This is a genomic window from uncultured Tenacibaculum sp., assembly GCF_947495995.1.
GTDB lineage: Bacteria > Bacteroidota > Bacteroidia > Flavobacteriales > Flavobacteriaceae > Polaribacter.
Window position 1 is genome coordinate 57,672 of record NZ_CANMAX010000004.1, and the last position, 57,671, is coordinate 115,342.

56 protein-coding genes (2 of these 56 cut by a window edge) are annotated in these 57,671 nt (G+C 30.3%); 34 read left to right on the forward strand and 22 right to left on the reverse strand.

Translation table 11 applies throughout. The features are described 5' to 3' along the window. On the reverse strand, positions 1-92 hold the beginning of the coding sequence (gene rlmH, locus Q1A15_RS12560; RefSeq protein ID WP_299624234.1) for a 23S rRNA (pseudouridine(1915)-N(3))-methyltransferase RlmH. The gene continues 382 nt to the left of window position 1, outside the view; only the first 92 of its 474 coding nucleotides appear in the window; its start codon is at positions 90-92; its stop codon lies off the left edge, out of view. A 110-nt stretch (positions 93-202) separates the two neighbouring features. On the opposite strand from rlmH, the gene Q1A15_RS12565 reads away from it, so the two are divergent. The 12 genes from Q1A15_RS12565 to folE all read left to right on the forward strand — a co-directional run bounded on the left by Q1A15_RS12565 (position 203) and on the right by folE (position 11,965). After that, positions 203-1,597, forward strand: coding sequence for a glycoside hydrolase family 71/99-like protein (locus tag Q1A15_RS12565; protein ID WP_299624237.1), 1,395 nt, complete (start codon positions 203-205; stop codon positions 1,595-1,597). Between the two features lie 79 nt (positions 1,598-1,676). Then, positions 1,677-2,537, forward strand: a complete 861-nt coding sequence (gene nadC, locus Q1A15_RS12570) for a carboxylating nicotinate-nucleotide diphosphorylase (protein ID WP_299624240.1) — start codon at positions 1,677-1,679, stop codon at positions 2,535-2,537. Positions 2,538-2,540: 3 nt separating this feature from the next. After that, positions 2,541-3,161 carry a CatB-related O-acetyltransferase gene (locus tag Q1A15_RS12575; RefSeq protein WP_299624243.1) on the forward strand — a complete coding sequence of 207 codons (621 nt, stop codon included), beginning with the start codon at positions 2,541-2,543 and terminating at the stop codon, positions 3,159-3,161. 100 nt (positions 3,162-3,261) lie between these two features. Next, the gene (locus Q1A15_RS12580; RefSeq protein WP_299625032.1) at positions 3,262-5,283 is read left to right on the forward strand and encodes a M3 family metallopeptidase; all 2,022 of its coding nucleotides are present in this window, start codon (positions 3,262-3,264) and stop codon (positions 5,281-5,283) included. A gap of 104 nt (positions 5,284-5,387) precedes the next feature. Continuing rightward, positions 5,388-6,626 carry a hypothetical protein gene (locus Q1A15_RS12585; protein WP_299624246.1) on the forward strand — a complete coding sequence of 413 codons (1,239 nt, stop codon included), beginning with the start codon at positions 5,388-5,390 and terminating at the stop codon, positions 6,624-6,626. A 5-nt stretch (positions 6,627-6,631) separates the two neighbouring features. Beyond that, positions 6,632-7,054, forward strand: a complete 423-nt coding sequence (locus tag Q1A15_RS12590) for a hypothetical protein (RefSeq protein ID WP_299624249.1) — start codon at positions 6,632-6,634, stop codon at positions 7,052-7,054. A 13-nt stretch (positions 7,055-7,067) separates the two neighbouring features. Then, entirely contained in the window at positions 7,068-7,481 is a 414-nt protein-coding gene (locus tag Q1A15_RS12595) for a hypothetical protein (RefSeq protein WP_299624252.1), read from the forward strand. Between the two features lie 7 nt (positions 7,482-7,488). Further along, positions 7,489-7,761 carry a hypothetical protein gene (locus Q1A15_RS12600; protein WP_299624255.1) on the forward strand — a complete coding sequence of 91 codons (273 nt, stop codon included), beginning with the start codon at positions 7,489-7,491 and terminating at the stop codon, positions 7,759-7,761. Between the two features lie 62 nt (positions 7,762-7,823). Next, the gene (locus Q1A15_RS12605) at positions 7,824-8,396 is read left to right on the forward strand and encodes a pentapeptide repeat-containing protein (RefSeq protein ID WP_299624258.1); all 573 of its coding nucleotides are present in this window, start codon (positions 7,824-7,826) and stop codon (positions 8,394-8,396) included. A gap of 464 nt (positions 8,397-8,860) precedes the next feature. Continuing rightward, a complete protein-coding gene (locus tag Q1A15_RS12610; protein WP_299624262.1) occupies positions 8,861-9,790 on the forward strand; it encodes a YihY/virulence factor BrkB family protein in 930 nt (309 codons plus the stop codon). Positions 9,791-9,859: 69 nt separating this feature from the next. Further along, complete coding sequence (gene hisS / locus Q1A15_RS12615; protein ID WP_299624265.1) at positions 9,860-11,227, forward strand: histidine--tRNA ligase; 1,368 nt, start codon at positions 9,860-9,862, stop codon at positions 11,225-11,227. Positions 11,228-11,275: 48 nt separating this feature from the next. Further along, positions 11,276-11,965 carry a GTP cyclohydrolase I FolE gene (gene folE, locus Q1A15_RS12620; protein ID WP_299624269.1) on the forward strand — a complete coding sequence of 230 codons (690 nt, stop codon included), beginning with the start codon at positions 11,276-11,278 and terminating at the stop codon, positions 11,963-11,965. 64 nt (positions 11,966-12,029) lie between these two features. On the opposite strand, the gene Q1A15_RS12625 is transcribed toward folE, so the two are convergent. Further along, positions 12,030-14,900 carry an FAD-dependent oxidoreductase gene (locus Q1A15_RS12625; protein WP_299624273.1) on the reverse strand — a complete coding sequence of 957 codons (2,871 nt, stop codon included), beginning with the start codon at positions 14,898-14,900 and terminating at the stop codon, positions 12,030-12,032. Between the two features lie 240 nt (positions 14,901-15,140). Here Q1A15_RS12625 and Q1A15_RS12630 point away from each other — a divergent pair, with 240 nt between their 5' ends. Then, entirely contained in the window at positions 15,141-16,199 is a 1,059-nt protein-coding gene (locus Q1A15_RS12630; RefSeq protein ID WP_299624275.1) for a hypothetical protein, read from the forward strand. Positions 16,200-16,300: 101 nt separating this feature from the next. On the opposite strand, the gene Q1A15_RS12635 is transcribed toward Q1A15_RS12630, so the two are convergent. The 5 genes from Q1A15_RS12635 to mtaB all read right to left on the reverse strand — a co-directional run bounded on the left by Q1A15_RS12635 (position 16,301) and on the right by mtaB (position 20,806). Further along, a complete protein-coding gene (locus tag Q1A15_RS12635) occupies positions 16,301-16,531 on the reverse strand; it encodes a hypothetical protein (RefSeq protein ID WP_299624277.1) in 231 nt (76 codons plus the stop codon). A 507-nt stretch (positions 16,532-17,038) separates the two neighbouring features. Beyond that, positions 17,039-17,983: a lytic transglycosylase domain-containing protein gene (locus Q1A15_RS12640; RefSeq protein ID WP_299624279.1), complete on the reverse strand. Its 945-nt coding sequence runs from the start codon at positions 17,981-17,983 to the stop codon at positions 17,039-17,041. 13 nt (positions 17,984-17,996) lie between these two features. Next, the gene (locus Q1A15_RS12645) at positions 17,997-18,677 is read right to left on the reverse strand and encodes an alpha/beta hydrolase (RefSeq protein WP_299624282.1); all 681 of its coding nucleotides are present in this window, start codon (positions 18,675-18,677) and stop codon (positions 17,997-17,999) included. Positions 18,678-18,686: 9 nt separating this feature from the next. After that, on the reverse strand, positions 18,687-19,427 hold the full coding sequence (locus Q1A15_RS12650) for a DUF6438 domain-containing protein (RefSeq protein ID WP_299624284.1): 741 nt from the start codon (positions 19,425-19,427) through the stop codon (positions 18,687-18,689). Positions 19,428-19,471: 44 nt separating this feature from the next. Continuing rightward, a complete protein-coding gene (gene mtaB / locus Q1A15_RS12655) occupies positions 19,472-20,806 on the reverse strand; it encodes a tRNA (N(6)-L-threonylcarbamoyladenosine(37)-C(2))-methylthiotransferase MtaB (RefSeq protein ID WP_299624287.1) in 1,335 nt (444 codons plus the stop codon). A gap of 40 nt (positions 20,807-20,846) precedes the next feature. Here mtaB and Q1A15_RS12660 point away from each other — a divergent pair, with 40 nt between their 5' ends. From Q1A15_RS12660 to Q1A15_RS12685, 6 genes are all read left to right on the forward strand, one after another. Then, positions 20,847-21,347 (forward strand): GNAT family N-acetyltransferase, encoded by a 501-nt coding sequence (locus tag Q1A15_RS12660; RefSeq protein WP_299624290.1) that lies wholly within the window; start codon positions 20,847-20,849, stop codon positions 21,345-21,347. Then, positions 21,344-21,661 (forward strand): antibiotic biosynthesis monooxygenase, encoded by a 318-nt coding sequence (locus Q1A15_RS12665; RefSeq protein WP_299624293.1) that lies wholly within the window; start codon positions 21,344-21,346, stop codon positions 21,659-21,661. The genes Q1A15_RS12660 and Q1A15_RS12665 overlap by 4 nt, the downstream gene beginning before the upstream one ends. Further along, positions 21,645-23,243, forward strand: a complete 1,599-nt coding sequence (locus tag Q1A15_RS12670) for an ABC transporter substrate-binding protein (RefSeq protein WP_299624296.1) — start codon at positions 21,645-21,647, stop codon at positions 23,241-23,243. The genes Q1A15_RS12665 and Q1A15_RS12670 overlap by 17 nt, the downstream gene beginning before the upstream one ends. A gap of 169 nt (positions 23,244-23,412) precedes the next feature. Continuing rightward, on the forward strand, positions 23,413-26,655 hold the full coding sequence (locus Q1A15_RS12675) for a M36 family metallopeptidase (protein WP_299624299.1): 3,243 nt from the start codon (positions 23,413-23,415) through the stop codon (positions 26,653-26,655). 224 nt (positions 26,656-26,879) lie between these two features. Then, positions 26,880-28,028, forward strand: coding sequence for a BtaA family protein (locus Q1A15_RS12680; RefSeq protein ID WP_299624302.1), 1,149 nt, complete (start codon positions 26,880-26,882; stop codon positions 28,026-28,028). Between the two features lie 6 nt (positions 28,029-28,034). Next, positions 28,035-28,673 carry a class I SAM-dependent methyltransferase gene (locus tag Q1A15_RS12685; protein WP_299624306.1) on the forward strand — a complete coding sequence of 213 codons (639 nt, stop codon included), beginning with the start codon at positions 28,035-28,037 and terminating at the stop codon, positions 28,671-28,673. On the opposite strand, the gene Q1A15_RS12690 is transcribed toward Q1A15_RS12685, so the two are convergent. The 8 genes from Q1A15_RS12690 to Q1A15_RS12725 form a co-directional block, all read right to left on the reverse strand. Then, a complete protein-coding gene (locus Q1A15_RS12690) occupies positions 28,670-29,809 on the reverse strand; it encodes a geranylgeranyl reductase family protein (RefSeq protein ID WP_299624311.1) in 1,140 nt (379 codons plus the stop codon). The genes Q1A15_RS12685 and Q1A15_RS12690 overlap by 4 nt on opposite strands. 36 nt (positions 29,810-29,845) lie before the next feature. Further along, positions 29,846-30,868 carry an endonuclease/exonuclease/phosphatase family protein gene (locus Q1A15_RS12695; protein WP_299624315.1) on the reverse strand — a complete coding sequence of 341 codons (1,023 nt, stop codon included), beginning with the start codon at positions 30,866-30,868 and terminating at the stop codon, positions 29,846-29,848. Positions 30,869-30,873: 5 nt separating this feature from the next. Then, positions 30,874-31,728 carry a rhomboid family intramembrane serine protease gene (locus Q1A15_RS12700; RefSeq protein ID WP_299624318.1) on the reverse strand — a complete coding sequence of 285 codons (855 nt, stop codon included), beginning with the start codon at positions 31,726-31,728 and terminating at the stop codon, positions 30,874-30,876. Then, positions 31,729-32,460, reverse strand: a complete 732-nt coding sequence (locus Q1A15_RS12705) for a rhomboid family intramembrane serine protease (protein ID WP_299624321.1) — start codon at positions 32,458-32,460, stop codon at positions 31,729-31,731. A gap of 2 nt (positions 32,461-32,462) precedes the next feature. Continuing rightward, a complete protein-coding gene (mutL, locus tag Q1A15_RS12710) occupies positions 32,463-34,310 on the reverse strand; it encodes a DNA mismatch repair endonuclease MutL (protein ID WP_299624325.1) in 1,848 nt (615 codons plus the stop codon). Positions 34,311-34,322: 12 nt separating this feature from the next. Continuing rightward, positions 34,323-34,622, reverse strand: coding sequence for a hypothetical protein (locus Q1A15_RS12715; protein ID WP_299624328.1), 300 nt, complete (start codon positions 34,620-34,622; stop codon positions 34,323-34,325). Positions 34,623-34,783: 161 nt separating this feature from the next. After that, positions 34,784-35,290: a 6,7-dimethyl-8-ribityllumazine synthase gene (gene ribH, locus Q1A15_RS12720; RefSeq protein ID WP_299624331.1), complete on the reverse strand. Its 507-nt coding sequence runs from the start codon at positions 35,288-35,290 to the stop codon at positions 34,784-34,786. Between the two features lie 5 nt (positions 35,291-35,295). Continuing rightward, positions 35,296-36,084 (reverse strand): tetratricopeptide repeat protein, encoded by a 789-nt coding sequence (locus Q1A15_RS12725; RefSeq protein WP_299624334.1) that lies wholly within the window; start codon positions 36,082-36,084, stop codon positions 35,296-35,298. A 101-nt stretch (positions 36,085-36,185) separates the two neighbouring features. On the opposite strand from Q1A15_RS12725, the gene Q1A15_RS12730 reads away from it, so the two are divergent. The 4 genes from Q1A15_RS12730 (at position 36,186) to Q1A15_RS12745 (ending at position 38,522) form a co-directional block, all read left to right on the forward strand. Further along, on the forward strand, positions 36,186-37,265 hold the full coding sequence (locus tag Q1A15_RS12730; protein ID WP_299624337.1) for a DNA replication/repair protein RecF: 1,080 nt from the start codon (positions 36,186-36,188) through the stop codon (positions 37,263-37,265). Between the two features lie 3 nt (positions 37,266-37,268). Continuing rightward, complete coding sequence (locus Q1A15_RS12735) at positions 37,269-37,565, forward strand: DUF721 domain-containing protein (protein ID WP_299624340.1); 297 nt, start codon at positions 37,269-37,271, stop codon at positions 37,563-37,565. A gap of 14 nt (positions 37,566-37,579) precedes the next feature. Continuing rightward, entirely contained in the window at positions 37,580-38,206 is a 627-nt protein-coding gene (locus Q1A15_RS12740) for a hypothetical protein (RefSeq protein WP_299624343.1), read from the forward strand. Between the two features lie 73 nt (positions 38,207-38,279). Further along, complete coding sequence (locus Q1A15_RS12745) at positions 38,280-38,522, forward strand: hypothetical protein (RefSeq protein WP_299624346.1); 243 nt, start codon at positions 38,280-38,282, stop codon at positions 38,520-38,522. Positions 38,523-38,615: 93 nt separating this feature from the next. Here Q1A15_RS12745 and Q1A15_RS12750 read toward each other — a convergent pair whose 3' ends face one another. Beyond that, positions 38,616-39,035, reverse strand: a complete 420-nt coding sequence (locus Q1A15_RS12750; protein ID WP_299624349.1) for a nucleoside-diphosphate kinase — start codon at positions 39,033-39,035, stop codon at positions 38,616-38,618. 60 nt (positions 39,036-39,095) lie between these two features. Then, the gene (locus Q1A15_RS12755; protein ID WP_299624352.1) at positions 39,096-40,100 is read right to left on the reverse strand and encodes an alkaline phosphatase D family protein; all 1,005 of its coding nucleotides are present in this window, start codon (positions 40,098-40,100) and stop codon (positions 39,096-39,098) included. 83 nt (positions 40,101-40,183) lie between these two features. Here Q1A15_RS12755 and Q1A15_RS12760 point away from each other — a divergent pair, with 83 nt between their 5' ends. The 5 genes from Q1A15_RS12760 (at position 40,184) to Q1A15_RS12780 (ending at position 44,221) form a co-directional block, all read left to right on the forward strand. Continuing rightward, positions 40,184-41,209 carry a bifunctional oligoribonuclease/PAP phosphatase NrnA gene (locus Q1A15_RS12760; RefSeq protein WP_299624356.1) on the forward strand — a complete coding sequence of 342 codons (1,026 nt, stop codon included), beginning with the start codon at positions 40,184-40,186 and terminating at the stop codon, positions 41,207-41,209. Next, a complete protein-coding gene (gldI, locus tag Q1A15_RS12765; RefSeq protein WP_299624359.1) occupies positions 41,202-41,747 on the forward strand; it encodes a gliding motility-associated peptidyl-prolyl isomerase GldI in 546 nt (181 codons plus the stop codon). Before Q1A15_RS12760 ends, gldI begins: the two co-directional genes overlap by 8 nt. Next, positions 41,734-42,531 (forward strand): FKBP-type peptidyl-prolyl cis-trans isomerase, encoded by a 798-nt coding sequence (locus Q1A15_RS12770; protein ID WP_299624362.1) that lies wholly within the window; start codon positions 41,734-41,736, stop codon positions 42,529-42,531. Before gldI ends, Q1A15_RS12770 begins: the two co-directional genes overlap by 14 nt. A 63-nt stretch (positions 42,532-42,594) precedes the next feature. Beyond that, a complete protein-coding gene (locus Q1A15_RS12775; protein WP_299624365.1) occupies positions 42,595-43,647 on the forward strand; it encodes a peptidylprolyl isomerase in 1,053 nt (350 codons plus the stop codon). Continuing rightward, positions 43,637-44,221 carry a phosphatase PAP2 family protein gene (locus Q1A15_RS12780; RefSeq protein ID WP_299624368.1) on the forward strand — a complete coding sequence of 195 codons (585 nt, stop codon included), beginning with the start codon at positions 43,637-43,639 and terminating at the stop codon, positions 44,219-44,221. Before Q1A15_RS12775 ends, Q1A15_RS12780 begins: the two co-directional genes overlap by 11 nt. Positions 44,222-44,223: 2 nt before the next feature. On the opposite strand, the gene Q1A15_RS12785 is transcribed toward Q1A15_RS12780, so the two are convergent. Then, entirely contained in the window at positions 44,224-45,864 is a 1,641-nt protein-coding gene (locus tag Q1A15_RS12785; protein WP_299624372.1) for a glycosyltransferase family 39 protein, read from the reverse strand. Between the two features lie 135 nt (positions 45,865-45,999). Here Q1A15_RS12785 and Q1A15_RS12790 point away from each other — a divergent pair, with 135 nt between their 5' ends. From Q1A15_RS12790 to Q1A15_RS12805, 4 genes are all read left to right on the forward strand, one after another. Beyond that, complete coding sequence (locus tag Q1A15_RS12790) at positions 46,000-47,022, forward strand: DUF6588 family protein (protein ID WP_299624375.1); 1,023 nt, start codon at positions 46,000-46,002, stop codon at positions 47,020-47,022. A 119-nt stretch (positions 47,023-47,141) separates the two neighbouring features. After that, positions 47,142-49,061: a PQQ-binding-like beta-propeller repeat protein gene (locus tag Q1A15_RS12795; RefSeq protein WP_299624378.1), complete on the forward strand. Its 1,920-nt coding sequence runs from the start codon at positions 47,142-47,144 to the stop codon at positions 49,059-49,061. A 119-nt stretch (positions 49,062-49,180) separates the two neighbouring features. Next, positions 49,181-50,107, forward strand: coding sequence for a malate dehydrogenase (gene mdh, locus Q1A15_RS12800; RefSeq protein ID WP_299624381.1), 927 nt, complete (start codon positions 49,181-49,183; stop codon positions 50,105-50,107). Between the two features lie 83 nt (positions 50,108-50,190). Beyond that, the gene (locus tag Q1A15_RS12805) at positions 50,191-50,676 is read left to right on the forward strand and encodes a GNAT family N-acetyltransferase (RefSeq protein ID WP_299624384.1); all 486 of its coding nucleotides are present in this window, start codon (positions 50,191-50,193) and stop codon (positions 50,674-50,676) included. Positions 50,677-50,823: 147 nt separating this feature from the next. Here the strand turns inward: Q1A15_RS12805 and Q1A15_RS12810 are convergent, their stop codons facing one another. The 4 genes from Q1A15_RS12810 to Q1A15_RS12825 are packed head-to-tail and all read right to left on the reverse strand — an operon-like array spanning position 50,824 to position 54,197. Then, positions 50,824-51,642 (reverse strand): 2OG-Fe(II) oxygenase, encoded by an 819-nt coding sequence (locus Q1A15_RS12810; RefSeq protein WP_299624387.1) that lies wholly within the window; start codon positions 51,640-51,642, stop codon positions 50,824-50,826. Continuing rightward, positions 51,618-52,373 (reverse strand): glycosyltransferase family 2 protein, encoded by a 756-nt coding sequence (locus Q1A15_RS12815; protein ID WP_363322685.1) that lies wholly within the window; start codon positions 52,371-52,373, stop codon positions 51,618-51,620. The genes Q1A15_RS12810 and Q1A15_RS12815 overlap by 25 nt, the downstream gene beginning before the upstream one ends. Positions 52,374-52,376: 3 nt before the next feature. After that, positions 52,377-53,477 carry a glycosyltransferase gene (locus Q1A15_RS12820; protein WP_299624390.1) on the reverse strand — a complete coding sequence of 367 codons (1,101 nt, stop codon included), beginning with the start codon at positions 53,475-53,477 and terminating at the stop codon, positions 52,377-52,379. Between the two features lie 3 nt (positions 53,478-53,480). After that, entirely contained in the window at positions 53,481-54,197 is a 717-nt protein-coding gene (locus tag Q1A15_RS12825; RefSeq protein WP_299624393.1) for an ATP-binding cassette domain-containing protein, read from the reverse strand. Positions 54,198-54,331: 134 nt separating this feature from the next. Between Q1A15_RS12825 and Q1A15_RS12830 the strand changes: the two genes are divergently transcribed. Both Q1A15_RS12830 and Q1A15_RS12835 read left to right on the forward strand, forming a co-directional pair. Then, positions 54,332-57,337 carry a tetratricopeptide repeat protein gene (locus Q1A15_RS12830; RefSeq protein WP_299624397.1) on the forward strand — a complete coding sequence of 1,002 codons (3,006 nt, stop codon included), beginning with the start codon at positions 54,332-54,334 and terminating at the stop codon, positions 57,335-57,337. Between the two features lie 13 nt (positions 57,338-57,350). Beyond that, positions 57,351-57,671, forward strand: the start of a protein-coding gene (locus tag Q1A15_RS12835; RefSeq protein ID WP_299624400.1) for a hypothetical protein. Its footprint extends 1,458 nt past the window's final position; the window shows 321 of its 1,779 coding nt (coding positions 1-321); the start codon lies at positions 57,351-57,353; the stop codon falls past the right edge of the window.

The window sequence follows — 57,671 nt, forward strand, 5'->3', positions numbered from 1 at the left end:
ACATAATGTTTTAACCTGTTTTGATATAATGTAATTAACTGAATTAAATTTTTATCATCTGTTTTACCTACAGCAAGAAGTTTAATTTTCATAAATATGCATTAAAAGTGCAAAGCTAAATTAAAAAAACAGTTAAATTCCTCTTTCGTATTAAGAATCAAATAAATAATTTTACAACGTAAACGTTTGAATACCAATTATTATGAGATTCCCCCCGAAGAACAGTATAATAATCTTATTGTGTTGTGTTTTATTTTCATGCGCAAAAGATTATTCAGAAGAAAACATTGATAATACGTCAATAACAAAGCAAAAAGAAGAAAAATTCTACAAGACTTGGAGTTTAGAAAACGAAGATTTAGATCTTGAAAAAATAGTTAATGAAGAAGAAGGAATTGACTTAACTTTAACTCCAATCATAGGGGACAATTTACTACAAAGAAAAGCAAGTAAAACAGGAAAGAAGATTTACGTTCATTATATGCCATGGTTCCAATCAAAACCAGTAGATGGGTTTTGGGGACAACATTGGACAATGACAAATCAAAATCCAGATGTTGTAGATGCGAACGGAAAAAGACAAATAGCATCACATTATTATCCTAAAATTGGGCCTTATTCTACAAATGATAAAGATCTTCAGCAATACCATCTTTTATTAATGAAATTAAGCGGCGTTGATGGTGTAATTTTTGACTGGTACGGAATAAGAGATGTCCTTGATTTTGAATTGATAAAAGAAGGAATGGATAATATAATTCCTGAGTTAGAAAAAACAAAAATGAAGTTTGCTGTAATGTACGAAGATCGAGTGATAAGAGAGCAAGCTAGATTTTTATCAGACTTCCAGATAAATCAGGCTAAAGAAGATATTAAATACATAAAAAGGAAATATTTTAAGAAAAGAAATTACATTAAAATTAACGGTAAAAAGTTACTAATGGTTTTCGGACCAAATTACATAAATGAACCTTCTGATTGGGAAAAGATTTTAGAACCAGTAAAAAGACAAAGTAAGGTATTATCGCTTTGGAATGCTAGAGAAATTATCGGTAACGAAGTGTGTTCAGGAGAATTTGCTTGGATAGATAGAGATCATTTACAAACATTGCAAGGTTATTATAATTTTAATGCAAATTTTACAGATGAAGTTATTGGAGGAGTTGCATATCCTAGATTCCATGATTTTTATACTGAAGGAGGTTGGAGAAATATAACCGACGATAAGTGGGATTTGCCAGGAAGAGGAACAGATACTTTTTTAGAATCGTTTTACGAATCTGAAAATCAAAATACAGATTTTATTCAAATTGCTACTTGGAATGATTTCGGAGAAGGTACAATGATAGAGCCAACAGAAGAATTAGGTTTTAGTCATTTAGAAAAATTACAAGAAGCTACAAGTGTTCGATTTAAAAAAGAAGACTTAAGAATACCATACTACATTTATAAGTTAAAAAAACAATTTCCTAATGAACGTGCTGTTCAGTTTTTAAGTAACAGAGCATACAAATATGCAATAAGAGGAAAACTAAAAAGAGCAAAGTTCTTAATTGGATTATTGTTTTATTACTACGGAGACGACTTCATATCATAGTTACACTGAGTTAATAGTTCGAAACGGGTTTTATTTATAGTGGTAAAATATTATTTTTACCACTATAATAAAATTCAAAATGATATCTCAAGAACAATTTAATAAAGAACTAGATCTAATAATTTCAAATGCTATTCGCGAAGATATAGGAGAAGGAGATCATACTTCTCTTTCTTGTATTCCTGCAGATGCTACAGGAAAAGCTAAGTTATTAGTAAAAGACGAAGGAGTTATTGCAGGTGTTGAATTTGCAAAGCAAGTATTTGCTTATGTTGATAAAGATTTGCAAGTAGAAACACTAATTAATGATGGAGAAAAGGTTAAATATGGAGATATAGTGTTTTATGTCTCAGGAAAATCTCAATCGATACTACAAGCAGAGCGTTTGGTATTAAACGCAATGCAACGAATGAGTGCTATCGCTACAAAAACCGCTTATTTTATGGGATTGTTAGAAGGTACTAAAACTAAAGTTTTAGATACAAGAAAAACAACACCAGGTATTCGTGCTCTAGAAAAATGGGCTGTAAAAATTGGTGGAGGTGAAAATCACCGTTTTGCATTATACGATATGGTAATGATTAAAGATAATCACATCGATTTTGCTGGAGGAATAACACAAGCCATTACAAAAACAAAAGCATATTTAGCAGAGAAAAATTTAGATATTAAAATTATTGTTGAAGCTAGAGATTTAGATGAAATCAAAGAAATTTTATCTAATCAAGGTGTATATAGAATTTTAATAGACAACTTTAATTACGAAGATACTAGAAAAGCTGTAGAACTTATTGGAGAACAATGTTTAACTGAAAGTTCTGGAGGTATTAATGAAGATACTATTCGTAAGTATGCAGAATGTGGCGTAGATTTTATTTCTTCAGGAGCGTTAACTCATTCAGTTTATAATTTAGATTTAAGTTTAAAAGCAGTAGATTAATTTATGAACGGACCTGATAAACACACTAAATTTCCTTTAGCGAATTATGAAAAACTATGTTTTCTAAAAAACATAATTACAAATCCGAATATTATAGTTGGAGATTATACTTATTATGATGATTTTGAAAATGTAGAAAACTTCGAAAAAAACGTAAAATATCATTTCGATTTTACAGGAGATAAGTTAATTATCGGTAAGTTTTGTATGATAGCATCTGGAGTTAGTTTCATTATGAATGGAGCAAACCATCTTACTGATGCAATTTCTACGTATCCATTTGCCATTTTTGGAAATAGTTGGGAGAAAGCTATGGAAGGTAAATCCTATCCAAATAAAGGAGATATTGTTATAGGAAATGATGTTTGGATTGGTCATAATGCTACAATTATGGCTGGAGTAACCATTGGAGACGGAGTAATAATTGCAACAAATTCAACTATTGTTAAAGATGTTCCACCGTATACTATTGTTGGAGGAAACCCTGGAAAAGAAATCAAGAAACGTTTCGACGAAGAAACTATAAATAAATTATTAGCGTTAAAATGGTGGGATTGGCCAATAGAGAAGATCACTGAAAATCTTCAAAATTTAACAGATAATTTGATTGATAAACTTACATAATAACAAACCAAAAATGAAAAAACATATTATAGCAATTACAGTACTTGCTTTGGCATTTGGCTGTAATACTAAAGAACCTAAAAAAGATAATACCGAAGATATGAGTACTTCAGAAAATCCTTTATTAGTAAAAAGTAGTTTAGACTACGGTGCGCCAGACTTTACAAAAATAAAGAACGAGCATTTTATGCCTGCTATTTTAAAAGGAATGGAAATTCAAAATGAAGAAATAGCAAAAATTGTAGCAAATTCTGAAGCTCCTACATTTGAAAATACGATTCTAGCATTAGAAGAAAGTAGTAAAACTTTAGATAATGTAAACGCTGTTTTTTCTGCTTTAGCCGGTGCTCATACAAATGATACAATTCGTGCAAATCAAAAAGAATTAGCACCAAAATTTTCTAAACATAGCGACGAAATTTTATTAAATACTAAGTTGTTTGAGAGAATAAAAGTTGTTTACAATAATTTAGATAAGTTAGAATTAGATTCAGAGTCTAAGCATTTAGTTAAAGAATACTACAAGAACTTTGTTAAAGCTGGAGCGAATTTATCTGAAGCGCAAAAGCAAGAACTTAAGGATATTAATGCACAAATAGCTAGTTTGTCTAACGACTTCGGAAAACGAGTTTTAGATGCAATGAAAAAAGGAGGAGTAGTTGTAGATGGCAAAGAGAAGTTAAAAGGTCTTTCTGAAGATAAAATAAAATCTATAGAAAAAGAAGGTAAGTACGAGATTCAATTAATCAACACAACTCAGCAACCATCTTTACAAAGCTTAACAGATAGAGCAGTAAGAGAAGCGTTATTCAATAAGTCTATTCACAGAACTGATGGTGGCGAATACGATACTTCAGATTTGGTAAAGCAAATGGTTGAATTAAGGGCTAAAAAAGCTAAGATTCTTGGTTTTGATAATTATGCAAGTTGGAGTTTACAAGGAACCATGGCTGCTACGCCAGACAAAGTTTTTGATATGTTTAAAAACTTAATCCCAGGTTCTTTAGAAAAAGCAGCTTCAGAAATAAAAGAAATTCAAGCAGAGATTAAAAAAGATGGAGGAGATTTCAAGTTAACAGCTTACGATTGGAATCATTATGCAGAAAAAGTTAGAAAATCAAAGTATAGTTTAAATGAAGAAGAGATTAAGCAGTATTTTGAAATCAACAATGTACTAGAAAAAGGAGTATTCTTTGCAGCTAATAAATTATACGGAATTACATTTAAAAAACGTACATATATTCCTGTGTATCATCCAGATGTTGTTGTTTATGAATTGTTCGAAGAAGATGGAAGTAAACTAGGTTTATTCTATGGAGATTTCTTTGCCAGAGATTCTAAAAGAGGTGGAGCTTGGATGAGTGCTTTTGTAAAACAATCTAAGTTACGTAAGCAAAAGCCAGTAATTTATAATGTTTGTAATTCTCCAAAGCCAGCAGACGGTGAACCAGCATTAATTAGTTTTGATGAAGTAGAAACAATGTTCCATGAATTTGGTCATGCTTTACATGGTTTATTCGGAGATCAAATTTATGCTTCAATTTCTGGAACAAGTACAGCAAGAGATTTTGTTGAATTTCCATCGCAGTTTAACGAAAATTGGGCAACACATCCAGAAGTATTAAATAACTATGCATTGCATTATAAAACTGGTGAAGTAATTCCAGATAGTTTATTGCAAAAAATTAAAGAAGCAGGTACTTTTAATCAAGGATATTCTATCATTGAAAATTTATGTTCATCTAGTTTAGATATGAAATGGCATACGATTGGAACAGATGTAAATATAGAAGATGTAGCTAAATTTGAGAAAGAAGCTTTAGAAAGCATGAAATTAAATTTAGATGAAATTCCTCCGAGATATCGTTCAACATATTTCTCTCATGTTTTTAGCGGAGGTTATGCTGCAGGGTATTATTCGTATTTATGGACAGAAATGTTAAGTCACGATGCTTACGATTGGTTTAAGAATAACGGATTATTAACTCGTGAAAACGGAGATAAATTCCGTAAAGAAGTTTTATCAAGAGGAAGCACAATGGATTATGCAGAAATGTATAAAACATTTGCTGGTCGTGACCCAAAAGCTGAACCAATGTTAAAAGCTAGAGGTTTAAAATAGATTATTAGTATACAGATATACATTTAAAACGGTCAGAATTAAATTTTCTGACCGTTTTTTGGTTATTAAACTATACTTTTAAGATCTAATTAAAAATCAAAAAAATGCGCTACATTTCTATACTATGTTTACTATTCCTTGTGTTTTCAAGTTGTAAGCAAAAATCATTGCAAGAAGATATAGAACATATCAAAAAGTTAGAAAAAGAAATTTCATCAAAAGAAGTTATGATAAAAGATTTGCAGAGTAATAAAGATGAAAGTGTAAAAAGCTTAGAAGTAAAATTGAAGAATCTAAAGAAAAGTAAAGATTCTATCCATCGATTACATAAAGTTTATACAGGAATAGATGTAATGGCAAATTCAAATGTTAATACAAATTATTCTAAAAAATTAGCTTATAAAACTTTACCTCCAGATAAATATTGGACAAGGGGAACTTACTATGTTTCAGAAAATAAAAACGAATATTTTTATAATGTAAGAACATCAATAATTAACGATCAAGCTAGGTTTTATTTTATAGGAGTAAAACAGCCTTTTGATGAAAAAAATCCTGTAGGAACTATTTATGAATTAGATGAAGACAAAAGTTTACATGTAATTGATACGATAAACTTATTACCTAAAATGAAAGGAGAAAAAGGATGGGAACTGCATTCAAATAAAGAAACACATTTGCAAGAATTTATGTTGTTTCAGTTAGACAACTTAATCGTAAAAGATGGAAGATTATACTATTACAAGATAAAAGAAGTAGAAAGAAGTTATTTATTTAGTAATGCTACTAAAGAATATTATGAATATATAATTGGAACAAAAACAAGTCCAAAAAGGATAGATAATATCGTACTTTCTAATGTAATTGTAAATACAACTACAGATTCAAAAATATTAAATCCTACAAAAACAAAACTGGCTGTGAACTCAGGAGAGTTGTTAGATTTTTATGAAATCCCAAATGTCAACACATTATACGATAGCTTATACTTAAATGACAAATACTACACTTATATCGAAAGCTTACCTAAAATAGATTTTAAGTTATCTGATTTTATAAAATTAGAATCTGATCAATTATACACAGATACCGATTCAAATGAAACACTTTTGTTTGGCGGAGTTTGCTGGCATTCTAGAAAGAATATTTTGTATTTTGATAATAGCGGTATGTTATTCAGATGTATATGGGAAATTGATTTTGATAAAAACAAAGTCACTAAAATAGTACCAGAACACGAAGCTATTCATCCTTATTTTTTTGAAATAAGAGCTAAAGCTTATATTGCTTATGTAGAGAAAAATAAGATTATGTTATGTGAACCAAAAAGTAACTTTAATTAATGTGGATGAGAGCGAGATTTTGTGTTTTACTGATATTGCTTACAATTACAACTCAAGGTCAAAAAATAGAAGAGGTCTTTTTAAATAAGCCATTTACAGCAAATGTAAACTCTGTTTGTGAAGAAATTCCAGATGATAATCCTTGCGCAGGAGAAGAAATCTATGTGGTTGCTATGTTTACAAAAGATAAAGTACAGCTTGCAGAAAAAGGAGTTTCGTCTTGTGGAGAAGAAACCTATGTGCTGAATTTTACATACAATTGGAATATTAAACAAGATGAAATTGTAATTTTAACGAATCCGAAAGAAGTTAAAAATACACATCTCAAAAAGATTAAATTTTCTATTCAAGATAAAAAATTAATAGGATACATAACTTATCCTAACGGAAAAGTTATTGCATATCATTTTAAAGAAGAGAAAAAGTAAAATATTTAAAGCTATGAAAAAGATAATTTTATTACTTCTACTAGTAGTTATTTCCTGTACAGGTAAGGAAAAGCAAAAACTAGTAATTGAAAAAGAAAGTAAAATAGCGTATTCGGTTTTTGTAAAAGATATAATAACCAAACGAGATGTTTTATCAGAAAAATATACTAAGTCAGTAAATTCAGAAGAAAAAAAGGAAGTAATTAAAGAAGCAAGATTGTTTCTAGTGAATACTATAGCAACTGAAATTTTTCCTTATTGGTACGGAACAAAATGGAGTTTTAGTGGTATGACAAGAACTCCTCAAAAAGGTAGAATAGCTTGTGGTTACTTTATAACAAATGTACTAACAGACGTTGGTTTTAATATTCCTAGGATAAAATGGGCACAATCTGCTTATCAAAATTTTATCAAAAAAAGAAATTAAAAGATTTATGAATAAACCAATAACTGATGTTGAAGAATATCTTATAAATTCGGGAAATGGTTTATACTTAGTTGGACTCGATTCGCATACAGGATTTATATATGTTGATCAAGATAAGGTTAGATTTATTCATGCAGATTATTATGAACCTGAAAAAGGAGTTGTATCAGAAAAGTTAAATTCATACAGCCCAATAGCACATTCAAAATACAGAGTTATTGGTAAATTAATGTCGGATCAGATGATTATTTCTTGGCTAAAGAATGAAAGAATTTATTAATTATGAATTTAGTACTAAATTTTAGCCAGTTTTAGAGGTTTTAACTTAAATGAAGTTATAAAATGAATGATTACTACGATAATGAAGAATTTGTAAAAACGAACTTTACCAATGAAAAAATAAGTAGATCAGATTTTGATTCTTGTACATTCAAGAATTGTGATTTTACTGATATGCATATTGTTGGTTCAGAATTCTTAGAATGTGAGTTTATCGATTGTAATTTTAGTAATACACGATTAAGAGAAACAAGTTTTAAAACTTGTCATTTCTATGCAACAAAATTATTGGGAGTGAAATTCTATGAGATAGATCCATTTTTATTACAAATGAATTTTACCGATTGTCAGTTAGATTATTCTTCTTTTTATCAGTTAAAAATGCAGAATTTTCAGTTTGTAAATTGTAGTGTAAAAGAAGTTGATTTTACAGATGCTGATCTACAATTTAGTTATTTTGATGATTGTGATTTACTTGGGTCAATTTTCGAAGCTTCAGATTTAAGAAATGTAAATTTTAAAACTGCGCGTAACTTTTCTATCGATTTAGAGTCTAATAAAGTAGAAAAAGCAATTTTTTCAAAAGATAATGTTGCTAATTTGCTAGAAAAGTATAAAATCAAAATTGTTACATAAATTGGATATAAACTCCATCATTTCAACTTTCTTTATTTCTATCATGATCTTGTTTTTTATAACAGGTGTAATGTATACGATCAATCAAAAAAAGAAAACAATGCATTTACTTTCTGAAGAGCCATTAATAAAATCATTTGCTAATGTTGAAATAAAAAATATAGAATCCATAAATAGAAGTTTTTGGATTGGTAATGTGAAGTTATTTAAAAATTATATTCTAATACAGAGTAAATTTAATTAGGATGTAATCCAATTAAATCCGAATTTTAAAAATGATATAAAGTTTAAAATTCTATATCAATCTTCATCAATAGAAAGCAAAACAATTAAAATTATTGGAACTAAAAACAGACTATTTGAAAAGAGTTCTATTCAGTTAAAAATTAAATTTGATAGTGAATCAGATTCAAAAATGGTCTATTCATTTTTAAATCAGGGATAAAAATCAGATTTTTGCATTAATGTCAAAAAGAATAGAAGAAAATCTAGAGAAAATTCCAGTTGTAAATTGGCTAGTTAAAATAGGAAAGGAAGTTAAAATTCCTGGTCTAGAAGGATTATCTTTGTACGATGTTATAGAAATGTACATTATTGGAATTGTAAAAGGAGCGTTAACTACACGTGCTGGCGGAATTGCTTTTAGTTTCTTTATGGCAATTTTTCCTTTTCTGTTATTCATTTTAACCTTAATTCCTTACATACCGGTAGATGGTTTTCAAGAAGGATTATTCGATTTAATTCGAGAAGGTCTTCCTCCAAAAACTTTCGATGCTGTAGATGGAGTAATTAAAGATATTTTAAATAATCAGTACGGTGGTTTACTTTCATTTGGTTTTCTAACTTCTATATTCTTAATGACCAATGGCGTAAATGCAATCTTTGGTGGATTCGAATATTCGTATCATGTTCAGGAGTTTAGAAATGTTTTTAAAACATATTTAGTTTCTTTAGGTGTGTCACTATTAATGTCTTTCTTCTTAATTATTGTAGTCTGTTTGGTGGTTTTGTATCAAATAGCATTATCAAGAATAGATGAAATTGGTTGGTTTGATACTGGTGAATTAAATTTATTTTATCTAGGAAGAGGTTTCTTATTTTTAGTTATGATTTATACAATTGTGTATTTATTATTCAGATATGGAACAAAACAAGGAAGTACAATAAAATTCTTTTCAGCAGGAGCTTTCTTAACAACAGTAGTTTCTTTGTTTACATTTTATCTCTTCGGAATTTACGTTTTAGAATTTGCAAAATACAATCAGCTTTATGGTTCTATCGGAACATTATTAATCTTAATGTTATTTGTTTGGTTAAACGCCATAGTGTTGCTTTTAGGCTTCGAATTAAACGCTTCTATCTATCAATTAAAACGTAGAAATAAAACTTCATAATCCGCCGATAAATTCGGATATTTGCAGGCTTAAAACGAAGTAATTAAAGAATTAAATAGCATATTCTATATGAAACCAGGAATTCCAAAAGGAACAAGAGACTTTTCATCAACAGAAGTAGCCAGAAGAAATTTTATTTTTAACACAATAAGATATGCTTTTGAGTTGCATGGTTTTCAGCCAATTGAAACACCAAGTTTTGAAAATTCTTCAACCCTAATGGGAAAATATGGAGAAGAAGGTGATCGTTTAATTTTTAAAATTTTAAACTCTGGAGATTATTTAAATAAGGTTGATGACGAACTGTTAACATCAAAAAACAGTACAAAAGTTACGACTAAAATCTCTGAAAAAGCTTTACGTTACGATTTAACGGTACCATTTGCGCGTTATGTTGTGCAACACCAAAATGAAATTACATTTCCATTTAAACGATATCAAATTCAACCAGTTTGGAGAGCAGATCGTCCTCAAAAAGGAAGATTTAGAGAGTTTTATCAGTGCGATGCAGATGTAGTTGGTAGCGATTCTTTATGGCAAGAAGTAGAGTTTGTTCAATTATACGATGCAGTTTTTAGTAAGTTAAATGTAAAAGGAACGACTATCAAGATCAATAATCGAAAAATACTTTCAGGTATTGCAGAAGTTATTGGTGCTAAAGATAAGTTGATAGACTTTACAGTTGCTTTAGATAAACTTGATAAAATTGGTAAAGATGGAGTTGTAAAAGAGATGCTTTCTAAAGATATTTCTGAAGAAGCTATTGAAAAAGTACAACCGTTATTTGATTTTACAGGAAGTAATGCAGACAAATTGGCATCATTAAAGTCAATGCTGTCAGGTTCCGAAGAAGGATTAAAAGGAGTTGAAGAGTTAACTTTTGTAATTAATAACATTGCAGAGTTAGGCTTACAAACGGCTACTTTAGAGTTGGATGTTACTTTAGCAAGAGGTTTAAATTATTACACCGGAGCAATTTTCGAAGTTGCGGCTCCTAAAGAAGTGAAAATTGGTTCTATTGGAGGAGGTGGAAGATACGATGATTTAACCGGGATATTTGGCTTGAAAGACGTTAGTGGAGTAGGGATTTCCTTTGGTTTAGATCGTATTTATTTGGTAATGGAAGAGCTTGGACTTTTTGAAACAGTAGCTTTACCAAAACCTAAAGTTTTATTTTTAAATTTCGATGAGAGTGAAAGTTTAGCTAAAATGAAGGCGATTAATGAATTAAGAGCTAACGGAATTAAAACAGAATTATATCCAGATGTGGCTTCTAGTAACAATCAGCAGAAGAAACAATGGAAGTATGTAGATAAAAGAGGCATAGAGTTTGTAGTAACCTCTATAGAAAAAGATGGTAAGTTTAAGTTCAAAAACACTCAATCACGAGAAGAAAATGATCTTACTATCAAGGAAATAATAAAAAAAACACAATAAAAAGAACTTTTTGTTTTATCTTTACATAAAAACATTAAACAAAAAGTTATGTTCGAGATCCACAATAATATGACAGACGAAAGAATAGACGAAATAGGAGAAAACCACGTAGGTACATCTGCTACAACACCACTACGTGCTGATGCTTTTGATATTTCGGACGAAGAGAAGATAAAAAGAATCCAAGAAAGTGTAAAAGATATATTAGAAACTCTTGGAATGGATTTAACAGATGATAGCTTATATGGTACGCCTAAGCGTGTAGCAAAAGCTTTTGTTAATGAGTTGTTTATGGGTTTAAATCCTAAGAATAAACCTAAAGCATCTACTTTTGATAATAACTATAAGTATGGTGAAATGTTAGTGGAAAAAAACATCGTTGTTTATTCTACTTGTGAACATCATTTATTACCTATAGTTGGGCGTGCTCACGTAGCTTATATTTCTAACGGAAAAGTAATCGGATTATCTAAAATGAACAGATTAGTCGAGTATTTTTCTAAAAGACCACAAGTACAAGAACGTTTAACAATGCAGATTGTACAAGCAATGCAAGAAGCATTAGGAACAGACGATGTTGCTTGTGTTATCGATGCGAAACACTTATGTGTAAACTCTCGTGGAATTAAAGACATTGAAAGTTCTACAGTAACAGCAGAGTTTGGTGGTAAGTTTAAAGATAAAGATACTAAAAGAGAGTTTTTAGACTATATAAAGCTAAATACAAGTTTCGACTAAACAAACCGGTCGAAAGTATACTATAAATAATAGAAAAGTGCGGTGTAAACCGCACTTTTTGTTTTTACCAGCCTAGGTAATAATTTTCGTCTAACCATTTTGGACATTCTAAACCATATTGTTCTCGCATAATGTGTTCTGTCACGCAGAATGCTCCTTCAACCCATCCTTGTTGATCAGAATAAGCTTCACCAACAATAAAAATGCGTTCTTTTTCGTAAGGTTTTCTAATGTAAGGCATTACTTCCCAAACTTTATAATCATTTTTCCAAGCATGATAACCGCCTCCATACGGATCTTTGGTCCAATCTTTATAAGCAGATGTGTAAGGAGCCGGAACTTCTACATTTGGTCCATGAAGTTCTCTTACTTGACTCACTACTTCTTCTACCATAGTTTTACTAGCGTGCTCGTAGTTCGGATAAATTGTGTTTTTGGCTCTTACTAATTTAGTTTCTCGTGTTTGAAATTTTTCCCCTTTTTCTAAAGCTTGCCAAAAGCTAACTGTTCTCATATCGTTGTAACTTGCTAAAAATAAAGAATGAGAATTTTTTGAATCTACTCCAAAATAATAACATTGTCGCATTGGTAAATCTGTAATAGATTCTCCAGCCATGGCACCTAATCCTTTTTTCCACCAAGGCTCTTCAAAACCAAGTAGAATTTTTACAGAAGGTTCCGGAATTACAGAGTTTAAATTGTTGTGTAATTTGTGCTGTTTTTCTGGATTAAAAAAGAAATTATCTTGATCTAAAAGCTCTAGAGAACGTTTAGGCATTCCTAGAATTATATCTTTAGCTTCTACTTCCCAATATTCTTCTTTGTCTAAATTGTAAAAAGTTAGAATGTACTTGTATTTACTAGATTTTTTCGGATTCTTTTTAAATGTTTTTAGTTTGTTGCGTGTGTAAATTTTTCCGCCTTGTTGAATGAAATCATCACCTAAACATGTCAAAACTTGATCGTAACCACCTTCAATAGTTTTATATTTTACAGCGTCACTTGCAAAATCTCCTACCATATATGGAAAAGCTTCTGCTGCATTCCAATTTATAGTGTTAGAATAATAACCTCCTGCTTGAGCTAAAAATTCATAACATTCTTGAGAAGACTGATCTTTTAATAAATTCCAAAATCCTATTTCATATACTTTTAAACCTTTATAAGGACCATCGAATTGATATGTAAGTTCTTTTTTAACTCTATTCCACTCTTCTCTAGGATTAGGATTCTCTTGAATTTGTTTTAGAGAATAACCATCCGCTTGTAACACGTCACTTATAATTTCCGTAAAAATATCATCAGAACTTTTGCCTTCAAATCGTTCTTCGACAAAATATCTAGTTTTAAAATGTTCTCCAGTTATTTTAGTTTGTGAAAAACGATTGGCAAAAAATCGTTGTTTTCTGAGATAATACAAATGGTGATTCGCATCTCCCATAGGAAAATCGATAGGATTTAAACCATATTGGGTAGAGAAAACATCTTCAATTAATGCAGTTACAATTTTCTGTTCTGTCATATAACGCATTCCTCCAAGTTCACCCACAACATTCATACCTGGAAGTTTTATCGATTCTAATCGTCCACCAATACGATCACTCATGTCAAAAATTCCAACATCTAAACCTAATTTTTTCCCATTTTTATCTTTTCCGTTTAATAATCGATAGCCAGAGTATAAGCCAGAAGCACCAGCACCAACAATAGCAACATCTAGTTTTAAACGTTCTACTTCTTCAGTAATAAATCGATTGCTTACTTCGCCTCTAACAACTGGCCACTGAATTTTAAAAGGAGAAATATCGAAATTTGTTTTCCCTTTAATTGCGATGTCGGCAAGTATTTTTCCTAATAAAGGAATAAATTTAGCGGCCCAACCTCCAGTATACACAATTATATTTTTATGGTTGTGAACCCAGTTAGGCAAAGTGTCTAGCATTAATTCTTTATTGTTATTGTTTAATGTTATTAAACAAGTAGAGGTAAATTCAGGCTTATCATCTAATCCTACCATATGGTTTTTTACCCAATCAGAATTTAGTTCTAAACTTTTTTCACTAGGAATTCCAGTTCTTTCTGCTGGATTTTTGATAATACGATCTGGAATATCTGGAGCTACTCTTATGTATCCAGGATTAGCCCAATTTTCTTCTGGGAAGCCATAAAATAAACTTGTGTTTTGAGGTTTTTGAAATACAAACCATGTAGGAAGTTTAATATCTTCATTTTTTTTGTAGTAAGCAGAAGACATTTCCCAAATATCAACATTTACAGATAAACCAAAATGTTTTAAAACATCGTTGATGTACGCTCCAGGGGTTATAACTAATTTTTCTGTAGTATATGTATGTTCTTGGGTAGTTACGTTAATAATTCCAGTATTTAGAGATTCTATATTAGTAACAGAAGTAAATTCGAGTAAATCAATATTTTTTGCTTTTTCAGCAATAGTAAATAACGCTTTTAAAGTGGCTTTTAAATCTATAATTCCACCTTCTTCTTGAAAGAATCCAAAATAATCTTTTGGTAGTTTTTTAAATGGAAATTTTTTCTCTATTTCTTTTGCTTTTAATTTTGTGTATGGAATATTTAATTCATCCATAACATCCATTGCTGCCTGAATTCCTCCTTCTTGTGAGCTTATGCTTGGATCACCAAACCATAAAGAACCAACTTTATCGATTAAAGTGTCTTTTGTAGTTTTTTGAAGTTTATCCCAGTAGGGTATAGCGTCTAATGCTAATTGAGCCATATATTTTTGAGCGTATTGAACTCTAAATTGTCTTGATAAGCCGGCAGAACTTCCTTTGTCATTAAAAAAAGCAAACTTTTCTAATACTAGTACATTTTTTTTAGAGTTGGCTAATTCTGCAGCTGTGGCTAATCCCATAGCGCCACCACCAACAATAATAATATCGTATTGAGTTTTCATTTTTGAAATTTTAATAAGTTGTATTAATTGATATACTTAAAAGTAGGTGTTTTTTTAAGTGAAGTTTTTTTTGGAGTTTTAGCCGTATGATATTCGATTATAAGCGTATTCTTAATGCGTAGATTAAGAAAATAAAATGACTATAATTAGGTAGTTAATTACTTATGTAATAATTCTTTTTGTTCTTATTGAATTGTTATATTTGGCAAAAATAATTGTCAACTTCAAAAAATTTTAATTATGAAAAAACTATGTTTTTTGGCATTAGCAATATTTGCTAGTGTTTACATTACTTCATGTAGTAGCGATTCTTCACCAACCACAGGAAATGAAGAAGTAGCAGAACAACAAAATGCTTTAGAAGAAAATAAAACTCCAGTATCAATTTTAGAAGAAGGAATTGCTATATCTGGAGCAGTAAAAGAAACAGGAACTCCACCTACGCCAACTGGAAACTTAGATTTTCAAGTGAATTCAGAATTAAAAACAGGTTTTCAAGGTTCTGGTTTTGAAATCAAGTTTAGTTCTAATGATAACGTAGCCGGAGCTTATATTAGATTTAAAGACAGTGATGGAAATGCTACAGATTCTTATTACGATGTTCCTTCATCTTCTTTTTCAAACAGAGTAGCTAGTAGAAATTCAAACTTCAAAAGTACATTAGCATTAGGTAGAAATTCAGTTTCTAGTAGAACTGATGATGAAACTACAATCAATGTAAATTTAGAGAACACTGTGCCGGCAGGAGAGTTCTGTTATGAAATTTGTATTTACGACGAAAATAATAATATTAGTCAAATACAAACAGTATGTGTAACTATTGAAGCTTGGGGAGGAAACGCTTCTATTGTAGGAGAGTGGGTTCCTGAAAACTTTGCTGATGGAGAAGCTACGGAAATTACATGTGCAAATGGAAATACAATTACTGTAGATTATGAAGAGCAAAGTGAATCTATTGGTTATGTTAGTTTTAAAGAAGATGGTTCATTTGAAGATCATTTTAAATTAAGTTTTAAACCTTTAAATTATGATGCTACAAGGGCTAGTTGCTCACCAGTATATCAAGATCTTATAGAAGAAGAATTTAAAGGAAAAGGAAATTGGGCATTTAATGAAGATGATAATTCATTAACGGTAATTTACTTTAGTCTTTCGGGTTCAGACGGTACTGAATTTTTTGAATTCGGAGATGTTATTGTAGATGGATTATATATTAAAGAAGTGACTTCAGATGTATTAGTATTAGAGCAAAGAAACGATTTTGTAGATAATACTGAAATACGTTTAAGAAGAAGATAGTAAAGAAAACTATATAAAAGATAAGAGCGTCTATTATTAATAGACGCTCTTTTATGTTTAATTAAGTTACTTTGTTAGAAATAACTTAACTATTATTGTTGTTAGCAATCAACTACACAAGCATCGTTTACTACGCTTCCATAACATCTTCCTCCTGGGAAAAAAGGATTTGATGTAGGATATGAGCAAGCTCTTCCACAAGAATTAGGTCCTCTTTCTAATACGAAGTTAGAACTTGGGGGACAAGGATTTTTTAATCCAAAACCTCCACTAATACTTTGTTGTTCTGCTTTGTTTAATGATTTTCCTAAATTTAAGATTGATTTTTTCATAATACTTTGAATTTTTAAAATTTATTTTCCCTTGAGCATTTATAGACATTCAAGGCGTATGTCTGTTATCACGAAAATTTCTTTGGTTGTCTTAGCTAATTATTTTTGAGTAATAGCAGAATGAATTAATGCTATATGTAAAAAGGAAAATAAATTGTTTTTCCTAGCTATTTTTCTCATCTCAAATTTATAAAGTGTTTGATGAAAAACAGAGGTTTACGGCTGTCCATAAAAGAAAAAGTATATACTTTTTATAAAATGTCGCTTAGAATTCTTGCTTATTTTGTTTGAAAGAAATAAGATTAGTTATTCAAGATTTTTTCCGGAAGTAAAGATTTTACGTAGGCTACGATTTTATAAAGAGGAGAATTTAATTCCGAAACATAAAAAAACACATAGCTAAAAACTTATACTGAATAAGATGATTAACTATGTGTGATTTTTTATAAAATGATGCGATTTTAAATGATAAATTGATAAAAATCGTATCGATTTAATAAGAAAAAATTAAATAACTGGTATCTTAATTATATATTCTTTCTTAGTCTTGTTATTTAGTTTGGTTTCTCTCAACCATGGATTAACTAATTTTAATTGCTTATAGGTAATGTTGTACTGCTTAGCGAAATCTGCTAAATCAGAGATTGGGTAATCTACCAATATCTCTTTTACATTTGGGTAAGTATATAAATCTTCTTGATCAAATACAAAACCGTATTTTTTAGGGTTTGTCATGATCTCTTTAAGAGCAAGAATTCTAAAAACATATCTTCCAGTTTCAGGATTTAATAAAAGATCGTAATAATTACTTACTTTTTGTTCCTTTAAACGTTTAGAAATTCTTCCGTTACCAGCATTGTATCCTGCAGCGGCTAAAGTCCAACTACCAAATTTATTTTTAGCTTTTTTTAAATACTCAGCAGCTACTTTTGTAGATAATTTAAGATTGTAACGTTCGTCTACGTTTGTGTTAATTTCTAATCCGTATTCTTTTCCAGTTCGTGGCATAAAGTGCCAATATCCAGCAGCTCCTTTGTAAGAAGGTACTTGTATTAAAGCGCTTTCAGCAACACATAAATACTTAAAATCATCTGGTAAACCGTATTCTTTTAATAATGGTTCAATTAAAGGAAAAAATTTATTAGCTCTTTTCATAAGTAATAAACCATTCGATTGCCAATAAGTATTTACTAATAATTCTCGATCTAATCTTTCTTGGATATCAAGTTGATTTAAAGGAACTGGTTCTCCAGCAAATTCCATACTCTTAGGAAGTTTTACCGCTTTTACTTCATACAAGTCACTAACATTCTTCTTGAGTTTTACTATGCTACTGTCTTTTGTTGAAACTGCTTCTTTTTTGGAAACCTTCGGATTAGTTAAGTTTAATAAAAGAAAGCCTATACTTAAAAAAGATAAGACGTAAAAAATGCGGAATAACTTTACCTTCATATGTTGTTTATTTTTAGCTTGAAGCTGCTACAGTACTAGAACAAACCTTTTCTAAAATGGTAGAAATAGTTTTAGCTTTATTCAAAATCATAATATGTGTACCATTATCAACTTCAATTGAGTTTTTAATGTGTTTTATAGGAAATACTTCATCTTTATTTCCATGGATATGAACGATGTCTTCTAATTCATAATCTTGTTCCCAATTTAAAACATTATGAATCGCCCATTGTAAATAATCTGCATCTCTAATAGAAAGATACATTTTATATAATTCTGCTCTTTTCTTTAGAAAGTCTCCGAAGAATAAATGCTCGTAATCTTCAATGTTCTCAACAATTTTAGTCGGAAATAATTTATAAGCCTTAGTCTTTTGCGCTAATTTTAATCGAACAGGTAATTCGTTATTACTTTTCATACTAGAAATTATAATAACTTTTTCGCAAGACATTTGCTTACTCATTTCTTGAACCATTACACCGCCAAAAGAAACACCAATTAAAATCGGATTTTCATGTTTAATAAAGCTACACATACGTTTTGCATAACTCTCAATAGTTTCTTCAACAGATAATGGCAAAATCCATTCCAAAAAGTGGACTTCAAATTTTTCTTCAGGTAGCTTTATATACTCAAAAATCTTTGTATTTGCTGCTAAACCAGGAACAAAATACAATTGAGTTTTATTTTCCATATTATTTTTTTATTCAAATAGTTTCTTTTTCAATAAAACACCTTCTATATACTCGTGTAAATCCATAAGTTCTTCAGGAACTTCATCATTCCATAAACGAACTTGTACTTGTTTACCATCGTGTAAAATATAAGTGCTAGGTAAATCCATGATATTTGGATTATCATAAACATCTTTAAAAGATGAAAATTTATTTTTTGCTAGTTTTTCAGAAAGTTGTTTAAACTCATCATCAGAAAGTTTAAATTCTTTAACACCTTCTACTAAAACGTATTGTTTTCCATTAAAAGTTACTTGTCCTTCTTTATCTATAGAAACATTATATGATGGGCAATCACCAAAACATCCTGTTTTTCGTAAAGCAATTAAAGTGTTTTCTTCTTTTTTTATTAAGTCTTTAACAATGTTCTTTGCGTTTACTTTTACATCTCTAAATTCGCTAGAAGATCCTAAAGCTTTTAACCAAAAATCATATTCATTATTCGGAATTTCTACAACAGCAATTTTAGACATTCCATTATCAAATACTTTCTTTTTCCAAGAAATACCACTGTTTTTTAAATATTCCTTTGTTTTATCTTCTCTAGTCGGATCGTTAAGAACTAATACCAATTGACGGTCATAAGATTCAGACGCTTCCTCTGTTATTTTATTGGTAGTTTCTTTTGTTGTTCCAGCTTTAGTAGCTTCTTCCTTTGGCGCTCCACAACTTAAAGCTAATAGAAAAATAGATAGATAAAATACCTTCATAATAGATTGTATTGAAATGTTTTTTGATTTTATGTGCAAACAATTTAATGAATAACTTCCGTATCAACAAAATCAAAACGTACTAATCCGTCTTCATCAATCTTCGTTAGTTTTACATTATGAATAGTATTTACTAACTCAGGATTCCAAGGTGCTTTTACTTTAACATAGTTTTCTGTAAAACCATGAATATATCCTTCTTTGTTTTCTCCTTCAAAAAGCACAGACAATGTATTTCCTATTTGACTCTCATAGAAAGCTCTACGTTTTTTAACTGAAAGTCCGCGTAACATTTTACTACGTTTTGCTCTAACGTTTTTAGGAACAACACCATCCATTTCAGCAGCTTCTGTATTTGCTCTTTCTGAATAAGTGAAAACATGTAAATAAGAAATATCTAATTCAGATAAATAATTATACGTTTCTAAGAAAAGTTCATCAGTTTCTCCTGGAAAACCAACAATAACATCAACACCAATACATGCATGAGGCATAACTTCATGTATTTTGGCAACACGATTCGTATACACTTTACGTAAGTAACGACGCTTCATCTTTTTTAGTAACTCATCGCTTCCTGATTGTAATGGAATATGGAAATGAGGAACAAAAGTGTCTGATTTAGAAACAAAGTCAATAGTTTCATCTTTAAGTAAGTTAGGTTCGATAGATGAAATTCGAAGTCTATGTATTCCTTCAACTTTATCTAATGCTTGAACCAATTCTAAAAATGTATGTTCGTGTTTTTTGTTTCCAAACTCACCTTTTCCATAATCACCAATATTAACACCAGTAAGTACAATTTCCTTAATTCCTCTTTCAGAAATCTCTTTAGCATTTTTTAAAACATTTTCTAAAGTGTCACTTCTGGAAATTCCTCTAGCTAAAGGAATTGTACAATAGGTGCATTTGTAATCACATCCGTCTTGTACCTTTAAGAAAGCACGAGTTCTGTCTCCAATAGAATAAGAACCAACATAAAAGTCAGCATCTTCTATTTCGCACGAATGTACTTCACCAACATTATTTTTTGTTAAATCGTTAATATAACTAGTTACATTAAACTTTTCGGTAGCACCCAAAACTAAGTCAACACCATCTACAGCGGCTAATTCTTCAGGCTTAAGTTGGGCATAACAACCTACAGCAATTAAAAAAGCTTCATCGTTTTTTTTCAGCGCAGACTTAACAATTGTCTTAAATCTTTTGTCAGCATTATCTGTTACAGAGCAAGTGTTAATTACATATATATCAGCTTCTTCTTCAAATTCAACACGTTCAAAACCTTCGTTTACAAAGTTTCTTGCAATAGTTGAAGTTTCAGAAAAATTTAGTTTACAACCTAATGTATAAAAAGCTACTTTTTTTTCCGCATTCATTCTTGTACATTTAACCAATTGCAAAAGTACAATATTGAAAATGATTTTTGAAACTGAAAGACTAGAAGTTAGATATCTTAAAATAGAAGATATTGAAGGATATTATAAATTACAAAGTGATCCTTTAGTTTTGAAATATGCTACAGGCGAAGTAGATACTTATGAAGGAATTGAACAGAACTTAAAAGAAGTTATAGCAAAATATACATTACCGAATAACGATTTCTGGATTTATGCAATTGAAGATAAAAAAACTAAGATTTTTTTAGGGACATTAGCATTAGTAAAAGATGAACAAAATGAAGATGAAATAGGGTATCGATTTATTAGAGAATATTGGGGGAATGGATACGGATACGAAATTTGTGAAGGATTAATAGCGTATGCTAAACAAATAAAAATGACCAAGCTAATTGGTAATGTTGTGAATGAAAACATAGCTTCAGCAAAAATCTTAGAAAAATTAAATTTTAAACCAGTACATCAGTTTGTAAGCAAAGACATTGGCTTACCTGAAACTAAATACGAATTGAAATTATGATTGCCAAAATTTTCGCAGCTCCCTATTATGCCGTAATATTTACAACAATATTAACTGACGATATTGAAGGATATCAAGAAATGGCTGAAAAAATGGATGAATTAGCTAAACAACAAGAAGGTTATTTGGGTATAGAGTCTGCACGAAGTGAAATTGGTATTACAGTTTCCTATTGGAAAAGTTTAGAAGCTATTTCTAAATGGAAAAACAATGTAGAGCATACGTATGCCAGAGAATTAGGAAGACAAAAATGGTACAAACAGTATCAATTAAGAATTTGTAAAGTAGAGCGAGAATATGGCTTTGAGAAATAGTGTAATACTATTGTTATTGATTTTGTGTTCGTGTAAAACGAAGAAAACTAAATTTAAAGATCATGAAGTTTTTCGATATAACGAACATTCAAATATAGCTTCTTTAGATCCAGCTTTTGCTAAAGATCAACCCAATATATGGGCTACACATCAGTTATTTAATGGTTTAGTTCAATTAGATGATAATTTAAATGTTCAACCAGATATAGCCAAAGAATGGAATATCTCTGAAGATGGTAAAACTTATACGTTTTCATTACGAAAAGATGTTTTATTTCATAAGCATGTTTTATTTGGAGAAAAGAAAACGAGAAATGTTACTGCACAAGATTTTGAGTATTCATTTAATAGATTATTAGATCCTAAAGTGGCTTCACCAGGAAGATGGGTATTACAACATGTAGATCGATTTAAAGCAATTAATGATACTTTGTTTAAGATTGATTTGAAACAACCTTTTCCGCCTTTCTTAGGATTATTAAGTATGAAATATTGTTCTGTAGTTCCAAAAGAAGCAATCGATTATTTTAAAAATGATTTTAGAAGTAATCCAATTGGTACAGGGCCTTTTCATTTTAAACTTTGGGTAGAAAACACAAAGTTGGTATTACGAAAGAATAACGATTATTACGAAAAAGATGAAAAAGGAGTTTCATTACCTTATTTAGAAGCTGTAGCTGTTACTTTTTTACCAGATAAACAAAGTGAATTCTTACAGTTTATTCAAGGGAATCTAGATTTTATGAAAAGCTTAGATGCGTCTTACAAAGATGAAATTTTAGCGACAGATGGAACTTTACAAGAAAAATATAAAGACAAAGTAAATATGCAAAAGGGAGCATATTTAAATACTGAATATCTTGGTGTGTATGTCGATGTAGAAGAAAATTACCCTACGAAATCAAAATTGATTAGAAAAGCAATGAATTATGGTTTCAATAGAGTTAAGATGATGAAGTTTTTAAGGAACAATATCGGAACTCCAGCTTTACATGGATTTATACCTAAAGGATTACCTTCTTTTACAAACGCTAAAGGGTATACTTATGCACCTGAAAAAGCAAAAAGTTTAGTACAACAGTTTAAAAAAGAAACTAATGTTAAAGAAGTTAATATTACCATAAGTACAAATAGTAATTATTTAGATTTATGTGAATTTATTCAAAGAGAACTTCAAAATATTGGTTTAAAAGTGAATGTAGAAGTAATTTTACCTTCAACTTTGCGTCAAGGTAAAGCCAATGGAAAATTACCAATATTTAGAGCTAGTTGGATAGCAGATTACCCTGATGCAGAAAATTACTTATCATTATTTTACAGCAAAAACTTTACGCCTAACGGACCAAATTATACACATTTTAAGAATAATACTTTCGATGCGCTTTATGAAGAATCTGTAAAAGAAACAGATAATGTTAAGCGTTATAAGTTATATACTAAAATGGATAGTATTTTAATTGAAGAGGCCCCTGTAGTTCCATTATATTATGATGAGGTTATTCGTTTTTCTCAAAAAAATGTAAAAGGCCTTGGTATTAATCCTATTGATTTGTTGAATTTGAAAAAAGTTAATAAAAGCTAGATTGTTTTATTTTTTAAAAGTTTATTTAACACTTAGTTTGTTTAATTTTTAAATTTTTATGTTAAAATAAAACAAAATTTACGTTTTCGTTAATTTGGATTTGTAATTTTTATTAAGGGTTTGATTTTGATAACTTTAGAACAGTTAACCTTTCAAAATCAAATACAAAATGAAAAAAATCTACATTACTGTAGTGCTATTTCTTGTGCTACAGTTAAGTTACTCCCAAAATTCAAGTAAAGATTTAAATGTTTTAGATAAGCATTTTAAATCACTTCAAAAAAAGAGCGAAGATTCACCTTCCGATTACGCAGAGTGGAGAGTTACAAGTACTGCTTCCTCACTTAAAAAAGGACTTACACATTATTATGTTACTCAGTTTCATAAAGGTATTCCTATTGTAAATGCAACTAGTAATCTTTCAGTTTTTAACAGCAAAGTAAACTTTGAGAAAAATCAATTTATTACTGGGTTAGAAGCAAAGATTCCTAAACAAAGAGGTGGTGGAATTACAGAAGCAGCAGCGATTAATTCTGTAATTCGTTCACACAATTTAAAGCCTGCACAACGTTTAGTAAAAGCATTAAGTCGTTCATCAGATGGTGTTAGTGTTAGTAATTATACGAATACTGGTATCACTCAAGACAATGAGCCAATTACAGTAAAAAAAGTATATGTTTCTCATAATGGAAAAATCCATTTATGTTGGAATGTAACTTTATATGAAGAAGGCGGACAAAACTGGTGGAATAGTTTTGTTGATGCTTCTACAGGTAAGGTTGTTGTTGAAGATAACTGGGTAATTTCTTGTAGTTTTGGTGGACATGAACATAATCATGTTATCAAACACAAAGAAGAAATTAAGGAAGAAGAGAATCATGTTATGGCTCCTTATGCAGACAAATCTATGATGTTTGCTCCAGATTCTTACAATGTTTATCCAATGCCGTTAATTAATCCAGATGATGGAGGTAGAAGTATTATTACCAATCCAGCGAATACTACAGCTTCTCCTTTCGGATGGCATGATACTAACGGAGCAGCAGGAGCAGAATTTACAATTACTAGAGGTAATAATGTTTGGGCTCAAGAAGATGCAAATGGAAATAACGGAACTGGAGCTTCTCCAAGTGGTGGTTCTAGTTTAGATTTTGATTTTCCAGTAAATTTAAATCAAGCTCCTAGTTCATACAGAGATGCTTCAACTACAAACTTATTCTATTGGAATAATATTATGCACGATGTATGGTATCAATATGGTTTCGATGAAGCAAGTGGTAACTTCCAAGAAAATAACTACGGAAAAGGTGGTGCAGGAAGCGATTCTGTAAATGCAGATTCTCAAGATGGTAGTGGAACTAATAATGCAAATTTTGGTACTCCACCAGATGGAAGTAATCCAAGAATGCAAATGTTCCTATGGAATAGAACAAATCCAGGTAGAGACGGTTCTTTTGATAATATTATTATCGCACATGAGTATGGTCATGGTATTTCTACACGATTAGTAGGAGGTAGGAATTCAAATGTACTTGGTGGTTCTGAGCAAATGGGTGAAGGTTGGTCTGATTGGTTCGGATTAATGTTAACTATGAAAGCCGGAGACCAAGGTTCGGATAGAAGAGGAGTTGGTACTTATGTATTAGGACAAGGATTAGATGGTTTAGGAATTAGACCAACTGTATATTCTACAGATAGATCTTTAAATGATACAGATTATGCCGATATTGGAAGTTTAGCTAGACCGCATGGTGTTGGATATGCTTTCGCAACTATTTTATGGGATATGACTTGGTTGTTAATTGATCAAGAAGGATTCGATCCAGATTTCTATAACGGAACAGGAGGGAATAATATAGCAATGGCTTTAGTAATTGAAGGATTAAAGAATACAGCTGCAAATCCTGGTTTTGTTTCTGGTCGTGATGGAATTTTACAAGCAGATCAAGATTTATATGGAGGTCAGTATAGTTGTTTAATTTGGAAAGCTTTTGCTGAAAGAGGAGTTGGAGAAGGTGCAAATGAGAATAACAATGGTGGTTCTAATGGTCAAACAGATCAGACAGTTTCTTTTACGAATCCATGTGATGGAGGAAATCCTACACCAACAGATTGTACTACAACTGTAAACACTTTCCCTTATAGTGAAAGCTTCGAAACTAATGATGGTTGGACACAAGTTACTGGTGATGATGGAAACTGGGTAAGAGATGCTAACGGAACACCATCTAACGGGACTGGACCTAGCACTGGAGCAGATGGAAATTTCTATATGTTCTTAGAAGCTTCTACAAATGGAAGTACAGGACAAATAGGAAGTAATGCTACAGCAATTTTATTAAGTCCGTGTTATGATTTAACAACGTTAACTTCGGCAACATTCTCATTTAGTAATCATATGTTTGGAACTAGTGTAGGTTCATTAAGATTAGAAGCTTCAACTGATGGTTCTACATGGACAAGTATTTGGAATCAATCTGGAAATCAAGGTGATCAATGGAATGCTGTAAATGTTAATTTAGCTTCTTATTTAGGAGAAAGTTCAGTGAGATTACGATTCGTTGGAACTACAGGTACAAGTTGGTCTAGTGATATAGCTATTGATGCTATTTCATTATCTGCTGGCGGAACAGATCCAGACCCAGATCCAGGTTGTAGTGCTTTAAATTTTAATGATTTTACAATTAACTCATTCTCGAATCAAGATTCAGCTGGAGATTTTTCAATAGGAACAAGTGGAGCATCAATAACGTTAACTAATAATACTTGGAAATATATTCCATTAAATTATACAGTTACTGCGAATACTGTAATAGAATTTGAGTTTAGTAGTACTTCTCAAGGAGAAATTCATGGTATTGGTTTCGAAGATGATAATACGTTAACATCTACACGTTACTTCAAAGTGCATGGTACTCAAAATTATGGTATTACTAATTTTGATAATTATTCTAGTGGAACGACCACGTACGTGATTCCTGTTGGAGATTCGTATACAGGAACTATGGACCGTTTAGTGTTTATTAATGATAACGATTCTGGTTCTGGTAATAATTCTACTTTCGCAAATGTTCGAATTTATGAAGGAACATGTTCAAGTTCTGCTGCTGTAGTAGAAAATCAATTTGGAACTAGAGTAGATGTGTTAGGAGATGAAGATGAAGGTATATTAGCTTCATTAACTATTGCACCAAATCCTGTTCAAAAAGGATATTTACTAAAGTTAATCGGTACGGATAAAGATTTAACAAACACAACATATACTATTGTAAATATGTTAGGTCAAGTAATCGAGAAATCTGCTTTAGAAAATAAAAGAACAATTAATATTGATCGATTTGAGTCAGGAGTTTATATACTTAGACTCGAAAACGAATATACTAAGGTGAATAAACGATTTATTATTAAATAGTTTATAAAGGACTAATTATTAAAACCTCTTGATTTTTCAAGAGGTTTTTTTATGGTTGAACTTTAGTTTAAAAATGAAGTTTTTTTAATTAAAGGTTAAGAAAAAGATTTAAAAGAATTTCATGTTTCATTTATTTACAATAGCATCATAATAACTTAATTGTAAGATTCTCTTTAGTTTAAAAACGGAAAGTATTTTTATGAAACTTTCAATAAATTAAAAAAATGAATCAATTACAAAACTGGTTTTTCCATCAAATACACGGAAAAAAATTAATCTATAATACTTGCTGGGAAGATCCGCGTTGCGATCGAGAATTATTGAAGTTAGATCATAATAGTAAGCTTGTTATGATTACAAGTGCTGGAGATAATTTATTAGATTATCTATTAGACGAACCTGCTGAAATTTATTCTGTAGATATGAATTTCAGACAAAATGCTCTTTTAGAATTAAAGCGAAGTATGTTAGAATTTGGTGATTATGAATCGTTATTTCAATTTTTTGGAGAAGGGAATCATGTAGAAGCAAAATCTTATTACGAACAAAACTTACGAGATAAGTTACCTGAATACGCTCAAAAATATTGGGATGAGCACATTCGTTATTTTCAAGGAAAAGGAAAAAGGAATTCTTTTTATTACCGAGGAGCATCAGGAGTGTTAGCGTATTTATGCAGAAGATATTTATACACGAGTAAAAAAATAAAACAGAATTTAGAATACTTTATGGCTTCAAGTAATTTGAAGCAACAAGAGAGTTATTACACAATTCTAGAAGAAAAGATATTCAATCCTTTTATTTCATTGTTACTGAATAATCATTTTACCATGTATTTAGCAGGTGTGCCGAAAGCACAACAAGCTTTAATACAAGAAAGTTATGCAGGAGGAAATGTAGCCTACATTAGAGAATCACTTCGAAATGTATTTACGCAATTAGATATTGGTGATAATTATTTTTATCAAGTGTATTTGAAAGGTTTTTATACCAAAGAATGCTGTCCAGAATATTTAAAACAAGAAAACTTTACAAAATTACAAAAACATCAAAGTAAAGCTCGTAGTTACACAACTACGTTGAGTGGTTTTTTAAAGGAAAATCCAGGTGATTATTCTCATTATGTACTTTTAGATCATCAAGATTGGCTTGCTGCTAATAATGTACCTGCTTTAGAAGAAGAGTGGGAGTTGATTTTGAAAAACAGTAAACCAGGAACTAGAATTTTAATGCGATCTGCAGCTAAAAGAATTGATTTCTTTCCGGATTTTATAAAAGATAAAATTGATTTTGATTACGAATTATCAAATCGATTACATAAAGAAGACAGAGTAGGAACGTATGCAAGTGTGTATTTAGGAATTGTAAAGTAGTAGTTTATGAATGTAGAGAACTCAATTAAACAAAGCCAGTTAATTCAAAATTATTATAATTTTCAATCCACTATTTATGATGCTACTAGATGGTCGTTTCTTTTTGGAAGAAAATTAATTATTGATAAAATAGCTAAGGTAACTTCTCCAAAAGTTATTCTTGAAATAGGATGCGGAACAGGTTATAATTTGAAAAATCTAAGTAAAGTATTTTCTAATAGTAAGATTTTAGGTTTAGATGTTTCAAAAGATATGTTGAATATCGCTAAGAAAAAAGTAAAGGCAAACACGAATATTCAACTCATAGATGGTGCTTACGGAAATACGAATATTATAAATGAAAATGCGCCAGATGTAATTTTGTTTTCGTACACGTTAACTATGGTGAATCCGGAGTTTTCGGCAATGATAACTCAAGCATATGAAGATTTAAATCCAGGAGGATATATTGCTGTTGTAGATTTTTACAACTCAAAACATACGTGGTTTCGTAATCATATGGGAAATCATCACGTGCGAATGGAGAGTCACTTAACTCCAGTGTTAGAAGAAAAATTTGAAACTATAGATAATAGCGTCTATGAGGCTTATCTAGAAACATGGGAATATTTCACATACATCGGGAAGAAAAAAGAGTTAGTTTAAAAAACTAACTCTTTTACTTTTCTGGTGATTGCTTGTTTGATATCTGTAGGATACGATCTGTCTCCATGAAAAATATCTGCCATAGCATCACTAAAACGTTGTCCGTATTTCTTTAATAATATATTTCGAATCGTTTTTTGCTCGTAAAACCATTTCGCTAACCAAAGTCCTGTTTGAATCTCAGGAAGTAGTTTTTCATTCAGTTTCTCAAGGTATAACTCTTTAGCCTTATCTAAATTATTATTACTTTCACTAATAGCTTTAGCAGCTAAAACTCCACTATAAATAGCATTTGAAATTCCTTCAGCTGTAATTGGGTCAGCAAAACCTGCAGCATCACCAATTAAGAATACATTGTTTTTTACAAAACCATCTGTTCTTGGTGCGATAGGAATTTGAAATCCGTGTTGAGATTCTTTAATAATTGTATTAATACCAAGAGTTTTTAAGTATTCTTGGTAGTATTGTTTTAAATTGATTCTAGCCTTTTTTGTTGAAGCAACCCCCACAGATAAATGATTTTTCTTAGGGAAGCTCCAAGCATATCCATACGGAATAGCATCAATATCAAAACGAACACTGTCTTTTAATCTATTGAAATCCTCTTCAGGAACTTCTATTTCATATTCTAAAGCAGGAATTAATTTTCTAGTTTCTTCATTCCATCCAGCCATTTTTGCAGTCGGACTTAAAGCTCCATCAGCCGCAACAATAAAGTTAGCTGTGATTTCTTGTTTATCTGTTGTTAAAACAGTTTTATCGTTCTGAAAATCTAGAGAAATTAGTTTGTTGCCTTCAAGTAAAGTAACGCCTAGTTTTTTAGCTTCTTCTACAATTAAATTATCAAAAGAATCACGCATTATCATTGTAATAGTAGGATCTTTTCGAATTGTTTGAAAGTGAAGTTTACTTCCTAATAAAATATCTACAGTGTTAAACTCTCTTTCTACTACGCTGGCAATATCAAAAGGTAAATCTTTTCGTCCTCTGTACACAAAACCACCACCACAAGTTTTATAGCGTGGTAAAGTTTCTTTTTCAATAATTACAGTTGAAATTCCTTGTTTTGCCAAATGAAAAGCAGTAGAAGCACCTGATGGTCCACTTCCAATAACTGCGACTTCAAAATGTTTCATAAAGAGTAAATAAATTTTGTCGACTGCTAATATAAGCTATTCAAAATTTATTCGAGACATGATCGGGAAATGATCTGAGTATTTCGGAGTATAGGTCTTAAAATTATTAATTTTAGTAGTATTATCTGTTAAAATAAAGTCGATTCGCATTGGGAAAAAGTAGTTGAAGGATTTTCCAAAACCTTTACCAGCAACTTCAAAAGCATCCTTTTTTCCTTTACATAATTGTCGGTAAACCCAAGAGAAAGCCGTGTTATTAAAATCACCACAGATGACCTTTTTCTTAGTCCATTCTTTTTCGTGTTCTAAAAAAACTTCTACTTGAGAAGCCTGTTTTTTAAATCCGTTTTTTAAACGTCCAATTAACTTTTCAGAACTAGCTTCACCAAAGTTTTCCTTTTTCGGATTTAAGCGTAACGATTGTAAATGTAAATTATAAACACGAACGGTATCTTTATTTTTAACAATATCTATGTAAATAGCATTATTAGCACTTTTTTTAAAATCTAAAGAGCCTTTATTTATAATCTTATACTTAGAGAAAATAGCGAGTCCAAAATTGTTTTTCTTAGACTTTGGGACGTAATATGAATACGGATATTTTAAATTTCTTTTTTCTGAATGATGGTATTCTTGTATGGCTAAAATATCTGGATCTTTTTCTTTAATAAATGAAATGATTTTATCACTGATTCCTTTGTCTTCAATCCAATTATATAAATTGAACATTCTAACATTATAGCTCATCACTTTTACATCGCTATTACGAGCTGTATTTTTAGAAGAAAATTTTACAAAAGGAGGAAGAGAAATCCACCCTAAACACAAAACCAATCCTGATAATAAAAAATGCTTTCTTAATTTAAATATCCAATAGACACAGAAAATAACATTAGCAATAATTAAAAAAGGAACTGCCAAACTAGCTACTGAAAATACAGGAACTGTTTTAGGTGATATAAATGCTAAAAAATAAGATAAAAGTAAAGCTGTAGCTACAATAGAATTTATGAAGTACAGGAATTTATCTAAAAATGAATATTTCTTTTTCGTTGGCAACTTGCTTATTTTTTTCCTTGTTCAAACAGAAAATCTTTTTCTTCTTGACTTAATGAATCATATCCAGAATCTCCGATTTTCTCTAAGATTGTATCAATTTTTTTCTGATGTTCAGATTTTGTTCTGTACGGACCTTTAGGTGTAATCGTACTAGATCGATGTACAGTTTTTAATTTAGTTTTTTTCTTTTTTGTGGTTTTAAAAGAGAATAAATCCATCTCTTTATTTCCATAATATTTTACAAATAAGAATCCGAAAAGTGCGCCTCCTAAATGTGAAAAATGACCACCGCCATTTCCTCCAGATAAACTAATTAAATCCATTAGAATGAAAAATACAGCCAAGTGCCATACTTTAATGTAAACATTAATTAATGGAATACGAAGTTGATAGTTAGGTATATGTGTTGCTGTACCAATAATTATAGCAGAAACACCTGCAGATGCTCCAACAATTGGAGGTTTAGAACCGCTAAAAATAGGGAAGTAGTTCATGGCAATTAAAAAAGCCATTCCTCCAAATACAGTTCCTAATATGTAGAAATTCAAAAGTTGTTTATCAGAAAAATATTCAAGAAATAATCTTCCGAAAATGTATAACCACAAGCAATTGAATAAAATATGTCTAAAACCAGCGTGTAAAAAACCATAAGTAGCTAAAGACCATGGTCGAGTTAAAAATTTATTTAAATCAGAAGGTAAAGCAAACCATTCAGTTATAAAACTAGTTCTAGTACCATATAAACCAGAAAAAGAACCTAATAGTAAGCTTAAAATAAATACAGCTATGTTTATATAGATTAGTTTTTCGAGCATTGTTGCTGTTGAAAAACGTTGCTTTATGTTGTCTACAAATTCCATTTAATAATGTCTAAATTGATTTTTCTTCCAATACCAAGCAATTATAAAACCTATGATAGCTCCTCCGACGTGAGCAAAATGAGCTACATTTCCGATAGAGTATTTTGTAACTCCAAAAAATAAATCACCAAGTATCATTAAGGGAATGAAGTATTTTGCAGCTATCGGTACAGGGAAGAATATCATTGCTAATTTAGCATTAGGGAAAGCTAATCCAAAAGCAACTAAAACTCCATATACGGCACCAGAAGCTCCAACTGCTGGCATTTGATATAATAATACAATTTTACTGAATTGTTCTTGGGTTAAAACATTTGCTAATCTTTGATCTGTTGTACTACCAGATTCAAGTATTGAAATTATTTCAGAACTATTTAAACCTGCTGAAGTAAAAATTTCATAAATACCATTAAATTGATAGTAATTCACTAGTGTATAAATTAAACCTGCACCAATTCCAGCAGAGAAATAGAAAAATAAGAATTTATTTTTTCCCCACATTTGTTCTAATGGAGTTCCAAAAGCCCATAAACCGTACATATTAAAAAGGATATGAGGAAAGCTCCCGTGCATAAACATATGCGTAACATATTGCCAAAAGCCAAAATGATCGTTTTTTGGAAAATGTAATGCTAAAATATTAGTCAAGTCTAAATTCAAGAATTGAGGTGCAAAAAATAGAATAGCATTAATTATAATTAAGTGTTTTATTACAGGAGTGAGTTGTTGCATAATTAATTACTAAAAATATTATCAATTTCTTGTAAAGTTAAGGTTTTAAATGTTGGTTTTCCAAGGGGAGAAACACTAGGTTCTTTACAAGAAAATAAATTATTTACTAAAGTCTCTTGTTCTTTTACAGATAATACAGTTCCTGTTTTTATAGCTAAAGACTTTGCGAAAGATTTAGCCATAACATCATAATGACTAAAACTTGCATCAGGTACTTCTAGTTTTAAATCATCTAAAAGTTGTTCTAATATCAAACTAATCTGACTTTCAGAAATAGATGTAGGAATTCCTCCAATAACCACACTTTCTTTCGTGAATTCGTTGAAGACAAATCCTGCGCTTTCTAAATCTGATTTTATACTAAAAATCATTTCAATATCTGATGAAGAGAATGAAATGTTTATAGGGAATAATAATTGCTGACTATTAGCATCTTTAACTGTTATATTTGTTAAAAACTCTTCATACAATACTCGTTGATGTGCTAATGATTGATGAATTAAAACTACACCAGATTTAATAGTGCTTAAGATATATTTTTTTTGAATTTGAAAAGTTTTTCCTGTTTCGGTTTCTTTTTCACTTTCAAATAATTTTTCCTGAGAAACACTATCATAAGTGTTTACATACAATGACTCCCAAGAACCTGTATCACTTTTATAAGAAGTGTTAAAAGAAGGAGAACTAGGAGTGCTTTGCGTACTTGTTTTCTTAGGTGGAGCAGCGCTAACAGTATTGTTTTTAAAAGGGTTAAAGTCAGGGTCTACAGTTATTTTTGGTGTAGAAACCGCTGGTTTATCTTTAAATTGATACGGTGTGTCTAAGGTTGCATCTCTGTTAAAATCTAAAACAGGAGCAACACTATATTGTCCTAAACTATGTTTTACGGTTGCTCTTAAAATCGCATACAAAGCTTTTTCATTATCAAATTTCACTTCAGTTTTAGTTGGGTGAATATTGATATCGATTGTATTTGGTGGTACATCGAAATAAATGAAATATGTTGGGTGATATCCGTTTTCTAATAAACCATCAAAAGCATTATTTACAGCATGATTTAAATAAGAACTCTTAATAAATCGATCGTTTACAAAAAAGAACTGTTCACCTCTTTTTTTCTTAGCGTAAGAAGGTTTTGCAACAAAACCTCTAATTTTCATAATGTCTGTTTGCTCATCTAAAGGAACAAGTTTTTCATTCATTTTGTTACCGAAAATAGCAACAATACGCTTTCTTAAATTACTTTCTTTAAGATGATATACTTCATTTCCATTATGATGCAATTGAAATGCAATATCAGGATGAGCCATAGCAACACGTTGAAATTCATCAATAATATGTCGAGTTTCAACAGTGTCAGACTTCAAGAAGTTTCTACGAGCTGGAATATTGTAAAAAAGGTTTTTCACAGCTAAACTAGTTCCTTTAGCGGTAGAAACAACTTCTTGAGATATTACTTCACTTCCTTCAATTTTTATTGCAGTACCAACTTCTTCGTTATCTTGTTTCGTTTTTAATTCTACATGCGCAATAGCAGCAATAGATGCTAAAGCTTCACCTCTAAACCCTTTTGTATTTAGGTTAAATAAATCTTTAGCATCTTTAATTTTAGATGTTGCATGTCTTTCAAAACATAAACGAGCATCGGTAGTACTCATTCCTTTACCGTTATCGATAACTTGAATAAGTGTTTTACCAGCATCTTTTAATAAAAGTGTAATACTAGAAGCTCCAGCATCGATTGCGTTTTCTAAAAGCTCTTTTACAACCGAAGCAGGGCGTTGAACAACTTCACCAGCTGCAATTTGATTTGCAACATGATCGGGAAGTAATTGAATAATATCTGACATTAATTTTTTTTACTAAGAAAACTTGAGAATATAAGCAGCAATTCCAAATAGGATAGCTATGATTACTGCTATTCTTAAAGTTGAATTATAATCGGTACTAGATTTATTTTTTTTCCATGCATTTCTTAAATTACCTTTTTCGAAGGTAATTGTAATATCTTCTAAATCTTGGTGTTGTTGAGGTATAACCGCTTCAGAAGTATATTTATCTTCTAATTTTTTTAAACGTTCTTTTCTTTCGTCATAATAACGAGGTTTATAGTCAAAAACGTAATGAGATCGTGTCTTAAAAACTTTATTCCATCCAAACATAATAATTGATTTTTTAAATTTAATGTATCAATTCAAAAACCACACCAAATACATAAATCAAAATTACGGAATTAATGATAAGCTATCAAGCTGTGCTCATATTAAATTAAAAAAGCCAAGTAAACACTTGGCTTTTTTAACATATATTTTTATTCAAAAAGTTAAAATCCTACTGCGTTTTTTTTAACTCCTATATTTTTTAGCTCAGCCATTTTAACTGCAGCAACAGCACATTCTATTCCTTTGTTACCTAGTTTTCCACCAGAACGATCAATAGATTGTTGACGAGTATTGTCTGTTAATACACAAAAAATTACAGGAACATCATAAGCGATATTTAAATCTACTATTCCTTGTGTAACTCCTTCACAAACAAAATCAAAATGTTTTGTTTCTCCTTGGATAACGTTTCCAATAGCAATGATCGCATCTAACTTTTCAGTTTCGATCATTTTCTTACATCCGTACACTAATTCAAAACTTCCAGGGACATCCCAAGAAATAATGTTCTTTTTGTCAGCGCCACAATCAATAAGTGTGTCTATAGCACCTTGATGTAAATTTTTAGTTATTTCAGGGTTCCATTCAGAAACAACAATCCCAAATCGAAAATCTTTCGCATTTGGGATTGTGTTTTTATCGTAATAAGATAAGTTCGTAGTTGCCATATAATTTACTTAGCGTATTTAGCACTGTTTAAATACTTATCTATATCTCTACCGATTTGAGTAGTCGAATATTTTTCTTTTACAGTAGTGAAAAAAGCTAAAGCTTTATCGTGCTTTCCTAATTTCATTGCTGTTTGTCCTGCTTTAAATAAGAACATTGGAGTTGTAAACTCATTGTCTTTTTTGTTTGCAGCCTTTTCGTAATATTCTAAAGCTTCTTCTGGTTGGTTAATATCAGCAAAAGCGTCTCCAATTGCTCCTAAAGCAGTTGGACCTAATAATTCATCATCAGAAGTAAAATCACTTAAATACGAAATCGCATTTTGGTAATCTTTTTGTCTTAAGTAAGTGATACCTGCATAGTAATTTGCAATATTTCCAGCTTTAGTACCGCTAAAAGTTTTTGCGATATCTAAGAAACCGAATTTACCATCAGCACCACCATTTAAACCTAAATTGTATAAGCTATCTGCTTTAGCTCCTGCAGCTTTTTCAGCTTGATCAAAAAATGATCTTGGGTATGCTAACTCATTTGAAGCATTTACTTCGTTAGGTTCACCAACAAACTTGTTGAATGCTAAATAACCTAAAATAAGAACAGCTATCCCAACTAAACCAAAGAATAATGGACGACTATTTTTTTCGATCCATTGTTCAGATTTATTAGCAACTTCATCTAGTCCTTCAAACGTCTTTGCGACATCACTTTGTGACTCGTCAAATGTGTCTTCAATAACTTCTTCTACAACCTTTTCTTTCTTAGGTTTATATCCTCTCTTTTTATATGTTGCCATAATTCTTATAAAATTAGTGGCGCAAAAATAGTTTTTTTAATTGGATTTTAAAAGCCGATTTTTCGTTATTTTGCGTTTCCTGTCTGAAAACAAATGTAGTAGTGTATTTGCAGAAATTATCTTTAGTGAATTTTAAAAATATTGAAGCCCAAACTTTTAGTTTTGAAAAAAAGATTAATTGCTTTGTTGGGAACAATGGTGTAGGTAAAACAAATGTGCTTGATGCGATATATTATTTGTCTTTTGCTAAAAGTTATTTTAACCCTATAGCTGGACAAAATATTCGTCATCATCAAGATTTTTTTATGGTGGAAGGAGATTATTTAGTTCATGAAAGACAAGAAAAAATAATTTGTTCACTAAAAAGAGGTCAGAAGAAAGTACTGAAGAGAAATGGAAAAGTATATGATCGTTTTTCAGATCATATTGGTCAGTTTCCTTTAGTGATTATTTCACCTGCGGATAGAGATTTAATTATTGAAGGAAGTGAAACACGTCGTAAGTTTATAGATGGTGTTATTTCACAACAAGATAAAAAATATCTTTCCTCTTTAATAGCTTACAATAAGGTTTTAAATCAGCGAAATGCGTTGTTGAAGTTTTTCGCGGCAAATCGAACTTTTGATGAGTTAAACTTAAAAGTATATAACGAACAATTGGTTCAATATGGAGAAGAAATTCATTTAAAAAGAAAGGAGTTTTTAGAAAAATTTACACCAATTTTTAACAAGAAATATCAAGTAATTTCTAATGATAAAGAAGCGGTTAGCTTATCTTACAAAAGTCAGTTAAATACTGTTGAATTTTCTGAGTTATTAGATAATCAGCTAGAAAAAGATAGAGTTTTACAATATACATCTGCAGGGATTCATAAAGATGATTTAGTCTTTGGAATTGGAGAATATCCTATTAAAAAGTTTGGTTCTCAAGGACAACAAAAATCCTACTTAATAGCTTTAAAATTGGCGCAATTTGAATTCATAAAAAAACAATCAGAAATAACGCCTATATTGTTGTTAGATGATATATTTGACAAGTTAGATGAGCACAGAGTTGCTCAAATAGTAAACTTGGTGAATGATGATGAGTTTGGACAAATTTTTATTACTGATACTCATTTTGAGCGAACTGAGAATGTAGTTAAGTTGAGTAATAAACCGTATCAGATTTTTAATCTTTAAACTATGGCAAAGAGACAAAATAATAGTATTTCGATAAAAGATTTAATGGGAGCCTTTATTAAAGAAAATAAATTAGAAAAAGGTTTTCAAAAAATAAAAATAGAAGAAGCTTGGGAGAAGTTAATGGGACCAGGAGTACATTCATACACAAGTGAGGTAAAGCTTCAAAACGGAACTTTAATAGTACGATTAAATTCTTCGGTACTTAGAGAAGAGTTAAGTTATGGAAAAGAAAAAATAGTACGAATGATTAATGATGAAATGGGAGAAGAAACAGTGAAAAAACTTATGTTAGTTTAGTTTTTTTTAAAAATATGCGAAAATTTGAAAAAGTAGAGTGTACTAAACCTTTAGTGTTACTCTTCATGCTGATGTCTACATTAGGTGTTCTTGGAGTAACATTATTTATTTTAATTAAAGAAATTGGAGGAGGTTTAGACAAAGTATTAATAGCACTTGTTGTTTCAGCTATTTATTATTTTTTATTCAAGAAAAACTTTTCTGTCAGTAAAATAGATTTCAATCTATCAAAAGATAGATTAGAATGGGAAGATAATGTGGTGGCCTTTAAAGATCTTAAATATTATAAAATACATTGGATGAAAGGAGCAGGAATTAAGTTTAAGTTTAAAAACGGAAAAGTGCTACGAATAAGTTCTAATAATAACTTTTGTAATGCTGAAAATTTTGTTGATTTATGTGTTAAAATTGACAAGAACCTTAAAACTAATTATAAAGAAGAAGTAACTAAAAAGAAAACATTCTTTGAAACAAAATATGGTTATTATTTTGCTGTAACATTAACTATTTTTGTTGTAGTTATATTAATTGTAGGTCTATTCAACGGTCGTGAGTTTGATTTAGGGAAGATAGGAGTAATTACAGTTTCTTTAGCAACTGTATGGAGTGGCGTTCGATGGAAAAGAGACCCAAAAAACTAATAATATCTGTTTTTGGGTGTAAAAATATTTGATAAGTTTTTAATTATTTTAACCAACTATAAAAATTTAAATTATGTTAAAGAACATTGTAAATTTAGGAACAGCTTTAAGTAAAAAACAACAAAAAACAGTTTTAGGAGGATTTGGATCTTCAACAAAAACATGTGTTACTTGTTCAAATGGGTACGAAAAGTGTTGTACAGGAGATGAATCACCTAATGTGAATTGTGTAACGAAAACAGGAAAATGTGAGAAAACTCAGATTCCTAACACAGGAGAAGGAGGAGGAAAACCTGGAGGAAATCAAATCGAATAACTGTTGCATCAAATTATTTCAACACTTATTATATTAAAATAAAAAACGCGCTAGATATCTAGCGCGTTTTTTTGATGTTATATCTTTCTGTTCTTAGAACATTTCTCTTCCAGCAAAGTGGAAGTTTCCTTCGATTTCAGCGTTTTCATCAGAATCAGAACCGTGTACAGCATTTTCTCCAATAGAAGTAGCATATAGTTTTCTGATTGTTCCTTCAGCAGCTTCAGCAGGATTAGTAGCACCGATTAAAGTTCTAAAATCCTCAACAGCGTTATCTTTCTCTAAAATAGCAGCGATAATAGGACCACGAGTCATGAATTCAACTAATTCTCCGAAGAAAGGACGCTCTTTGTGAACTCCGTAAAAAGTCTCAGCATCACGCTTAGTCATTTGCGTTTTCTTCATTGCTACGATTCTAAATCCAGCAGCATTAATTTTTTCTAATATAGCTCCAGTGTGTCCGTTTTCAACAGCATCTGGCTTAATCATTGTAAATGTTCTATTTGTTGCCATTCTATGTTTTTGTCAAATTTAATTTCGCGCAAAAATACGCTTTTTAATGTTACGAGCAAGTTAAGGATAAATTTGAGAGATTTCTTGAAGCACTGCATTTCCATTTCCACGCATTTGAAAAATCACTTTATTGCTATCAAAATCAAATTGTAATACACCAAAACTTTCAGTAAAGATTACATTACCAACTCTTTTATCGTTAGTTTCTTTAGTGAAACCTTTATATGCATGTGTTAGTCCGCTCGATGTAAAATCAATAATTGGATAAGGAATACCTTTAAATTCTTCTTTAGAAAACTCAGAAATATGTCTGTCTCCAGACAATAAGATGGTGTTTTTAGCTTTAGAAGTTTTAATAAGTTGGATTAGTTTTTTGGTTTCATGAGGAAAATTAGCCCATTTTTCAAATCGATGCTGACTAGAAAGTACTTGAATGCTACTCATGATAATATTAAAATCAGCTTTAGAGTTATTTAATTCCTGTTCTAACCATTTCCATTGTGCTTTTCCTAAAATAGTACCTTCATTAAAAGTATTTGCAATATATTTTTTCTGACTACTATTTTCATCTCTTTTCAAAGCGGTTCTATGATAGCGAGTATCTAATACAAAGATTTTTACTGTTCCTTTTTTTGTTTTAAATTCTTCAGCATGATAAACGCCTTGTCTTTTTCTTCTTGAATCGGTAGAACTAACATTAAGAAAGTCTAGAAATAATTGTTGACTCTCCTTTTTCTTTACGTATTCTTCACCAGCATCGTTTTTGCCATAATCATGATCGTCCCAAGTGGCAAGAATTTTAACTTTTTCAGTTAATTCTTTGTATCCTTTTTGTTTGAATTGAGCATCGTATTTTGCTCTCATTTCAGTCATGTTATCAGTGTCAGCATAAATATTATCACCACCCCAAATCCAAACATTAGGATTTAGTGCGATAATATCGTCCCAAAATTTATTTTCAACTGAAGATTTATTACAAGATCCAAAAGCGATTGTAAAATCATTTTGACTGTTAGCAAAACAATACGTAAACACCGTGAATATTAAGATAAAATGTCGTTTCATTTAGATTAAAAATTAGTAAACAAATTAACAAATCAGATATTATTAAATATTTAAAAGAATATTAAATTGTATATTCGCTGTCTATGATTCTAAAGAATTTTAAAGAACTTTCAAGTTATCTAGAGACATCGAGACGTATAGTAATTATAGGTCATAAAAATCCTGATGGTGATGCAATTGGCTCAACTTTAGGGTTAAAACATTATTTTGATAAAAAAGGGCATACAACGCAAGTGTTAATGCCAAATGAGTTTCCAGATTTTTTACATTGGATTCCTGGTGTTGAAACTGTATACAGATTCGATCGTCAGAACAATCAATGTGTAAAAGCTTTATCTAAATCAGATATCATTTTTCTGCTAGATTTTAATGCATTGCATAGAGTAGGAGATGATATGAAAAATACATTAAGTAAATACGAGAACGATTTAGCTTTAATCGATCATCATCAACAACCAGACGATTTTACGTATATGTATTCAGATACATCAATTTGTTCAACGTGTCAAATGGTGTATAATTTCATAGAAATGTTTGATGATCTTGATTTAATAGATGAAAATATAGCAACCTGTTTATATACAGGAATTATGACGGATACAGGTTCTTTTCGCTTTAGATCTACAACGAGTAAAACGCATAGAATTATTGCCGATTTAATTGATAAAGGAGCAAAAAATGATGTAATTCATAGTAATGTTTACGATGCAAACTCGTTTAATAGATTACAACTATTAGGAAGAGCGTTAAGTAATTTACAAGTACTTCCAGAATATAAAACAGCATTTATTCCGCTTACTCAAAAAGATAAAGAATCATTTAATTATCAAAAAGGAGATACAGAAGGAATTGTAAACTATGCTTTGTCTGTAAAAGGAATAGTATTCGCAGTTATTTTTATTGAAGATGTTGAGCAAAGAATCGTGAAAATTTCTTTCAGATCTAAAGGAAGTTTTTCAGTAAATCAATTTGCGAGAAATTATTTTAATGGAGGAGGACATGATAATGCAGCTGGAGGAAGATCAGAAGATAGTATAGAGAACACTATTCAAAAATTTACAGCGTTATTACCAAAGTATAAAAACGAATTGATGAATTCTTATGAGTAATAAATGTATAGCATTAGTAGCTTTAATTTTTATTTTGTGTAGTTGTAGTTCACCAGAAGCTCGTCGACCAAAGACTCATACAACATCTAATTTCTACAAAGAAGTTATTGCGGAAAACATAAAGCTTAATAATTTAGAAAAATCGCATATAGAGAGCTTTCTAAAAAAAGATACAGTAAATAACTTTTTAAGTTCTCCTAAAGGATTTTGGTATGCTTATAATGTTAAAGACACATTAAACAGTATGAAACCAGTCAAAGGAGACGTAGTAACACTAAGTTATAACATAAGCAACTTATACAATACTACAATCTATAAAGATCAAACAATAAGCTATAAAGTAGATAAAGAAGATTTCATTCCTGCGTTGCAAGATGGAATAAAGTTGATGAAAAAAGGAGAAACTATTACATTTGTCATTCCTTCGTACCGAGCTTTTGGGGTAACGGGCGATGGAAGCAAGATTGGAATGAACCAAACATTAAAAAGCAGACTAACATTAATCGACATTAAAAAACTAAATAATGAAATTAACTAAGATTTTGGCTGTAGCAGCCGTTGGAGTGTCTATTATTTCTTGTAATAATCAACAAGTAAAAACAAAAGCAAGTTTAGATACTTACATTGACTCAGTGAGTTATGCTATTGGATTAAACACAGCAGTGAGAATGAATATGGATGAAGCAGCAAAAAGCTTAAATCCAGATTTATATATTCAAGGATACTCTGAAGGAAGAGATTCTGCAAATACAACTTTAATTGATAGAAAAGATGCTGAGAAAATCATCAGTGGATATTTCCAAAAAGTTAGAATGGAGCAGATGAAGAAGAGAGAAGAAGAAATGAAGAAAAAAGCTGAAGTTGACTTCAAAGATTACAAGAAAGAAAACGAGCAGTTTTTAGTAGATAATAAAACTAAAGAAGGAGTAAAAACTACAGCAAGTGGTTTACAGTATATCGTAGTTAAAGAAGGTGCTGGTGAAGGACCAAAAACTACAGATAGAGTAAAAGTTCACTATCATGGTGCTTTAACAGATGGAACTGTTTTCGATAGTACAATGGAACCAGCTAAGAGTCCTGCTGAGTTTGGTGTAACTCAAGTTATTAAAGGATGGACAGAAGGTTTACAATTAATGAAACCAGGAGCAAAATATAAATTCTTTATTCCTCAAGAGTTAGCTTACGGATACCAACAAAGAGGTCCGATTTTAAAGCCTTTCTCAACATTAGTTTTTGATGTAGAGTTGTTAGAGGTTTTACCAGCTGCTCAACCAGCTCAATTAGGAGCAGGACATAGCAAAGGAGACGGACACGGTCACTAAAAAATAAATTTTAAAAGACATTGATATTACTTATCAATGTCTTTTCTCTTTTAATTTAAAAATATGAAATCAATAAAGTTTTTAATAGCATTAACTATAATTGCGATATCATCTTGTAAAACAGTTAAGTATCCAGAGCTGGCTGAAGGTTTGTATGCAGATATTCAAACAAATAAAGGAGATATTTTAATAAAGTTACATTCTGAAATTGTTCCGATGACTGTGGCGAATTTCGTTTCTCTTGCAGAAGGAAATAATCCTAAAGTTACAGATTCATTAAAAGGAAGACCTTTTTATGATGGAATTAAATTTCACAGAGTTATTAAAGATTTTATGATTCAAGGAGGAGATCCAACGGGTACTGGTAGAGGTAGCGGAGGATATCGTTTTGATGACGAGTTTCCTTTAAATGAAAATGGAGAATTAATATTTAAACATGATAGTGCAGGAATTTTATCAATGGCAAATTCTGGACCAGCTACAAATTCTGCACAATTCTTTATTACACACAAAGAAACACCTTGGTTAGATGGTAAGCATTCTGTTTTTGGAAAAGTAACTTATGGTCAGAATATTGTAGATACTATCGTACAAAATGATTACATCAATAAAGTTGAAATCATTAGAGTTGGTAAAAAGGCTAAAGATTTTAATGCGCCAGAAGTTTTCTTAACTGAATTATCAAATTCAGAAGAAAGAGAAAAAGAAAGAATAAGAAAGATAAAAATAGCTAAAGAAAATGTAAAAAAAGAGCTAGATTATTATAGTGCTTTTACTACAAAGTCTGGTTTAAAAGTAGTAAAGTTAAAAGAAACTACAGGAAAAAAAGTAAATCCAGATTTACCTACAACTGTACATTATACTTTACTAGATGATTTAGGTGTTAAAATAGCATCTAGTTTAGATCAAAGACAGCCTTTTACATTCACGATTAACGATCCGAATTATCCTTTAATAGCAGGTTGGAAAGAAGGAGCTTCTTTATTAAAAGAAGGTGAAAAAGCACGTCTTTTTATTCCTAGTTATTTAGGTTACGGAGAAGTAGGTCGCTTACCTGTAATTAAGCCAAATACGGATCTTATCTTTGAAATTGAAGTTTTAAAAGTTGGAAAATAGTTTACTTGATGCGCTCATTGCAAAAGATAAAGCGCTTTTAATTTATCTTAATAATTTAGGTAGTGAACAATGGGATGCGATGTGGTTAGCAATAACACATCAGTTCAATTGGATTCCTTTATTTGTTGTAATTCTTGGTTTAATTACTTGGAAATTTGGTGTTAAAAAAACACTATTTACATTGTTGTTCATAGCAGTTTTTGTTGCGTTTTCAGATCAATTTACGAACCTAGTTAAGAATTTAACAGGAAGAACTAGACCTTGTAATGCAATTGATATGCAAGAATATTTAAGACAATTTTCTTATAAACCTAGAGGGAAAAGTTTCTGGTCTGGACATGCATCTTTATCAACAACGTTTACAACATTTACAATCTTACTTTTAAGAAATAAGATTAAGTATATCTATTTACTTGTATTATTTCCTTTAGTTTTTGGATATAGTAGAATTTATTTAGGAGTTCATTATCCGATAGATGTTTCTACTGGTTTTTTATCAGGAATTGTAATTGGTACATTATTCTATAAACTATATAGAATTTTATTTCAAAAGATTTTTAAAGAAGCATTATAAAACTATTCTTTAAATAAACATTCTGTCATTTTACTAAATCTTAAGGGAATAACTTTAGTATTTGTTGTTCCTGCGATTTGAATATGAGTAGGTGTCCAGTTTAACTTAGGAGTTGTAAACACTACAGTATTGTTAACTAGTTTAGCTTTTGTGACAGCTCTAGAACGTTGAGCTTTAAATATAATTTGCAGTTCTAGTTTGTCAAGTTCAGAAATCAAATTTGTATCATAAGAAACAGAAATAATACTTTCTTTTTCTTTATTTACTACTGGATTAATCAGTTCAAATTGAGCTTTACTTCTTTTTTTATAACCATTTGTATTGGTCTCAATATACAACAAGCTTTTATTCTTTTTAATAAGAGAATCGGTAGCATTACCAGTTTTATTGAAAGTAACTAAAGCAAACTTATTCAAATCAAAATTTTGATTGTAATCATATAAATCATACTGATTTTTTCTACTTCTCCATGAATTTATTTGTAATGGTTTCTTTCCAGAATAGAACCAATAAAGAGAAGTGTTCTGGTAAGAATTTAAAAATAACGGAGTGGTATTTGCTAACTGTTGATCTAATTTTTTAACCCACTTTTTATTTCCGTGCATCTCAAATTGTTTAGGAACTAAACCATCATTAGCAACGATTATTCGTAGAGCTATAGTTGCTAGTAACGTTACTGACGCTAAAATTTTAAAAGCTTTTATTTTTTTGGGATTATCTATTAAATAATAAAAAGGAATAATAATAAGAGGTATTGAAATAGGAACCACCCACTGTGCTTGAACGCGACTTTTAAAAGATGAGATAAAAAAGAAAACAGCAAATCCAATTACTAAAAAACGTAAAGCTTTTTCAAACTGATCTTTAACTCGAATTCTTTTAAAAAAAGCCAAGTATACAATAGGGAAAGTTAATCCTATAATTGCGATTAGATTTAAGATGTGATTTGTTGTATAATCTATTCTGTAACTTTTTGTATTTCTTTCAAATAAGTGATATTTAATTGAAGCAAAATCATTTAAATATTGCCAATACAAGTGAGGAGAAAATAGTACTATAGTTGCCAAAGTTGTTGCCCAAATTTTCCAGTCTTTTAATACTTTTAAGTTTGAAAGTAAAACAAAGAAAATAATTAAAACAGCTTGATATTTACTATATAACATTCCTGCCATGGCTATTGCTATAATAGCATAGCTGCTAAATTTTTGTTCAGAAATATACTTTTGATAACCAACCAAAAACAAAGCAAAAAAGAAAAGTAATGGCGTATCTGGTACAGTTATAAACCCATAAACATTAAATAAAGCTGTAGTTGTTAGTAATAATAAAAACAATCCAGTGTATTTATTTTTTTCAGGATGTTTAATAAGTGTCCAAACAAAATAAAAAGTAAGGCTTAATGTTATTGCAGAGAAAAAACGAATACTTAACTCTCCTGAACTAAAAAAGAATTTCGATATGGTAATCCATAACGCTATCATTGGAGGGTGGTCAAAATATCCCCAATCTAGATTATTACTATAAGCCCAATAATAAGCTTCATCAGCTAAAAGTTCAGTTGAATATCCTTGAATTACATTCAAAATAAATAATAAAATAAGAAAAACAGGAACTGTGTATTTAGATGTTAAAATCGCTTTCATTGCGACAAAACTAAAAAAAATAAAAGGTCTATTGAGGAGAATCACTCATAGTTTTTTAGGAGAAATACCTAAAATTGGGTAATAGTATTGAATTAAGTTTTTATATTTTTACATAAACTATCAATACTATATAAGATGAGGAAGATTTTATTATCGCTTTTTATGTGCTCAGCAATAGGTTCTTATGCACAAGAACTTGAAACTATTTTATTGGCAAGGGAAGATGCTGCAAAAATTACTAATGCATATTTACAACCTGCTTTTAAAGGATTTATTTATAGTATGAATAACGGCTGGTACCATACGGCTAAGGTTCATAAAAAGTTTGGCTTTGATATAACTATAGGAGCTAGTACTTCTTTTATACCAGAAAAAGATGAGATTTTTGATTTAGCAGCTATTGGGTTGTCGAGTAGTACTACATTCGACAGAAATTTAACACCAACCGTTGGTGGAGATTCAGCTACACCAGCTACACTTACATATCAATCTACAGTTGCTGGGCAAAACGTCTCAGCTAACTTTCAAATGCCAAATGGAGTAAAAGAAGACTTGCCATTTAATTCGGTGCCTGCTCCTTCAATTCAAGTTGGTATTGGTTTACCATTTAAATTAGATGCAATGGTTAGATATACTCCAAAAGTAGGTTCTGATGATGTAAAAGGAAGTGTTTTTGGTTTTGGTTTAAAGAAGGAAATTACAGATTGGTTTGGTATTGTTGATAAAACACCTTTACATATTTCCCTTTTAGCAGCATATTCTAATATGAATGTGGATTACGTAATCGGAGATGTTAATGATACGCAAATTTCAACTCAAAATGCTTTAACAGAGTTTAATTTAAATGCATATACTTTTCAAGCAATAGCATCATTCAATCTTCCTGTAATTAATTTTTATGGAGGATTAGGTTTCAATTCTGGTAGTACTACATTAAACATGCTTGGAGATTACACTTTGACTTATAGTACAAATAATCCATTAGTGCCGTCAGTTCAAGAAACAATTACAGATCCTTTTTCTTTAAAACAAGACGCGAGTAGTTTTAATGCTACAATAGGAGCAAGATTAAGCTTAGGATTCTTTAAAATCTTTGGTAGTTATACGTTACAAGAATACAATACTTTAAACGCAGGTATTGCTTTTAGTTTCAGATAAAAAATATAAAATAGTATTAAAAAAAGCCTAGGGATTTCCTAGGCTTTTTATTTCTCATTTATTTGACTAATTTAGCGAACTTTAACATAATTTAACATAGTTTAATATTAAAACCAATTATGAAGGCTAAATTAATCCTCGGGCTAATACTTTTATCTTTTATAAGTTACGCTCAAAAAAGTCCAGATCAATCTATCACGCTAGATAGTAAAATTGTAAATATTAATTTACATCAAATTACAGGTATTCCAGTAGTAACTACCAAAGGAGCTGTTTATGGAATAAATGGTGAAACAGGTGAAAAAATCTGGGAATTTAAAGAAACAGGTCTTGTAAAAAGTTTAAATCAATTAGGGCAAGATCAAGGTTCTTCATTTACTGAAATTCCAAACTCACCTTATGGTAAATTTAAAGAGACTGTGTTCAATATTAAATCTGGAAATAAAATTATTGACGACCAAAAAAACGCATTTAAAAGCATTATTGATACTAAATATATTTTTGGAAAAAAAGCAACATTATTCTTTGCGAAAGTAGAAAAAACAAAAGCAAAACTATTTTTAGTTGGTATCGAAAGTGATAATATACTTTGGGAGGCTACTATTGAATCTAATAAGAAAATGATTAGCACCTTAACAGGGTTAGGAGGTATTGGTAATTTTATTCAGAACGAAGATAAAATAGCATTCACTACTGGAAAAACTGTTTTTCTTATGAATAAAGCAGATGGAAAAGTAATCTTAACTGAAAAATACAACGCAGGAAAATTATTTTTTACAGAAGATAACAAAGCTTTAATAGCTGTAGAGAATAAAAGTAGTTCATTAATTGGAGGGGCTATAAAAGCAGGGTTTACAATGGGATTATCTTTACTAGGAAAAAAAGTTATTGGTAAAGAACTATTAGCTTTTGATGTAAATACAGGTAAAGAAGTATGGAAGAAGCCAATAAAATTAGATGAAGGTTTTGTAGATTATCAATTTGTTGATCAAAAATTATTCGTAATTCACAAAGACGGTGCTAGCCTTTATGATCCAGCATCAGGAAAAGAAGTATGGAAAAAAGAGTTCAAAAGAAAGAAAGTGAAATATGCTGAGAAAACTCCTGAAGGATATATGGTGTACTACAAGAATAAAAAACATTTAGTAGACAATGTTGGAAAGAAAATTTGGAAAAGACCTGAAAAAGTAATTAAAAATGTTGATTTTGAAGTTGATGATGAAGAAGAGTTTACTTCTTTTGAATACGATCAAGGAGTACTTTTTGTAACACCATACAGAATTGAATACTTTAAAAAAGGTAAAGAAAAAAGAGAGTATAAAATTAGTTTAGATGAAGAAAGCGATAAGTTGGCTTACGATCAAAAAAATAAAAATCTAATTTTATTAAAAAAGAAAAAACTATATGTTTTAAATCCAGATAAAGGATTAGGAAAAGATCAAGTAAGAAAGATTAAGTTTGAAGAGCATGCAGCCATACATTCTGTAGAGGTTAGAAGTGATTCATATTTTATGAATAGTAATTGGGAGTATGCTATAACTGATAATCAAGGAAATGTAACAAAGCAAGAGTATTTTAAACAACCAGGAGAAGGATTACGTCATTTGAAAAATGCTGGTGCTTTTGCTATTGGTGTTACAGGGAGTGTTACTAAAATGTCAGGAATGTATAATATGTCAACAGGAGCTGGTCTTGCAGGAACTGCTGCCTTTGTTGGAAAACGAAATCTAAGTAAAGAAGGAGAAAGAAGGTTTAATAAAGGGATGAATCAGTACTATACTGGCGCAGCTATGGAGAATGTTGCTAATCTTTTATGGGACGATAAGCGTTACAGTGCATTTAAAGCAACTAAAAACAGCACGTTTTTTTATACTAAGAAAGACGGAAAAAAAGTATTACTTCAAATAAATAAAGACACTGGAGATATTATAGAAAGTTTTGAGTTTGGTGTGAATGAACCAAAATATAAATTAGATGAACCTTCAAAGAAAATATATTTCAGAAATGGAAGTGATTTAAAAATTTTCACATTTAATTAAAATACGTTAAAACCATCGAAATTCGATGGTTTTTTTATAAAACGAGCTTATTTTTTTCTTAAAAAAGAATTATTTTTGCTCATCTTAGATTATTAATTTTCAACAAAAAAATATATAAAATGAAAGTAACAGTTGTTGGAGCAGGTGCTGTAGGCGCAAGTTGTGCAGAGTACATTGCTATTAAAAATTTCGCTTCTGAAGTCGTATTAGTAGATATTAAAGAAGGTTTTGCTGAAGGTAAGGCAATGGACTTAATGCAAACTGCTTCTTTAAACGGATTTGATACTAAAATTGTAGGAACTACAGGAGATTACAGCAAAACTGCAGGTTCAGACATCTGTGTTATTACTTCTGGTATCGCTCGTAAGCCAGGTATGTCTCGTGATGAGTTATTAGGAATTAATGCAGGTATTGTAAAAACTGTTTCTGCTAGCTTAATCGAGCATTCTCCAAATACAATTATCATCGTAGTATCTAATCCAATGGATACTATGACATATTTAGTACACAAAACTACTGGATTACCAAAGAATAGAATTATTGGTATGGGTGGTGCTTTAGATTCTGCTCGTTTCAAGTATAGATTAGCAGAAGCTTTAGAAGCTCCAATTTCTGATGTAGACGGAATGGTAATCGGTGGTCACTCTGATAAAGGAATGGTGCCTTTAACTCGTTTAGCTACTCGCAACTCAGTTCCTGTTTCTGAATTCTTATCTGAAGAAAGACTTGAGCAAGTAAAACAAGATACTAAAGTTGGTGGTGCTACATTAACTGGTTTATTAGGAACTTCTGCTTGGTATGCACCAGGTGCTGCAGTTTCTGGTTTAGTTCAAGCTATTGCTTGCGATCAAAAGAAAATCTACCCATGTTCTGCTTTATTAGACGGAGAATACGGTTTATCTGATTTATGTATCGGTGTACCAGTTGTGTTAGGTAGAAACGGAATTGAAAGCATCGTAGAGATTAACTTAAGTGATGCTGAAAAAGAGCACTTAGCTGCTTCTGCAGATGCAGTAAAAACTAACAATGCTAACTTAAACTTATAATCAAGTTTTAAGTGAAATAATAAAAAAAGCAATCTCATCGAGATTGCTTTTTTGTTTTTATCTTAGTTGTAAAATATTTGAAAGTGAGTGCAATTTATAGAAAAGTAAAATCAGAAGATAATTCATATTTAGCAACAATAATTCGAAATATTATCGAAGAGTTCGATGCGCCTAGAACAGGAACAGTATATTCAGATGAATCTACCGATCATTTGTATGAATTATTTGAAACACCAAATTCAATATTATGGGTAGCCGAAGTAGAAGGTGAACCTGTTGGTTGTTGTGGAATTTTTCCTACTGAAGGCTTAGATGAAGGATACTGTGAATTAGTGAAATTTTATATTTCAAGTTCGGTAAGAGGCAGAGGGATAGGAAAAGATTTAATGTTGAAAAGCATTGATTCTGCAAAAGAAATGGGGTATGAGAATGTATACTTAGAGAGCTTACCACATTTTTCTAAAGCCATAGCGATGTATGAAGAATCAGGATTTAAAACATTAGATACTCAATTAGGTAATTCTGGACATTCAAGCTGTAATGTTTGGATGGTTAAAAACGTGAATTAAAGCAGAAATGTGAAAGAAATGTTAAAGTCAAAAAGGTTTTGTAAGAACATAAATGTATGTGCGTCTACATTGCCAGAGACGTATTTAAAGTTTCTTTTTCATAGTTTTTCATAGCAATTTCCCGCTTCTGTTTTGAAGCGGGTTTTTTTATTTTTTATATTGATGAGGGTTTTCCCTAATCCCTTTTTTAAATAAAGTTCTAGCAAAATTTCTTGCCGAATTATCTATTCTCAATAATAAATCTTTTATTTTTTCTCCAGGTCTACCTCTAAAAGAAGTAACATGGAAAGTATCTGATGTGAGAACAGGAGTATCAGAAAAATAATAGTTAGAAACACAACATCTAGGTTTGTCAACTAAAACTTTACTAACAGAATGCCAAGAATTTTGGTGTGTAGCCATTACAACCAATCTATTAAACTTGCTTTCTATAACAATCGGATCGTTTTTAAGACTATTAGGCCATAATTCTAAATTCCCGCCATTTTCAACTTTCCAATCAGGGGTTACATAATAAAGTAAATTTAAAACTCGCCAATTATTTCTATCCTTATCGTGAGAATTATCTAAATGCGGATTTAAATAACCACCTTTATCCATTAAAGAAAGTCCGCCAGCATATAAGTGTGGATCAGCATATAAATTATCAAGCGTACAGATTTCAGAAATTATATTAATAATTCTTGGATCTTGAAAAGCATAAATAACTTCTTCTAATAATGAATCGTATTTGTTCATTTGAAATGCAACAAACTTAAATTCTCTTAAATCTTTTCTTTTTACAGATTGATCTTTAGATGGAAAAACACGATGAATATCCTTAGCTAAATTTTCAGGTAAAAGATTATCGATATAGAAAAAACCTATTTTATCTTTTGATGCTTGAAATTGCTTCTTTAATGAAGTTTTTTCTGCATTTAATTGATTAAAAATAATAGTTGCTATGGTTTCTTTTTTGTACTCCATGTCAAACAATATTTAATAAATACTAATAAATAGAAGAAAGGGTAAAAGATGTAAGAACTAGAATCACTTTTTAATAGCGCTTCTTCTTTATAAATACTCCAATTTCCTGTTTTAGATACACCAGAAGATAAACATTCTGCAATACAAAGATCTGTAATTGTATAGCTTTCTTTGGATTTGTATAAGGCTATATTTAAATGGTAATCAGATAGAATTTTATATTTTAAATTATATTGTCTATCGTAAAATAATTCTTTGTTAAAAAGTGTTCCTTGATGATGAACAGCATTTCTTATCCAGATTTTCCAATCCCATGAAGGATGTTTGTAGATTTTTTTCTGATTATATATAAATGGATAATAATCTTTAACTTTATATTTAATTTTTCCAAAAATTAATTTCACTTTTTTTTCAAAATAAGCACTAAGAGTATCTAAAACATAATTGTTATAAAACCGATCATCTGCTCCCATAAAATATAACCATTCTCCATTAGCCAAATTAATACCTTTATTCATAGCGTCGTATATTCCCTTATCTTTCTCAGATATAAAATGAAATCTAGAAGGTAAAGTTTTTAAAAACTCTATCGTTCCGTCAGTAGAAGCACCATCAATTATCCAAACTTCAAAATTAGTGTAGCTTTGCGCTTGTATGCTTAGCAAACATTGTTTTAACTTCTTTAAGTTATTAAACGTTGGAATAATTATGGAAACAGTAGGGTTTATGATCTTTTATGATTTAAAAAATTCACTTAATTTTAATTGTTCTTTTTCCCAACATAATTCTTTGCTAGCTTTACGTTGGTTATGCTTGATTTTATTATATAAATTCTGATCTTCTAAAATTCGTGTTATTGCTTTAGCTATAGTTTCAGGTTGATAAGAGTCTACAACAATACCAACTTTGTAGGAGTTTACAATATTAGAAATTTCTGGTAAATTTCCAGAGATTAAAGGTAGTTCAGCATGAATATAATCAAAAAGTTTATTGGGTAATGAAAATTCGAAACTTTTACCGAGTGGTTCTTCTAAAACCATACCAATATCAGCTTTTTTTGTGTAGTTTGGTAATTTTTCATGGGCTATTCTACCTAAAAAATGAACTCTTGATTCTAGGTTTTCTGATTGAACAAAATTCCCTAATTCCTGTTCAACTTTTCCATAGCCAATAATAACTAAGTCAACAGATGGGAGTAAGTGTAAAGCCTTAATCATAGGTTTAATTCCTCTACCAGGATTGAGTACACCTTGATATAAAATAACCTTGTTTTTTGTAGGAAAACTTACTTTCTCTTCAATAATTTTTCTATTAAGTACAGGTAAATTTCTAATTAGCCCCATGTTGTTCTTATGTCGATCATTGTAGAACTTAACAATTGACTGACTAACAGTGTAAGACTTTTTGATTTTTGGTAGAAAAAAAAATTCCAGCTTACGCCAAAAGCCTTGTACAAATTTACGGCCTTGTAATTCTGGTCCTTCAGAAAATAATTCATGACTATCGTATACTAATTCTGTGTTTCTTTTTAGAGAATTAGCAAAAAAACAAGCAGGTAATGTGTCTAAATCATTAGATAGTATGTAAGAATATTTACCGAAAAGTAAATAGAAGAATAATCGAATATTATATTCAGCGTAAAAAAGAAAGTTATTGTTAAACCAATGTTTTTTTCGAATTACTTTATAAGGTCGATCAATTTCGATTGTATTAGGTAAAACTCTACCGTATACTAAAACATCAAAGTTGTTTTCTAAAAGAAAAGTACAAACTTTATGAACTCTTTGATCTGTAGAAATATCGTTAGTAACAGCAACAAAAATCTTTTTTTTCAATAATTAAGTATTTTCATTTTCACTTTGGTTTTGTGGTGGTGGCATTTGCTGAACAACCTCAAACAATTTACCTCCTTCACATTTAACAGTTTTCTGTTTAAATTTTACAATTAGTTGATAATCGTGAGTTGCCATAAAAATCGTTTTCCCACTTTTATGAATTTCATTAAGTAACTCCATAACCTCTAAAGAAGTTCTAGGATCTAAATTACCAGTTGGCTCATCAGCTAAAATAAGTTCAGGATCGTTAAGCAAAGCTCGTGCAATAGCAACACGTTGTTGTTCACCACCAGAAAGTTCGAAAGTTTTTTTGTAATACTTTTCTTTCATACCAACTTTATCTAAAACTTCGTAAATTTTATCTTTACGCTCGTTTTTATCTTTCCAACCAGTTGCTTTTAGTACAAATTCAAGATTGTCAAAAACATTGCGATCATTTAATAACTTGAAATCTTGAAAAACAATTCCTAGTTTTCTTCTTAAGAAGGGAATATCTTTTTCTTTCATTTTTTTCAAATCAAAGCCAACAATGCTACCCAATCCACGTTGTAATCGAAGATCACCATATAAAGTTTTCAATAAACTACTTTTTCCACTACCAGTTTTACCAATCAAATAGTAAAAATCACCTTTATTTAAGGTGAAGTTAATTTTCGATAAAACCAGAATGTCTCTTTGGTAGATATCTGCATTTTCTAAATGCAGTATTGGCTCTTGCATAAAAAGAAAGTTTTTACAAATCTATTATTTATTATCAATTTAAACCACTTTTTTTATTTTTGGCGATTATTGATCAAACAAAACAAAAAAAATAGCGTTATCTTACAGGGAACGGTATAAAGATAAATTCTAACATGAAATATAAATATTTATTTATAACACTCTGTTACTTTTTCAGTTTTTTAAGTGTAAATGCACAAAATACTGAGGTGCAAACAAATATCGATGCGAAATTTCATAGAGCAATAACTTTATATAACAATAAAGCGTATTCTGGAGCACAACGGGTGTTTAAAGAAGTGTCTGAAAATACCTCAAAACACAATCTACAAACTGATGCTGATTTTTATGATGCGATGTGTGCAATTAAATTAAATCAGACAGATGCAGATACAAAAGTGTTAGATTTTGTAAAAAAACATCCATATAGTAGTAAAAAAGAAAAAGCATTTTTAAATGTTGGAAATTACTATTTCGCAAACAGAAAAGCTTCTCATTCTTTAAAGTGGTATTCAAAAGTGAATCCAGCGCTTTTAAACACAGAAGAGAAAAAAGAATTAAACTATAAAATGGGATATGCGCTTTTAGTGTCAAATTATTTTGAAGATGCTAAGAAGAAGTTTGCAACATTATTAGGAGATCCTAGATATGGAAATGATTCAAGATATTTTTACGGATATATAGCATATCGACAAGAAAACTATGGAGAGGCTGAAGATAATTTAGCGCAGTTGGCAGATAACGAAACGTATAAATCTGAAGCGAATTATTACTTATTAGATATGGCTTTTAAAAGCGGAAAGTTTGAAAAAGCAGCGCAGATAGGTGAGAAGATTTATCCGAACGCAAAAGAAAAGCAAAAATCAGATATCAGTAAAATTATAGGTGAAAGTTACTTTAACCTAAAACAATACGATAAAGCTGTTCCTTTTTTAAATCAGTACCAGGGGAAAAAAGGAAAGTGGACAAATACTGATTATTACTATTTAGGATACTCTTATTATAAATTAGAAGATTATGAAAGTGCAATCGGACAATTTAATAAGATTATTAACGGACAAAATAATGTGGCACAAAGTGCTTACTATCATTTAGGAGAATGTTATTTAAAAGCTGGAAAGAAAACAGAAGCTTTAAATGCATTCAAAAATGCCAGTGAAATGAATTTTGATCCTGTAATTACTGCAGATGCGGATTTAAACTATGCTAAATTGAGTTATGAAGAAGGAAATCCGTACAAAAGTGTTCCAGATGTTTTAAAAGCTTATTTATCTAAATATCCACAATCACCAAATACACAGGAGATTTCAGGGTTATTAATCACATCATATTTAAATCAGCAAGATTATCAAGGTGCAATAGATTATTTAAAAGCTAATCAGAGTACAGAAAATAATGCTTTAGCAAACGAAGTTTCATTGTATAGAGGGATTCAATTATTTAATGAGCAAAAGCTTAGTAAATCGTTACCTCATTTCTTAATTGCTACAGATGCTGTAAACGATACAATTAAAAATAAAGGTCATTATTGGTTAGGAGAAACGAATTACTTATTAGGAAACTATAAAGGAGCTGTTGAATCTTTTTCGGCAGTAAGTAGTGCGAATTTTGAAGAAGCCAAATATCTAAACTATAACACAGCTTATGCATACTTTAAGCAAAAAGATTATGATAATGCTGCGACTTATTTTGAAGAGTTTTTAAAAGAAAATATAGATGAGAATGATTTAAATGATGATGCTTCAAATCGTTTAGGTGATTCATATTATGCCACAAAACGTTATGGAAAAGCAATGCAAGCTTATGATAAAGTGATAAAAGAAGGTGGAGCAGGTTCAGATTATGCACAATATCAAAAAGCAATGAGTGATGGTTTAATAGGAGATAGTAGCGCAAAAATTAAAGACCTTAAAAAATTAATTCGAGATTTTCCATCATCGAATTTAAAAGACGATGCTTTATTTCAGTTAGGAACAACATATACAGCTAAAGGAAATACAGTTCAGGCTAAAAAAGCATACAATCAACTTTTAACAGAACACAGTCAGAGTGGATATGTGCCAACGGTATTACTTCGTCAAGGATTATTACAATACAACAAAGGAAAAAATAAAGAAGCTTTAACTAAGTTTAAAGAAGTTGTAGCCAAGTTTCCAGGATCTAATGAAGCTAAACAAGCTGTTGCGAGTGCAAGAAATGTTTACGTAGATATAGGAAAAGTAAATGAATATGCTGCTTGGGTAAAAACAATAGACTTTGTTAACGTGTCTAATAGTGATATTGATAATACTACATATGAAGCCGCTGAAAATAAATTTTTTGAAAATGATAAAGTAAGAGCGATAAGCGGATTCAAAGAGTATATTCAAAATTATCCAAACGGAATTCATGCGTTAAAAGCAAATTTCTATTTGGCTAAATTATATTTTGACAGTTCAAAGAAGCAGAATGCAATTCCATATTATTCATTCGTAATAAACAAAGGAATAAATGAATTTTCTGAAGAAGCTCTAGCAAAATTAAGTCAGATTTATTTAGAAAAAGAAAACTGGAAAAAGGCTATTCCTTTATTAGAACGTTTAGAGCAAGAAGGGAATATAGATCAGAATTTAATCTTTGCTCAAAGTAATTTGATGAAAGGATACTATGATAGAAAGGATTATACTAAAGCAGTTACTTATGCCGAGAAGGTATTAACTAACGGTAAAATAGATCAAGTAGTAGGAGAAGATGCTCAAATTATTTTAGCTCGTTCTGCAATTAAAACGAACGATTTTACTACTGCTCAAGATTATTACAGTGCTTTAGATAATACTGCTACAGGAGAGTTAAAAGCAGAAACATTGTACTATAAAGCATTCTTTTTACATGAAGAAGAAGCTTACGAAAGTTCAAACGAAGAAGTACAAAACTTAATTGCAAACTATGCAAAGTATCAATACTGGGGAGTTAAAAGCTATATTATTATGGCGAAGAACTATTATAAACTTAAAGATGCTTACCAAGCTACTTATATTTTAGACAATGTCGTTAAAAACTTTACACAATTTAAAGATCTTAATGAAGAAGCCAAAAACGAGCTGAATAAGATTCGAAGTAAAGAAGCGAAAACAAATGAATCAATTAACTCTAAACAATAAAAGTTAAAAGAGAATGAAAAGAGGAATAGTAGTAACTATAGCAATGTTTGTAGTAGGCTTTAGTGTAGCACAAAGTAAACCTAAAACCGAAAAATCTAAAGATAGCATCATAAAAACAGAAGTTGTAGAGGTTGTAACTTCTTATGCACCAAAAGTTACTGATGCTTTTAAAATAAAAAAGAAACCAGTAATTAAACTATCAGATAAAGCGAAACGTAAATCTTTAGAGTATAAAATTCAACCCGTTTCTGTAGCATCAAAATTTAAACCTAAAAGTGGTGTTTTAAAAGGAATTGATGTTGGTGATCGCGAGCGTTTATTTGATAATTATCTT

Excerpts from the sequence above, each read along its gene's own strand:
- Q1A15_RS12775 (WP_299624365.1), top strand. The coding sequence starts at position 42,595 with ATGAAATCAATAAAGTTTTTAATAGCATTAACTATAATTGCGATATCA.
- Q1A15_RS12700 (WP_299624318.1), bottom strand. The coding sequence starts at position 31,728 with ATGGAATTTGTAGACAACATAAAGCAACGTTTTTCAACAGCAACAATG.
- Q1A15_RS12760 (WP_299624356.1), top strand. The coding sequence starts at position 40,184 with ATGATTCTAAAGAATTTTAAAGAACTTTCAAGTTATCTAGAGACATCG.
- Q1A15_RS12740 (WP_299624343.1), top strand. The coding sequence starts at position 37,580 with ATGCGAAAATTTGAAAAAGTAGAGTGTACTAAACCTTTAGTGTTACTC.
- Q1A15_RS12705 (WP_299624321.1), bottom strand. The coding sequence starts at position 32,460 with ATGCAACAACTCACTCCTGTAATAAAACACTTAATTATAATTAATGCT.
- hisS (WP_299624265.1), top strand. The coding sequence starts at position 9,860 with ATGAAACCAGGAATTCCAAAAGGAACAAGAGACTTTTCATCAACAGAA.
- Q1A15_RS12825 (WP_299624393.1), bottom strand. The coding sequence starts at position 54,197 with ATGCAAGAGCCAATACTGCATTTAGAAAATGCAGATATCTACCAAAGA.
- Q1A15_RS12585 (WP_299624246.1), top strand. The coding sequence starts at position 5,388 with ATGCGCTACATTTCTATACTATGTTTACTATTCCTTGTGTTTTCAAGT.
- mdh (WP_299624381.1), top strand. The coding sequence starts at position 49,181 with ATGAAAGTAACAGTTGTTGGAGCAGGTGCTGTAGGCGCAAGTTGTGCA.
- Q1A15_RS12830 (WP_299624397.1), top strand. The coding sequence starts at position 54,332 with ATGAAATATAAATATTTATTTATAACACTCTGTTACTTTTTCAGTTTT.
- ribH (WP_299624331.1), bottom strand. The coding sequence starts at position 35,290 with ATGGCAACTACGAACTTATCTTATTACGATAAAAACACAATCCCAAAT.
- Q1A15_RS12650 (WP_299624284.1), bottom strand. The coding sequence starts at position 19,427 with ATGAAGGTATTTTATCTATCTATTTTTCTATTAGCTTTAAGTTGTGGA.
- Q1A15_RS12605 (WP_299624258.1), top strand. The coding sequence starts at position 7,824 with ATGAATGATTACTACGATAATGAAGAATTTGTAAAAACGAACTTTACC.
- Q1A15_RS12735 (WP_299624340.1), top strand. The coding sequence starts at position 37,269 with ATGGCAAAGAGACAAAATAATAGTATTTCGATAAAAGATTTAATGGGA.
- Q1A15_RS12625 (WP_299624273.1), bottom strand. The coding sequence starts at position 14,900 with ATGAAAACTCAATACGATATTATTATTGTTGGTGGTGGCGCTATGGGA.
- Q1A15_RS12630 (WP_299624275.1), top strand. The coding sequence starts at position 15,141 with ATGAAAAAACTATGTTTTTTGGCATTAGCAATATTTGCTAGTGTTTAC.
- Q1A15_RS12665 (WP_299624293.1), top strand. The coding sequence starts at position 21,344 with ATGATTGCCAAAATTTTCGCAGCTCCCTATTATGCCGTAATATTTACA.
- Q1A15_RS12790 (WP_299624375.1), top strand. The coding sequence starts at position 46,000 with ATGAGGAAGATTTTATTATCGCTTTTTATGTGCTCAGCAATAGGTTCT.
- Q1A15_RS12580 (WP_299625032.1), top strand. The coding sequence starts at position 3,262 with ATGAGTACTTCAGAAAATCCTTTATTAGTAAAAAGTAGTTTAGACTAC.
- mutL (WP_299624325.1), bottom strand. The coding sequence starts at position 34,310 with ATGTCAGATATTATTCAATTACTTCCCGATCATGTTGCAAATCAAATT.
- Q1A15_RS12685 (WP_299624306.1), top strand. The coding sequence starts at position 28,035 with ATGAATGTAGAGAACTCAATTAAACAAAGCCAGTTAATTCAAAATTAT.
- Q1A15_RS12750 (WP_299624349.1), bottom strand. The coding sequence starts at position 39,035 with ATGGCAACAAATAGAACATTTACAATGATTAAGCCAGATGCTGTTGAA.
- Q1A15_RS12770 (WP_299624362.1), top strand. The coding sequence starts at position 41,734 with ATGAAATTAACTAAGATTTTGGCTGTAGCAGCCGTTGGAGTGTCTATT.
- Q1A15_RS12725 (WP_299624334.1), bottom strand. The coding sequence starts at position 36,084 with ATGGCAACATATAAAAAGAGAGGATATAAACCTAAGAAAGAAAAGGTT.
- Q1A15_RS12610 (WP_299624262.1), top strand. The coding sequence starts at position 8,861 with ATGTCAAAAAGAATAGAAGAAAATCTAGAGAAAATTCCAGTTGTAAAT.
- Q1A15_RS12755 (WP_299624352.1), bottom strand. The coding sequence starts at position 40,100 with ATGAAACGACATTTTATCTTAATATTCACGGTGTTTACGTATTGTTTT.
- Q1A15_RS12645 (WP_299624282.1), bottom strand. The coding sequence starts at position 18,677 with ATGGAAAATAAAACTCAATTGTATTTTGTTCCTGGTTTAGCAGCAAAT.
- Q1A15_RS12595 (WP_299624252.1), top strand. The coding sequence starts at position 7,068 with ATGAAAAAGATAATTTTATTACTTCTACTAGTAGTTATTTCCTGTACA.
- Q1A15_RS12575 (WP_299624243.1), top strand. The coding sequence starts at position 2,541 with ATGAACGGACCTGATAAACACACTAAATTTCCTTTAGCGAATTATGAA.
- folE (WP_299624269.1), top strand. The coding sequence starts at position 11,276 with ATGTTCGAGATCCACAATAATATGACAGACGAAAGAATAGACGAAATA.
- Q1A15_RS12715 (WP_299624328.1), bottom strand. The coding sequence starts at position 34,622 with ATGTTTGGATGGAATAAAGTTTTTAAGACACGATCTCATTACGTTTTT.
- Q1A15_RS12670 (WP_299624296.1), top strand. The coding sequence starts at position 21,645 with ATGGCTTTGAGAAATAGTGTAATACTATTGTTATTGATTTTGTGTTCG.
- Q1A15_RS12660 (WP_299624290.1), top strand. The coding sequence starts at position 20,847 with ATGATTTTTGAAACTGAAAGACTAGAAGTTAGATATCTTAAAATAGAA.
- Q1A15_RS12745 (WP_299624346.1), top strand. The coding sequence starts at position 38,280 with ATGTTAAAGAACATTGTAAATTTAGGAACAGCTTTAAGTAAAAAACAA.
- Q1A15_RS12785 (WP_299624372.1), bottom strand. The coding sequence starts at position 45,864 with ATGAAAGCGATTTTAACATCTAAATACACAGTTCCTGTTTTTCTTATT.
- Q1A15_RS12680 (WP_299624302.1), top strand. The coding sequence starts at position 26,880 with ATGAATCAATTACAAAACTGGTTTTTCCATCAAATACACGGAAAAAAA.
- Q1A15_RS12600 (WP_299624255.1), top strand. The coding sequence starts at position 7,489 with ATGAATAAACCAATAACTGATGTTGAAGAATATCTTATAAATTCGGGA.
- Q1A15_RS12810 (WP_299624387.1), bottom strand. The coding sequence starts at position 51,642 with ATGGAGTACAAAAAAGAAACCATAGCAACTATTATTTTTAATCAATTA.
- Q1A15_RS12690 (WP_299624311.1), bottom strand. The coding sequence starts at position 29,809 with ATGAAACATTTTGAAGTCGCAGTTATTGGAAGTGGACCATCAGGTGCT.
- Q1A15_RS12675 (WP_299624299.1), top strand. The coding sequence starts at position 23,413 with ATGAAAAAAATCTACATTACTGTAGTGCTATTTCTTGTGCTACAGTTA.
- Q1A15_RS12565 (WP_299624237.1), top strand. The coding sequence starts at position 203 with ATGAGATTCCCCCCGAAGAACAGTATAATAATCTTATTGTGTTGTGTT.
- Q1A15_RS12590 (WP_299624249.1), top strand. The coding sequence starts at position 6,632 with ATGAGAGCGAGATTTTGTGTTTTACTGATATTGCTTACAATTACAACT.
- Q1A15_RS12635 (WP_299624277.1), bottom strand. The coding sequence starts at position 16,531 with ATGAAAAAATCAATCTTAAATTTAGGAAAATCATTAAACAAAGCAGAA.
- Q1A15_RS12795 (WP_299624378.1), top strand. The coding sequence starts at position 47,142 with ATGAAGGCTAAATTAATCCTCGGGCTAATACTTTTATCTTTTATAAGT.
- Q1A15_RS12640 (WP_299624279.1), bottom strand. The coding sequence starts at position 17,983 with ATGAAGGTAAAGTTATTCCGCATTTTTTACGTCTTATCTTTTTTAAGT.
- mtaB (WP_299624287.1), bottom strand. The coding sequence starts at position 20,806 with ATGAATGCGGAAAAAAAAGTAGCTTTTTATACATTAGGTTGTAAACTA.
- nadC (WP_299624240.1), top strand. The coding sequence starts at position 1,677 with ATGATATCTCAAGAACAATTTAATAAAGAACTAGATCTAATAATTTCA.
- gldI (WP_299624359.1), top strand. The coding sequence starts at position 41,202 with ATGAGTAATAAATGTATAGCATTAGTAGCTTTAATTTTTATTTTGTGT.